This window comes from Kribbella sp. NPDC006257 (assembly GCF_040613535.1).
GTDB lineage: Bacteria > Actinomycetota > Actinomycetes > Propionibacteriales > Kribbellaceae > Kribbella.
The window spans coordinates 228,241-279,666 of record NZ_JBEXSJ010000006.1 but is presented as its reverse complement, the minus strand read 5'-3'; the positions used below and the strand labels follow the sequence as shown (position 1 = coordinate 279,666).

Here is a 51,426-nt window from a genome sequence, read left to right as displayed (position 1 = left end):
GGCGCTGGTTGGTGGGGCTTGGCGGTTCCCCTTCGGGCCGGGCGGCTTCTACACCGGTGTAGAAGCCGCATCATGCCCGGCCGCCGCCCATGCCGTCAAGAGCGCGAAAGCGTTGCTGGTCAGGAAATGTGAGCGCGAACACCCGCGGTCGACTCGCGGACGTTCAGCGCGTACGGCGCGACCAGCTCCCGGTGCGCCGAGGCGTCGCCGGACATCCGGTCGACGAGCAACTGGACCGCGGCCGAGGCGATTTCGGTCCGGCCCGGATCGATCGAGGTCAAGGTGGGGGTGCTGTAGCGGGCTTCGTCGATGTCGTCGAAGCCGACCACGGCCACGTCGTCGGGGATCCGCACGCCGTGCTTGGTGAGCGTCCGGATGGCACCCAGGGCGAGGGTGTCGTTGAGACACAGCACCGCGTCGAAGGCCGAACCGAGGGAGAGCAGATGTTCCATTGCCTCGGCCCCGGTGGCCCGATGCCAGAGACCGGCCGGCGCGGTGAGCTTCTTGATCGGCCGGATCCCGGCGGCGGCCATCGTCGTCAGGTAGGCGTTGTACCGGATCGCGGCGGTGCCGACCTGTTCACCGGGATGCGTGCCGACGACCGCGATCCGGCGCCGCCCGAGAGTGATCAGATGCTCGACCGCCGCCCGGGTGCCGGCCACGTTGTCGATCACCACATGATCGACCGGTCCGTGGAAGATCCGCTCGCCGAGCAGCACGACCGGAATGCTCGTCCGAAGGTGCTCGGCGTCGTCGGGTCCAAGGGCCAGCGGACTGAACAAGAGTCCGTCGACCAGACTGCCACGCTCGGTGGACAGCACCGCCAGTTCACGTTCCCGGCGGCCGGCTGTCTGCTCGATCATCACGGTCAGGCCATGCTGCTCGGCCGCCTCGATCACCGCGTCGGCAAGCTCGGCGAAGTACGGCAGACTCAACTCGGGCACCGCCAGCCCGATGATCCCCGTCCGGCCCGACTTGAGGTTCCGGGCCAGCACGTTCAGCTCATACCCAAGAATCTCGACCGACGCGAGAACCCTGGCCCGGGTGGCCTCCCGGATGTACGGATACCCGCTCAGCACATTGGACACCGTCTTGGGGGACACGCCCGCATGCTTCGCGACATCCCGCATCGTGACTGCCACCGAGGCCCCCGTCCGCCAATCCACCTGCTCGCGCCCACACCGTAGTACAGGCTCTTCCCAGACTATCTACCGGTGAACACGCACAGCGACGGGTGCCCTGACAGGGCCTCCCTGGTGGCGCGGATGTCTCGTAGTGTCGAGGCGGAGAGAACGGATGTCTGTCTGGAGGAGCCGATGGAGTACCGAATGCTGGGCGGGACGGGGCTGAAGGTGAGCCGGGTCGCGCTGGGATGTATGAGCTTTGGCGATCGGGGGTTTCATGACTGGACCCTGGACGAAGAGGCGGCGCAGCCTTTCTTCCAGCAGGCCGTCGAGCTCGGCATCACCTTGTGGGACACCGCGAACGTTTACGGACTGGGCAGTTCGGAGGAGTTCGTCGGCCGGGCGATCGAGAAGTTCGCTCGTCGCGAGGAGATCGTGCTGGCGACGAAGGTGTCGGGCAAGATGCACGACGGTCCGGGCGGTTCCGGGCTGTCCCGGAAGGCGATCCTGGAGCAGCTCGACGCGTCGCTGACCCGGCTGGGAACCGATTACGTCGATCTGTACCAGATCCATCGGTTCGACCCGGACACTCCGGTCGAGGAGACGATGGAGGCGTTGCACGATGTCGTGAAGGCGGGAAAGGTCCGCTACCTCGGTGCTTCGTCGATGTGGGCCTGGCAGTTCGCCAAGCTGCAGCACGCCGCGGCGCTGGGCGGGTGGACCCGGTTCGTCTCGATGCAGAACCAGTACAACCTGCTCAAGCGCGAGGAAGAGCGCGAGATGCTGCCGATGTGCGCGGATACCGGCGTCGGATGTGTGCCGTACTCTCCGCTGGGCAAAGGGCGGCTGACTCGCCCCTGGGGCGCGCACACCGCGCGGGCGGACAGCGATCAGGTCGCGAAGTCCTTCGACCTCGACATCGACCAGCCGGTGGTCGAGGCGGTCCAGCAGGTCGCTGAGGAGCGCGGCGTGCCGATGGCGCAGGTCTCGTTGGCCTGGCTACTGACGAAATCCGTCGTGTCGGCCCCCATCGTCGGAGCCACGAAGCCCCACCACCTCGCGGACGCGGCCGCCGCACTCGACATCGAGCTTTCCGATGAGGAGATCCGCCGCCTTGAAGAGCCGTACACGACCCAGCCCGCGTACTGGTGGTAGTCGGCCTGCCGGAGGGCAGTGGGGCCTGCCCTCCGGGACCGAGCATCAATCAGGGCGGCGGATGGTGACGGGTGAGCCGATTGTGACGGGGGCGATGGTGAGCTTGTCGACGTCGGGTGCGTAGGCGTCAGGGTTGCCGAAGACCAGGGATCCGCCCGCCGTCTTCAGGTCCACCGCGATTGTTCGTTCGAGGAAACTGTCCCAGGCATAGGTGTAGCGGAAGTAGGCGTGTCCGGCGGTGGGGGCGCCGCCGGCTTCGGTGACCTCGAGGCGCCGGTCGACGACCTGCGGGTTGTAGGCGTGCGGCCCACCGAGTTCGGCGTTCGCATAACTGACGGCGATGTCGTAGGCGCCGGGTTTGTCGAAGCCGGGGCCGCGCGGGATCTCGAACGTGTTGCCCGCGCCGTTGCCGACGAACCCGAGTGCTTTCAGGCCGGAGGCGTTGCTCCCCGAGTCCGCCGGGTAGGTGTTCACCGTCGTGGTCCCGTGCCGTACGACGTTCTCGGCCTCGATCGTGACCGCAGCGCTGTCGGCTCCGGCGGCCCGGGTCGTGGTGACCTGCTTGAGCAGGATCCCGGCGGCCGAACTCAGCTCGAGTTCGTTGATCCCCTGGGCGAGCCGCACCCGTGCTGTGGAGCGCCAAGCGCCGCCACCCGGCGCGGTGAGCTTCGTGACGGATCGACCGTTCACCCGGAGGTCGATGGTTGCTGCGGCCGACGTCCGGTAGTCGAGGGAGATGTCGTAGTAGCCGGTCTCCCAGGCGTTGGCGTAGACCTCGGCACGCTGACCGGCACCGCGCACCGAGCCGTAGCCGCGGGCCGCCCCGCCGTAGGTGACTTGGGCGCCACCGGCGTACCGCAGCGTTGAGGCCGGATAGACGGTCGCCTCGCCGTCGGTGACGTCGGTGAGCAGGAACTTGTCGAGGGTGATGTCGGAGTTCGGCAGTACGGCGACGCCGTCCGCACTCGCCCGCAGCGACAAGATGTGCTGCCCGGCGGTCAACGGGATCGTCACCTCCGAGCTGCCGCGGTACTGCCATTTCTGGTAGTCCGTCAGTGCGAGATCCGCGGTGTACTGCACGAGCGCGGAGTGGGTTCCGTCGACGAACAACGCATGCTGACCGGGTCGGCCAGGGGTTGCGCCGATGACCTGGAACCGATATTTGCCGGTCCGCGGGACGGTGACCGTCCAGTCCGCCTTCGAGGTGGGCTGATTGAACGAGCCGACATCGCGGCCACCGGAGGCGAGGAACTTCCAGCCACCGCCGGCCTGCGGGTCCTGGGTGTAGACCGTGGCTGCCGTGAGAGCGGTGTTCTCCGCCTCGGTCCGGGCGGTCCACACGGTCCCGGCCGCGAGGGTGCGATCCTGCTTCGGCGTGATGACGACCTGGTAGGCGGCGTACCGGTCATAGGTCGGTACGTCGAAGGCGAGGGTGCCGTTCACCAGGGCGGCACCCTCGAGGACCTTGATCACCGGTGGCGTTCCGGCGACCCCTTCGGCACCGGAGAGCGTGTTCTCGCGGATCTCGACGTCGACCTTGCCGCCGAAGACCGCCGGGTCGAGACCGGTCAGCTTGAGCGAGACGGCCTTGCTGCCACCGCCGTACAGGACGGTGGCCCGTTTGTTCCTGGAGTCGATGGCGCCGATCGCCTGCAGGGTGTCGACCGTGTCTAGTGCGGGCGGGGTCACCTTCACGGTCCGGCTGCCGGCGAGGTCGCCGTACCACTTGTACAGCCACCAGCCCGCGTTGGCGGAGTTCGTGCGGGCGCTGTTGTCGTTGAAGTTGCCGGCGTAGTTCCAGTACGCCGTCTGCCCGTCGACCTTCAGGTCTTCCATGATCGACAGCCACTGGATGAGCTGCCCGGGTGTCCCCATGTCGCGGAGCATTCCGTACTCGGTGATGTTGATCGGGATCGGCCCGATGCCGAGACTGCTCTCCAGCCGACGGTAGTCGGCCACGTGCGATCGGAAGGTCCGCAGGTTGTCGATGCCGAGCTCGTGCCAGATGAAGACATCGGGCAGGACGCCGTTGGCCTTGGCGAAGCTGAGGATGTCGGCGGAGCGAGCCGGCTGCCAGCCGGTGTCACCAGGGCCGCCGATCCGGGCATGCCCGAGACCGTGCCGCGCGTACACCTCCTGGATCTTGGCGTACGCCGCCTGCCAGTCCGCGAGGAACGTGGTCTTCATCGTCGGCCAGTTCGCGTACCAGTTGCCGCCGTCCGGCTCGTTGAACGGGATGAAGACGTAGTCCTTGGGCCGCGACGACCTGGTCGCGACGGCCTCCGTCACGAACTCGACGACCTCCAGGTAGTCCCAGATGCCGTTGGGCGTGGAGGTGTAGCTTCCCGTCGCTTGGTCGTAGGTGCGGCTGTCGCCCGGCCGGACGCCTCCGTTGTAGGACCAGTCCGGGTAGTAGTCCTGGACATACATGTACATGTCCTTGCCGTGCTTGGCGAAGAAGCCGTTCTCCACCTTGAGCGAGTCACCGCTCGGATGCTGGGTCCCGTACGGCGCTTTCTGCGACGTGTTGGTGATGGCGGCTCCGTTGATGAGTGCCTGGGTCGGCGCACCCTCGTCACCGAAGCCGTACAACGTGCCGGTCGCGCCGCCACGGAAAGCGCCGGTGGACTGCGCGAAGTCGACGCTCAGTACGTCGCTCGCCGGTGCCGCGGCGGCCGGGACGGAAAGGCCGGCGGCGATGACGGCTGTGGTGGCCATGATCTTGACGAAACTCCTCATCGGGTGCTCCTGTCTACGACAGCAAGGACAACGGCTTGATGGGCATGAGGCAGAGTGATTCGCACAGCAGGGCCTTCGACGCGTTCGATCGTTGCGTCGGTCGCCTTCGGGTAGAGCACGTCGACGTCATCGTTTGCCGAGGGCAACGGAACGAGACAGCTCTCCGCGTCACCGCCGCGGCGCCAGACAGCGAGCATGGCTTGCTGCGGGCCGCGCAGACCGTGTGCGATCCATGGGTCCTGCCAGCCGGGCAGGCCCAGCGGCCAGAACGGTACGGCGGTCGCGATGAACGACCGGTAGCCCCGATAGGTGGCGATCGCCTCGGCGACGAGCGCTCGCTGCTCGTCAGTCATCTTGTCCAGATGCCCCGAGAGGTGCAACCGGCCGAGCATCCCGGCGGTCATCGTGAAAGCGATGAGTTCCTCCGAGAACGTCGGCTGGGGATAGGCCCAACTGGCAGCTTGCTCCGGTGCAACCGCGGCCGCGGCTGCCGCCGCGACGGGCGGGTAGTACAGGGGATCCTGCTGGTCGCTGGTGGACTGCACCTGCAGATGCGACAACATGGCGTAGTCCACGCGCATGCCGCCGGACGAGCAGTTCTCCAAGGTGAGGTCCGGGTAGCGGTCGAGGACACCGTCGATCCACTCCAGCAACGCGCGGTTGTGGCCCAGCAGGCCTGCGCCGGCGGAGATCGCGTCGTGGTCGGTACCGACGCCGATGTTGATGTTGTGGTCGAGCTTGAGATAGCCGACCCCCAGACCGCCGACGAGCCGGTCGATGACTTCGTCGAGGTGCTTGCGGGCCAACGGATGGCGCAGATCGAGGTGATACCGGCCGTGCTCGACGACCCGGCGACCGTGCCGCAGGAAGAACGCTTCGTCCGGCAAGCGATCGGCGATCGGCGATCGGACCCCGACGACCTCCGGCTCCAGCCACAGCCCGGGCACCAGACCGCGGTCCCGGATGTGATCGAGCACCTCGGCCAGCCCGCCGGGGAACCGGTTCGGCGCCGGCTCCCACGCTCCGACGCTGTCCCACCAGCCTTGGGCATCGTCGTCGTACCAGCCGGCGTCGATGCAGAACGTCTCGGCGCCGACCTCGGCCGCGGCGTCGATCAGCGGTAGCAGCTTCGCCGTCGTGGGATCGCCCATCAACGTGTTCATATAGTCGTTGAAGATGACCGGGAGGCCGGTGTGATCCGGGTGCGGCCGGCGACCGTGGCGCCGGGCAGTGGTCAATGCGGCAATGACGCCCTCGAAGCCGTCGGTGCTGAAGGCAACGGTCACCGGCACGGTGGTGAATTGCTCGCCCGGCGCCAATCGGGCGTACCAGTCGTGTTCGGTCTCGGTCGGACCGAGCAGGCTGACATACAGCCCGTCGGCGCGTTCCCCGGCCTGCCAGTGCCAGCCTCCGTTGTGCTCGACCTGCCACCCGACCGCCAGACCGGTCATCTCGTCGGTCACCACGCCGAGCGGCAAGGTGCCGTCGGTCGACCACGCTCCGAGCGCAGTACGGGCGAAGGTTCCGCGCGGATCGATCTTGTGGGCCTCCCAGTTGAGGTCCGGCAGGAGCTCGCGGGTCGTTGCCGAGGTCCACCGGTTCTCCGCCAGCCAGTCGTTGTCGGCCCACCAGACCCGCAGCGACTCGAACGGCGAACCGGCCAGTGTCCCGCCCCAGACCGCGGACGTGACCCAGGTCAGGTCGACCTCCGCGGCGCCGGTGTTGATCAAGCGAGAGCTGATCCGCAGAGCGCCCGGTACGCCGGACAGCGTGGTGATGGCCTCGAGGCCGGTGCTCTCGTCGCGGCTGGTCACCACCAGTTCGGTTCCGTCGGCCTGCACAACGTGTTTCTGGAAGAGCAATCGCCGGCCGGCCAGCGAGTCGACGTACCGGCGGGCCGACCATGAACGACCCGATCCGGCGACACCGACCTCGACCAGCGGCAGCGGATCGGCCGGGCAGATGACGTCCTGATCGCCGAGGCGGATCCGGCTGAGCCGGGCGACCCCGTCGGCCAGGGAGAGAGTGAGGGTGAAAGCACCCGGGGACCAGTGAATCTCGTCGAGCGACATAGGGCTCCAGTGGGCGGGAAAGCCGGTGGGGGCGGACCGACTTCGGCACGAGGTCTTGCGTTCCGGAATGTTATCGCTAACACTCTAGCCATGATTGTGACCGGTCACAATGGCGAGAAACAAGGCGCTGCGGGCGGCGCGACGGCGTCGATCCGCGACGTCGCGCGGGCTGCCGGCGTCTCCTACCAAACCGTCTCGCGGGTGATCAACGACCATCCGAACGTCAGCCAGAAGGCCAAGGAGACAGTCCACGCGGCGATCGCGGCGCTCGGCTACCGGCCCAGCCGAGCCGCCCGGGCCCTGGCGCACGGCGTCGACGACGTCGTGACCGTGCTGACGTCGAACACCAGGCTCTACGGGTACGCCGAGACGCTCAGCGGCATCGAGGAGGCGGCCAGGTCGGCGGGTGTCCAGGTCGCCATCCGGGTGCTCGAATCCGACGGCGCCCGCGATGTCGCGGCCGCGGTCGAGGCAGTCAGCGATCCCCGCGCGGGCGCAGTGATCGTGCTGGCCTTCGACAAGGCCGGAGCTCGTGCCCTGCAAGCACTTCCGGCGAACGTGCGGTCCTCCGCGGCGGCCGAGTCGTACCTGGGCCGACGGACCCCGGCAGCAGACAGCGCGCGGTGGATCTGGTTCGACGACACCGCCGCCGCCCAGACTGCGACCGAACATCTGCTGAGTCACGGGCACCGCACAGTGCACCACGTGGCGATACCGTCGACGACCTCGGTCGGCGACCGGCAGCGCGGCTGGAAGCGTGCGCTGGTCGCGGCCGGCGCTCCTGTTCCGGAGGTCGTCCGGCCGCACAGTTGGAGCACCACCGCTGCGCATGAGGCCGCCCTGCGGCTATTGCTCGACCCGGCGGTGACCGCAATCCTCTGCGGGAACGATGATCAGGCGCTCGGCGTCATGCGCGCCGCCCACGATCGCGGTCTGCGGATTCCCGACGACGTCAGCGTCGTCGGCTTCGACGACATCCCCGCTGCCGCCTATCTGACACCCGCGCTGACCACCGTCCGGTTCGACTTCGCAGCTCTCGGCCGCCAGGCCTTCGAGCTGCTGGGCAACGACCCGGGTCCGGAACCGGTCAGCGCACCCCAGCTCGTCGTCCGAGAGAGCACGGGCCCCGTTGCGCGGACCCGTCCACCAGCACGTCATCGAGACAAGGACCACCGATGAAGAGATTCCGCACACCGCTGATCGCGATCGCAGCGTTCGGACTGCTGGCCACGGCCTGCAGCGACCCCGGCGCCGGCTCGACGGCTACCGGCTCGGGCGAACCAGCCTCCTGGCCGGCCGAGACGGCGAAGCTCGACGGGGTGAACCTCACCATCTGGGCCGCGCAGAACAGCAACGGCGTGGCCAAGAAGGTCAGCGCGGACTTCGAGGCCGCGACCGGCGCCAAGGTGAACATCCTCACCGTCCCGGATCCTTACGAGCAGAGTGTCCAGACGAAAGTTGCCTCGGGCGACAAACCGGACCTGGCGTTCTGGCAGCCGACGGCGTCCCAGCTGACCGCCATCAACGCCAAGCAGAACCTGCAGCCGCTCGACGGGGCGCCGTTCGTCGACAAGTACACGCCGGCGCTGAAGGACTCCACCGGCCTGCTGGACAAGACCCGGTATGCGGCCCTGGTGACCGTCCCCGCGGTGGAAGGCGTCTGGTACAACAAGGAGGTCTTCGCCAAGTACGGCATCACGGCGACCCCGAAGAACTTCGACGGGATGCTGGCCGACGCCCGCAAGATCAAGGCGCAGGGCGGCGTGCCGTTCTACGAGATGGGCGGCGAGAAATGGGCCACCCAGTGGTGGGTGCAGGTCCAGCTCGCCGACGCTGCCAGACAAGGCCTGTGGGACAAGGTGAACAAGGGGCAGGCGAAGTTCACCGATCCGGCGATCCTCGGCACGATCACCAAGTACAAGAGCTTGGTGGACGAAGGCCTGTTCAACAAGAACATCACCTCTGCCACCTTCGTCGACCAAGGCAAAGCCTTGCTGTCCGGTGAGGCGGCGATGGCGATCCAGGTCAACACCTTCTTCAGCCAGCTGCAGGCGCAGTCGACGACAGCCGAGCTGAACAAGAAGATCGGCTTCTTCCCGATCTCACCGGCCGGCAATGTCGGAACCGTCATCCCCGATCAGTCGAACGCGCTGATCGCCTTCAAGACCGGTGACAGCCGGCGGGAGGCGGCCGCGCGGCAGTTCCTGTCCTACTGGCTCGGCACGGCGTACCCGGGATTCGTGAAGGATCTGAACACCGTCTCCATCCAGACCGGGGTGCAGACGCCCGCGACCGTTCCGGACGCCCTGACGGCGAACGCCGCTTCGCTCGGCGACGCCGTCGGCTCGATGCAGGTGCTGGCCATCGTCAACCCGGACCTGTACCTCAACCTGGCCAACATGCTGGCCGGCCAGGCCACTCCCGAGAAGGTGGCGTCCACGACCCAGGCCCAGTTCGACCAGCTCGCCCAGGCGATCGGGGCGCCCGGCTTCTGAGCCGGCGGCAGCAACGGAAGGGAACACCGCATGTCCGCGGGAAAGACTCAGCGACCGGCGCAACCGCTCGCCTTCCTGGCGCCGGCGCTGGCGATCATGCTCGTCTTCTTCCTGGTACCCAGCATCTACAACCTGGTCTACGCGTTCACTGACTGGTCGAGTTTCAAGAGTTCGATCGCCTTCGTCGGCACCCGCAACTTCGTCAACGTGCTGCACAACGGCGTCCTGCTCGGCGATCTGAAGGTCAACATCGTGTACGCCGTGCTGGTGGCCTTGTTCCAGAACCTCTTCGGTCTGGGGCTCGCCCTGTTGCTGGAGCGGGACACCCGGGTCAACCGGTTCGCCCGCACCATGATCTTCATCCCGGTCCTGATGTCCGCTCTGGCCGTCGGGTACATCTTCCAGGCACTGCTCAAGCCGGCCGGACCGGTGAACGCACTGCTGTCATTCGTCAGTGGGCAGGACATCGCCTATGCCTGGTTGAACGATCCGGACCACACCCTGCTCTGGCTGACCCTCATTCATGCCTGGAAGTGGATGGGTCTGGCCATGCTGATCTACCTGGCCGGCCTGAAGACGATCAGTCCCGAGGTCCTCGAAGCGGCCCGGATCGACGGCGTCAATCGCTGGCAGGCCTTCTTACACGTGAAGGTGCCGTACCTGGCCCCTGCGGTCACCTTCAACGTGGCCACCGCGCTGCTCGGATCGATGAACAGCTTCGACATCGCCCAGGCCACCACCGGAGGCGGCCCCGGCCAGACCACCGAGATCCTGAACATCTTCATCTACCGCACCTTCGGCCAGGGACTGTTCGCCCAGGCCACCACGATGAGTCTGGTGCTCGTGCTCGTCATCTCGCTGATGGCGTTCCCGACCATCAGCTTGCTACGACGCCGGGAGCGTGTTCTGTGATGACCGGCCGCGGCTCCTGGCGGAGCCTGATCCAGCCCGTGGTGGCGTTGCTGCTGGTCGCGGTGGTGGTCGGGGTTCCGTTGTGGCTGGTGGTCGTGACCTCGGCCAAGTCGCAGGGAGATGCCCTCAGCCCGTCGTTGGCGCTGCCCTCCGACGGTTGGCACTTCGCCCAGAACTATGCGCGTGCCTTCACCCAGGGCCGGGTGATCAGGGCCTTCCTCGGCAGCGCCTCGATCGTCGTACCGGCCGCGGTACTGGTGCTGCTGTTCGGATCGATGGCTTCCTGGGTGCTGGCCCGCCGGACCGGCGCCTGGCTGGCCGGCGTGTATGCCGTGGCGATCAGCGGGATCGTGATCCCGCCGGCTGTGATCACCCTGGTCCTGCTGCTGCGGCAGCTCCGGCTCGCCGGGACCCTGCCCGGGATGGTCCTCGTGTACGTCGGGATCTATCTCTCGACGGCGATCTTCTTCATCACCGGCTTCATCCGGACCATCCCGCAGGAGGTGGAGGAAGCGGCCCGGGTCGACGGCGCGGGTCCGGTCCGCACCTTCTTCACGATCATCCTGCCGCTGCTCCGTCCGGTGCTGGCGACCGCCACGATTCTGATCTGCCTGTACATCTGGAACGACGTGTTCTTCGCGTTCTTCGTCATCGGCGGACGGATGGACACCCTCCCCCTCAACCTCTTCCAGGTCGCGAGCGCCGGGGTCTACCTGAACAACTGGAACCTCATCTTCGCCTATGTCGTGCTGATGAGCGTTCCGCTGCTCGTCGTCTTTGCCGTGGCGCAACGACGCATCATCTCCGGTATCACCGGCGGCGCCGTCAAGTGACGTTCGGGCCCGCACACCTTGACCGCCACTAGTGCGGGGCCGCCGCGGTGCTGGCGCGGGGGACCAGGGTGCCGGTCGGGACCTGCTGGGCTGTGGTGGTGCCGTCCGAGACGAGATCCAGCATCGCCTGCGCCACGCGTGCGCCGTAGCCGACGATGTCGCGGGCGAGCGCGGTGACGGAAGGATGCTGGACCAGGCACAGCTGGGAGTCGTCGCCCGCCACGATCGAGAGCTGCTCGGGGACCGAGATCGCCAGCTCGTGCGCGACGCTGAGGGCGGCGACTGCCATCACGTCGTTGTCGTAGGTGATCGCGGTCGGCCTGTCGATGCTGGTCAGCAACTTGCGGGTGGCCTGGGTTCCTTCCTCCCAGGTGTAGTCGGTGCTGATCACCGGCGCTGATTCGAGGCCGTGTCGCTCGGCGGCAGCGTGGAACGCCGCCGTACGGACTTGGGTGTGTTCGAGGCTCGGGAGTCCGGCCACCCGCGCGATGCGACGGTGGCCGAGGGCAACGAGGTAGTCGACGACCGACTCGACCGCTGCGGCGTCGTCGCTCCAGACGGCCGGCAGGTCCAGGCCGTCCCGGGGACGCCCGACGATCACGCCGGGGATACCGAGTTCGGCGAGCAGTTCCGGGCGCTGGTCCTTGGCCCACAGATCGGTCACCAGTACGCCGTCGATCCGCCGCTCCGCCCACCAGAACCTGACCGCCTCGTCGGCCGCGTCGTGGTCGGGAACGACCTGGAGCAGCAGCGCCGTCCGGTTCGCCGACAGCACCGACTCCACGCCCGAGATGAACTGCATGAAGAACGGCTCCATGCCGAGGACCCGTGCCGGGCGGGCGATGATCAGCCCGACCGCGTGCACCCGGGCGCCGGCCAGCGAGCGGGCGGCGATACTCGGCCGCCAGCCGATCTCCGCCGCGATCGCGAGGATCTTGTCCCGGGTGGCCGGCGAGACGCCGGGCCGCCCGTTCAGGGCGTACGACACCGCCCCGGTGGAGACGCCGGCCCGGGTCGCGATGTCGGCGATGGTCGGTCGCTTGACCATGTGCCTCCTTCTGTCCGGCCCAAGGTATCCCGGCGGCGCCCGCAGCAGCCGGATCGACTCTACTTAAGTGTTTAAGTAGAAAAGCTCATGCTTGGCTCTTGACCTGCCTGATTGAGCAGCTTACGGTCATGCGCAATTTACTTAAGCGTTTCATGTCATGGTGGCGCGAGCACGCGCTTCCAGCCTCTGGGAAGGGACCGATGACATGGGTTTCACACTGCGCGAACACTCCGTCGTACGCCGCCTGGCGGGGCTTGCGGCCGGAGCCACCGTCGCCGCTGTCCTGCTGGCCGCCTGCTCAGACTCGGGCAACACCGCCGGCGGTGGGACCAAGACGGATGCCAAGTCTTCGATCACCGTCGGCGCCGGCACGATCACCAAGAACTTCAACCCGTTCAGCCCGACCGCGCTGCAGCCCACGCTCGGCGTGCTCTACGAGCCGCTCTACTGGTACAACTTCGCCAAGAAGTCGGATCCGACGCCGGTGCTGGCCACCGGCTTCTCCTGGAACGCCGCGGGCACCGAGCTCACCATCAAGACCCGTCCTGGCGTCAAGTGGAGCGACGGGCAGCCGTTCACCGCGAAGGACGTGGCGTTCACGTTCAACCTGATCGCGAAGACCCCGGCGCTGAACCCGTCGGGTCTGGCCGCCACCGCGAAGGCCACCGCGGACGACACGGCGGTCCTGACCTTCAAGTCGAAGTCCCTGATGCAGGAGCCCGCGGTGCTCGCCAACCAGGCGATCGTGCCCGAGCACATCTGGAAGGACATCAAGGACCCGGCCACGAACATCAACGACAACCCGGTCGGGACCGGCCCGTTCAAGCTCGGCACGTTCAGCACGCAGAGCTACACCCTGGTGAAGAACGACTCGTACTGGGAGGCCGGCAAACCCGCCATCAAGGAGGTTCGCTACATCCCGCTGGAGTCCGCGGACGCGGCCAGTGCCGCCCTGCTCGCGGGAAAGGTCGACTGGACCAGCGCCTACCTGCCGAGCATCGACACCCTGATGAAGTCCAAGAAGGAGCTCGCCTACGTCAACACCCCGGTGATGACGACCGTCCTGGTGACGTGTTCGAACGCGGCCCGTGGCTGCACCGGCCCGCAGACGGATCCCGCGGTCCGGCGGGCGATCTACCACGGGATGAACCGCGAGCAACTGATCAAGCTCGCCGGCGGCGGGGTGGCGTCCGACGCTTCGCCGACGCTGCTGCTCCCGGGCCGCGACGACAGCTGGATCACCGACTCGCAGCTGCAGAAGATCCCGTCGGCCGCCGATGTGGCGACCGCGAACAAGATCCTCGACGAGGCCGGCTGGACCAAGGGCGCGGACGGGATCCGGGCCAAGGGCAACCAACGGCTGTCGCTGACGGTCCAGACGGTGACCGGCTGGAGCGACTACATCTCGATCAACGACACCCTGAAGCAGCAGCTCGCCCAGATCGGGATCGAGCTGAAGCCCAGCCAGGTCTCCTGGAACGAGTGGAACGCCGCCCAGACGAACGGGAAGTTCCAGCTCTCGCTCGACTCCGTCGGCCTCGGCGCCTCGACCAACCCCTACTTCACCTACAACGGCAGACTGGCGACCGAGAACACCGCTGACGTGGGCAAGTCGGCCAGCGCGGGCAACTTCGCCCGGTTCTCCGATCCGAAGGTCGACGCGGCCTTGAAGACCGCTGCCGGAACCTCGGACGAGGCGGTCCAGAAGGCGCAGTACGCCGAGATCCAGAAGGTGTTCGCCGACCAGATGCCGTACATCCCGATCTATGTGAACTCGATGCTGACCGAGTTCAACACCTCCCGTGCGGCGGGCTGGCCGACCAAGGACAACATCTACGCGCTGCCGGCTTCGTGGAAGGCCTGGGACCAAGGCGTGGTCCTCAAGACCATCACCCCCGCGGGCTGACCGGTGCGTTACCTCGGGCAGAAGCTCGTCTTCTACGCCGTGGCGTGCTGGGCGGCGCTCACGCTGAACTTCCTCATCCCGCGGCTGATGCCGGGCAATCCCGTGGACCTGATGCTGTCCAAGCTCGCGACGAAGGGCCCGGTCACGCCGACCAGCCGGGCCGCGATCGAGGCCATGCTCGGAACCGATTCGCACGTGTCACTGTGGCGGCAGTACGGGACCTACCTGCACCAGCTGGCCTCCGGCGAGCTGGGGACGTCGATCGCGTACTTCCCGACCCCGGTCTCGACGGTCATCGGGCAGACCCTGCCGTGGACCGTCGGGCTGATCGGGCTGGCCGCGGTGATGTCGTTCGTGATCGGGGTCCTGCTCGGTCGCGCGGCCGGCTGGCGCCGCGGGTCCTGGGTCGACAACCTGATCCCGTTCACGACGATGCTGCAGTCGGTGCCGTACTTCTGGCTCGCCCTGCTGTTGCTGTTCCTGCTCGGCAGCAGCTGGCCGATCTTCCCGCTCAGCGGCGGGTACGACGTGTATTCGGTCAGCCCCGGGTGGAGCCTGCCGTTCCTGCGATCGGTGCTCTACCACGGTGCCCTGCCGGCCATGACCATCGTGCTGTCCTCGATCGGCGGCTGGATGCTCGGGATGCGGAACATGATGGTGTCCACCCTGTCGGAGGACTACATCCTGACCGCCGAGGCGAAGGGCCTCACCCCGCGCCGGATCCGCTCCCGCTATGCCGCCCGCAACGCGGTGCTGCCGTCGATCTCCGGGTTCGCGATCTCGCTCGGCTTCGTGGTCGCGGGGTCCATCGTCACCGAGGCGGTCTTCTCCTACCCCGGCATCGGCTCCGCGCTACTGCTTGCCGTGGGCAACAACGACTACGCGCTCATGCAAGGAGTGTTCCTGATCATCACGCTCGCGGTCCTCGGCGCGAACCTGCTCGTCGATCTCCTGTACGGCGTCATCGATCCGCGCACCCGAGCGCGCACCTAGAGGGGTTGAGTCCGATGGCAATCACCACCTCGGCGTCGCCACTGCCGACCGACGCCGTACGACGCCGGCGCGTGCTGCCGCCGATGACCTTGAAGCTGGGGATCGGCCTGACGCTGACCGGCCTCATCACCCTGTTCGGGCTGATCGGCCCGTTCCTGGTCGGCAATCCGTCGGCCGTCCGGGACATCGGCCTGACCCCACCGGGGAACGGCTTCCTGCTCGGAACGACCCAGACCGGCCAGGACGTCTTCGCCCAACTGGCCTACGCCACCCGCGGATCGCTGACCATCGGTGTCGTGGTCGGCGCGCTCACGCTGGTGCTGTCAGCCTTCTTCGGTGTGGTCGGCGCCTTCGTCGGCGGCTGGGTCGACGAGGCGTTCTCACTGTTCACCAACGTCATGCTGGTCATCCCGGGCCTGCCGCTGGTGATCATGATCTCGAGCTACGTGCCGGACAAGTCCGTCTGGCTGGTTGCCGTCGTCCTCGCCATCACCAGCTGGGCCGGATCGGCGCGGGTGCTGCGCGGATTCACCCTCAGCGTGCGCAGCCGGGACTACGTGCTGGCGTCGCGGGTGAGCGGGGAGCGGAGATGGCGGATCCTGCTGGTCGAGATCCTGCCGAACCTGATTCCGCTGCTGGCCTCGCAGGTCGTCTTCGCGGTGATCTTCGCGATCCTCGGCGAGGCGGGTCTGTCCTTCCTGGGCCTGGGCGCCTCCGGGTCCTTCACCTGGGGAACGATGCTCTTCTACGCCCAGAACGGGTTGTCGCTGCGGCTCGGTGCCTGGTGGTGGTTCGTGCCACCGGGCCTCGCGATCGCACTGTTCGGCGCCGCGTTGTCGCTGATCAACTTCTCGATCGACGAGATCATCAACCCGAAGCTGCGCTCGCAGACCCGGGCCGACCGCAAGCGCTGGGGGATGAGCCGGGAGCAACTGAAGAAGGCCAGAGAGGCGACCACATGACCACGCCCGTCGTCGGACCTCATCCGGTGCTCACGATCGAGCATCTCAGCATCGACTATCTCGCCGAGACCACGGTGGAAGCGGTCCGGGACGTGTCCCTGACGCTTTACCGCGGCGAGATCCTCGGCCTGGCCGGCGAGAGCGGATGTGGCAAGTCCACGCTCGCCTATGGCATCACCAGGTTGCTGAAACCTCCGGCGTTCATCACCGCCGGCCGGGTTCTGTTCTCCTCGCGTGAGGGCTACGACCTGGATCTGTCGGAGCTCAGCGGTGAAGACCTGCGGGCCTTCCGCTGGGACAAGATCGCGATGGTGTTCCAGGGCGCGATGAACTCCCTGAATCCGGTACTGCGAATCTCGGAACAGCTGGCCGATGTCTTCAGCACGCATCGTCCCGGGATGACGAAGGCCGAGCGGCTTCGGCGCTGTGCGGAACTGCTCGAACGGGTCGGCGTCGATCGCACGCGCCTCCGGGCCTACCCGCACGAGTTGTCGGGCGGGATGCGGCAACGGGTGATGATCGCGATGGCACTCGCGCTCGAGCCGCAGGTGCTCGTGATGGACGAGCCGACGACCGCGCTCGACGTGGTGGTGCAGCGCGAGATCCTGCAGGAGATCACCGAGCTGCGAGCCGAGCTTGGCTTTGCGGTCATCTTCATCACTCATGACCTGCCGCTGTTGCTGGAGATCAGCGATCGGATCGCGGTGATGCGGGCCGGGCGGATCGTCGAGCTGGATGCGGCGCCGGTGCTCTACACGCAGCCGAAACACCCGTACACCCGGCGCTTGCTGTCGTCGTTCCCGAGTCTCACCGGAGAGCGCGGCGACTTCGTCCGGACCGGATCGCTCGGCGCGGACACCTCGCTGGACGAGACCACCCAGACCCCCGAAGCCGTCGAGACCGAAGCCGCCGGGAGCGAAGCCGTGGGGACCGAAGCTGAGGAGGTGCGGAGCCGATGACTGTGCTGGAGCTGCGGGACGTGGTTAAGGAGTACAAGCTGCGCGAGGGCCTGCGGACCAGGAAGTTGCGCGCGGTCGACCAGGTGAGCTTCCGGCTGGAGCCGGGGCGGACGATCGCCCTGGTCGGGCAGTCCGGTTCGGGGAAGTCGACGATCGCCAAGCTGCTGATGCAGCTCGAACGGCCGACGGCGGGCGAGATCCTGGTGAACGACAAGCCGATGGTCTATCGGGGCAGCCGCGCCGCGACGTACCGCAAGGCTGTTCAGATGGTGTTCCAGGATCCGTTCGCCTCGCTGAATCCGTATCATACGGTCGGGCATCATCTCGCCCGTCCGCTCCGGCTGCATCATCCGGGACTGTCCCGCGAGCAACTGGCCGACCGGGTCCTGGAGCTGCTGCGCCGGGTACGGCTCGATCCGGCCGAGGACTTCGTGCAGCGCAAGCCGCACGAGCTGTCCGGCGGCCAGCGCCAGCGGGTCGCGATCGCCCGGGCGCTCGCGCCGTCGCCGGGAATCCTGGTGGCCGACGAGCCGGTGTCGATGCTCGACGTCTCGATCCGTCTCGGGGTGCTCAACCTGCTGGCCACACTGCAGCGCGAGGAGAACCTCGGCGTCCTCTACATCACCCACGATCTGGCCACCGCGCGGCATTTCAGCGACGAGATCATGGTGCTGTACCGCGGCGAGGTGGTCGAACGCGGCCCGGCCGACGACGTGATCCTGAATCCACAGCACGAGTACACCCGGCTGCTCGCCGACGCCGCGCCGGATCCGGAACGCCGGCTGGCGGAGCTCAAGCGCTGACCTGCGCGTACGCCGCCCGACGATCCGCCGCCCTCATCCTTCCTGGAGTCTCGCTTGCGCATCGATCCGATCCACGACGCCTGGACCATCGCCGCGTTGCCTGCCACGGTGCCGACGGATGCGCCGGCCGCTGCCCGGGCAGCTGTTGTCGCACCGGTACCGGCGCAAGTGCCTGGCAGCGTCCACACCGACTTGATGGCGGCCCGGATCATTCCTGACCCGTACCTCGATGCCAACGAGAAGGCGTTGCGGTGGATGTTCGGCGTCGACTGGCAGTACCGGCGTCCGCTCACACTCAGACCCGCGGTACTGGGGGAGCGGGTCGAGCTGGTCTTCGACGGGCTCGACACTGTCGCGACGATCGCGCTCGGTGGCGCCGAGCTCGGGCGAACGGTGAACATGCATCGCTCGTACCGCTTCGACGTGACAGCCCTTGCCGATGGCATCGAACGCGAGCTGGTCGTCGATCTCGCGTCGGCGACCAACTACGCCGTTGCCGAGCGGAAGCGGTTGGGGAACCGGCCGAGCCCGTACCGCACGCCGTTCCAGTTCATCCGCAAGATGGCCTGCAGCTTCGGCTGGGACTGGGGGCCGGACCTGCGGACGGCCGGGATCTGGAAGGGCGTCCGGGTCGAGCGATGGCAGACCGCACGCATCGCGCAGGTGCGGCCGATGGTGACTGTCGATCTCGGCGCCGACGATGCCCTGACGCCGCGTCAGGCCGTCGCGCCTGGCCGGGTCGAGACGCACATCGAGGTCGAGCGAGCCGCGGAGACATCGTTGCTCGTCGCTGTGGAAGTTGCCGCCGACGGCCGGACCTACCGCAGTACGGCGATCCTGCCGCCGGGCGAGACCTCGGCGGTGGTCGTCGTCGACGTACCCGATGCGCCGGTGTGGTGGCCCGCAGGCTACGGCGACCAGCCGCTCGCGGACCTCACGGTCACGGTCGGGGACGACAGCGAGGCGTCGCGGCCGCTCGACCGATGGGAGCGCCGGATCGGCTTCCGTACCGTCGCCGTGGACACGTCGGAGGACGACTTCGGCTCGGCATTCACCCTGCTCGTCAACGGCCGGCCGGTCTTCGTCAAGGGAGTCAACTGGATCCCGGACGACCACTTCCTCACCCGCATCACGCGCGATCGGCTGGCCGACCGGCTTGACCAAGCAGTCGCCGCGCAGATGAACCTGGTCAGGATCTGGGGTGGCGGAATCTACGAGTCGGAGGACTTCTACTCCCTGTGCGATGAACGAGGAATCCTTGTCTGGCAGGACTTTCTGCTCGCCTGCGCTGCCTACCCCGAGGAAGAGCCGCTGTGGAGCGAGATCGAGGCGGAAGCCCGCGAGAACATCGTGCGGCTGATGCCTCATCCGTCACTCGCGGTCTGGAACGGCGGCAACGAGAACCTGTGGGGCCACGAGGACTGGGGCTGGAAGTACTTCCTCTGGCGGCCGGGCAAAAGTCTGACCTGGGGTGAGCGCTATGCCCGTGAACTGCTGCCGCGTCTGGTGCGCGAACTCGACCCGACCCGGCCCTACACCGACAACAGCCCGGCCAGTCCGGGCGCCGACCGGCATCCCAACGATCCGGACCGTGGGACGCATCATCAGTGGGAGGTCTGGAACCGGGTCGACTACTCCGTGTACCGCAGCGAGGTGCCGCGGTTCTGCTCGGAGTTCGGCTTCCAGGGACCGCCGAGCTGGCGCACTCTGCAGGACTGGGTCCGTCCGTCCGGTGCCGACGAGCTGACCAAGAACGATCCCGTCTTCCTCGTGCACCAGAAGGCGGACGACGGCAACCGCAAGCTCGATCGGGGGATGAAGCCGCACCTCGGCGTACCGGACGACTTCACCGACTGGCACTGGGCGACGCAGCTCAACCAGGCGCGAGCTGTTGCCTACGGCATCGAACACTACCGGTCCTGGTGGCCGCGAACGGCGGGCTCGATCGTCTGGCAGTTGAACGACTGCTGGCCGGTCACCTCGTGGGCCGCGATCGACTCCGAGCAGCGCCTCAAGCCGTTGTGGTTCGCGCTCCGGGACGCGTACGCACCACGCCTGCTGACCGTGTCCGACCGCGCTGGTGGGTTGTCCGTCGCGGTCGTCAACGACACCGACGAGCCGCTGGAAGGCACGCTCGAAGTCAGCCGGCAGAAGTTCGACGGCGCCGTACTGGCTGACGGGTCGCTGAAAGTCACGGTCGCGCCGCGCGCCGTCCAGGTGCTTGTGCTGCCTGCCGAAGTGGCGTCGGCGGACGACGAAGGACGCGAGGCGCTGATCGGCGTCCTCGGCGAGCTGTCATTCGTGCACCTCTTCGTCGAGCCGGTCGACGCCGACCTCGATCCCGCACCGCTCGACGTCCAGACGTCCCGCATCGACGGTGGCTACCGCGTCGACGTCAGCGCCCGGAGTCTGGCGATCGCCGTCCACCTGAACGCGGACCGGATCGCCGCTGACGCGACGGTCGACCGAGGGCTGGTGAACCTGCCAGCGGGTGGTACGGCGTCCTTCGTCGTCACGACATCCTCCCCGGACCTCCTGGTCGATGTCACCGCGCCGCCGGTGCTCCGCACAGCCAACGATCTGACTGCTATCTAGAGCGGTGCTGGGGGATCAGAGTCAGGTTCTGAATCGCAGCGAGGGCGTACTGCGAGGCGTCGTTGGTGCTGACGAACGGCGCCTCGTCGACCGGCATCAGCGCGCCGGTCACCGGGGTGGTCCGCCACTCCGTCTCGCGTTGTAAGGCATTGCGGTTCAACTGATCACCTTCGTCGACGAAGAACGCACGCCAGGCCAGCCGGGCCAGTTCGACGTCGCCGGTGCGTGCTGCGGCGTACGCGGCTAGTCGGCTGTGCGCCTGGACGAGCGAAATGCCTTGCAGCGCCGCACCGAGTTCGGCGGCCTGGTGCTCCGGCGGCAACAGATAGAGCCGGCAGTAGTCGAGCCAAGCCTTCTCGAATCCCGGTACGTCGAGGTCGAGGTCGATGAGTTCGGCGCAGATCTCGGGAAGACCGAAGGCGGCGGACAGATGGGAGACCGAGACGCTGCGGCGACTGGTGTCGAAGCGGCCGGTCGACAGGTCGAGGGCGGCGTTCCCGGTGAGGAATCCGTAGCGGAGCGCGGCGATGTCGGCCATGGTGCCGAGCAACCGGGACCGGGCGCGCTCGTCACCGTACCGTTCCCAGCGGGTGAGCCAGCTGGCTGCGAGGGCGCCCCAATCGACGCCGAGCCCGATCGACAAGGCGCGTGGATCGGGGGTGTAGCTGTCGGTGCGCACCTTGCGGAGTGGATCCAGCGTCAGGAAGGTCTCTTCGGCGGTGGCCAGCTCGTCCAGCAGGTCACCGGTCCGCTCGTCTGCCGTCAGGTAGTAGTAGAACCGCCGGTAGATCGCGCTCGAGATCCGGAGTTGCTTGCAGCTGCAGCCCCAATGCTGCACGTTGTGCCGCGATCCAAGACCCTTCCAGCGACCGAGATGGTGGACGTCGACCTCGCCGGTGTGCCGGGTCATTGCCTCCGCGAACCGGAAGACGTCAGCCCGGCCGGTCCGCAGGTACTGATACCAGAGCCACAGGTCCGGCGAGAGCTCCGAGTTGTCCCAGGCGTAACCACCGACGTCGTACCGCCAGGTGTGCCGGTCGCGGTCGTAGGTGTGCATGACGTCGCCGTAGTCCCAGAACCCGTACCAGCGACGCTGTTCGCGCTGACCTACGTAGTACTGGAAGAGGAAATTCAGCCGGGCCTCGATGTCCTGGTGGTTGGCCGTTGGGAGGCTCCAGGTGCCGAAGACACCGGCTTCCAGCATCCGGCTCGGGGAGACGGTGAGCAGACCGGGGGAGTCGAGAAGCTGACGATGGTCGGCCAGCTCGTCGGTCGCGGGTGTGCTGTCGTGGGCGCGCAACGTCAGCTCGTGGGTGCGGGCGATGCCGTGTGCGTTCCCGAACCCCGGCTCGTAGTCCTCGTAGGTGATCTCGAGTCCTTCGAGCTGTTCGGCGTGGCTGTCCTGATCCATCCCGTCGTGCCAGTACCGCACATCCATCGCCGGCGCGCTGGGCGACCACATCCACAGGGTGGCGGTCGCGAGGTCGGTGGCTGCGTTGCGGATGTCCAGCCGGGTCGGATGCAGCTTCCAGAAGTCGCGCAGACCGAATCCCAGTCCGCCGCTGGCGCCGCCGACGTACCCGTACCCCGGGGCTCGCGTCCCGGCGGGCACGGTGACCCAGGCATGCTCGGGACCGGTGCGTTTGCGCAGGGTGAAGCCGTCCGCGCTGCTCTGGTCGAGCGTGTAGTCGTTCCATTGCGGGATGAGCTGCAGGCGGTCCGCGACCTCCTCGTTCGCGATGTCACCGGTCGGCCGGCCGGCGACCTGGGCACGACGGACCTGCTCACCGGGATCGCGGCGCAGCCCGGTCAGCCCGCGGACAGCTTCGCTGAGGAAACCTCCTGGGCCGGCCAGGCGCACGTGGCGGTTGTGGGGTTCGTCGCGCAGTACGACGTCTGCGCTCAGGCCCAGGCCGGCCAGGAAGTCCCGGTCCGGATCGCCGTCCCAGACGAAGCTGTGGACGATCCGTACGTCGGTCGCATCGGCGTAGAAGTAGAGCCGGACCGAGAACGGGAGCCAGTCGCCGTGCCGGCCGGTGAGCTTGACCACGGCCCGCACCGGACCGTCCTGCTCGACCGTGATCGTGTCCACGGTCGCTGTGGTCTGCTCCCGGCTCCGGCTGTTGTCCTCGTCGGGAGTGTCCTGGCGCAGGCTGACCAGCCGGACGTCGCGCGCGATCTCGTGGTCGTCGATACCGATCGACGCGATCAGCATCGGCGCACGCAGTACCCAGCGGGCCCGGCCGGTCGTGACCCGGACCTCGGCGCCGGTCCGCCGCACCCGCACCGGACGCGCGGGAGCGGCGGAGACGCCGGGGATCAGATCGTACGACGAGGCCGGGTGCTCGGCGGGCCCGATCGCGTGCGCCGACCACTTGATCGATCCGTCCGGCCAGGTCGCCGTCGTCCAGCTCTGCACCGCAGTGCCGTCGGTCAGCGCGAACTGGGTGCCGTCGGCAACCGTCCCGCGAGGCCACGGAACACCCCAGGTGACGCCTTGCCGGCACGGCGTTTCGAGCCAGTGCACCGTGGTGGTGGTCATTCCTTCACCGATCCGATCAGGACGCCCTTCGCGAAGTGCTTCTGCAGGAACGGGTAGAAGAGCAGGATCGGCAGGGTCGCGACGACGACCACCGCGAACTTCAGGCCCTGCTCGGGAAATGTGACGGTCTCCAGTTGCTGCAGAACGTTCGCCGAGTCCGCGTTGGCCGCGGTCAGCTGGCGGACGATCATCTGCAGCGTCCACTTCTTGCTGTCGTCGATATAGAGCAGCGGTGACATGTAGTCGTTCCAGATCCCGACCGCATAGAACAGCGAGAACGTGGCGATGATCGGCTTCGACAGCGGCAACACGATCCGCAGGAACACGTTGAGCTCGTTGCACCCGTCGATCCGCGCGGCCTCCTCGAGCGCTTCGGGCAACTCCTGGAAGAAGCTCTTCACCACGATCAGGTAGAACGGGTTGATCGCCAGCGGCAGGATCAGTGCCCAGTAGCTGTCCAGCAGACCCAGATCCCGCACGACCAGGTACGTCGGGATCATGCCGCCGCTGAACACCAGCGTGAAGATCACCAGGTTCAGCACCAGCGCTCGCCCGGGCAGGAACCGCTTCGCCAGCGGGTAGGCCATCGTCAGCGTGAGCACGAGCTGGACGATGGTGCCGACCGCGGTCACGCAGACCGTGGTCAGCAGCGCCCGGACGAACGTGTCGGTGGAGAAGATGTACCGATAGGTGTCGGTGACGAACTTCTCCGGCCACAGGAAGAACGGTCGTGAACTGATCTCGGACTCGGTCGCGAACGACGCGGCGAGAACATAGAGCAAGGGCAGCACGGTGACGAGCCCGAGTCCGATGAGGAACAGGGCATTCAGCGCGTCGAACACCCGGCTGCCGCGGGAGTCGTAGTACCGGACGGATTGTTTCTTCAGCATCTGGTCGCCTCCTCAGAACAATCCGCGTTGGCCGAGCCGCTTGGCCAGGAAGTTCGAGCCGAAGATCAGCACGACACCGACCAGGCCCTTGAACAGTCCGACCGCGGTCGCATAGCTGAACGCGCCCTGGGTGATGCCGATGAAGTAGACGAAGGTGTCGAACACATCGGCGACGTCGCGGTTGAGCGACGTGGTCATCAACCAGATCTGCTCGAACCCGGAATCCAGCAGGTGACCGGAGGTGAGGATCGCCATCACCACGATGGTGGGCCGGATGGCCGGCAGCGTGATGTGCCAGAACTGCCGCCACCGCCCGGCGCCGTCGACCCGGGCCGCTTCGTAGAGCTGGGAGTCGACCCCGGCGAGCGCGGCGAGGTAGATGATCGTGCCCCAGCCGGTCTGTTTCCAAAGCAGCTGTGCCACGATCAGTGGCCGGAACCAGTCGGCCTGCGCCACGTAGTCGGTCTTCTGGCCACCGACCACGCCATGGATCCAGTTCGCGATCACGCCGAAGTCGACCGAGAACAGCAGATAGGTGAGCGAGGCAACGATCGTCCAGGACAGGAAGTGCGGGATGTAAATCAGTGACTGGACGGAGCGCTTCAGCACGTTGACCCGCAACTCGTTCAGCAGCAGGGAGACGATGATCGGCGCCGGAAAGACGAAGACGATCGTCAGCAGGGCCAGCAGCATCGTATTGCCGAGCAACCGACCGAAGTCCGGTCCGGTGAAGAGCTCCTGGAAGTGCTTCAGCCCGACCCACTCGCTACCGGAGTAGCCGAGGAACGGCACGTAGTCCTTGAACGCGATGGTGAGGCCGTACATCGGCAGGTACTTGAAGACGATGAAGTACACCAGGCCGGGCAGGAGCAGCAGATACAGCCAGCGGTAGCGGACCACGTCCCGCCACAACGGCCTGGTACGCCGCCTGCGCTTCGGGGCCGGCGCCCGCCGCGAGACCTCCGCGGCGGGCTGGGCTACCTCGGGCACCAGGTCGGTGGCCACAGGTCAGCCGCCGACCTTGGCGACCAGGTCATTGACCTCTTGGACGATCTGGGTGCCGCCCGCGTCGTACCAGCGCTTGATCTGTGCCTTCAGCTGGTCCTCGGTGATGGCGCCGGACAGGTACTTGATCCGGGCGTCCGGGATGATCGTGTCGATGGTCTGCCCCTTCGAGATCGCGGTCGGTGCGATCACGCCGAGCGCGGGGTTGAAGACCGCGGTCTTCAGGTCCTCCTTCATCAGCACGTCGAACTTGTCACGCATCGCCCGGCTGGCCTCGTCGGCCGGCCGCGGCCGGTAGGCGCCCATCCCGACACTGGCCCGGGTACCGAGCTGGATGAAGGCCTTGTCCACGTCGTTCTGGATCGCCTTGACCTTCGGGTCGTCGGAGTTGATCGGTACGGCGTACTGGCCCTCGGCCTTGAAGTTGCGGCCCTCGATGCCGTTGGTGAGCAGGATCGAGCCCTCCTTGGACTCCAGCTTGTCGAGGGTCTGCAGGACCTGGTCGAGCTGCTCCTCGGTGCGCACGTGCTGCTTGGAGATCGCCATCACCATGTTGTAACCGGTGAACGGGTAGGAGAACTTCTTCCCGTCGGAGCGGGCGAGGTTGCCGACCAGGGTGACCTTGTCGAAGTCCTTCGGGGTCTTCTCCTTGAACAGGTCGAGCAGCTGGGTGGCGCGGACGTTGACGTCGATGATCATCCCGCCCTTGCCCTGCACGAAGGGGTCGTTCCAGTTGGCGCTGTCCAGGGTGACGAAGTCGGGGTTGACCAGACCTTCGGAGATCCAGCCGCGCAGCCAGCGGTTGGCGGCCAGGAACTCCGGGGTGTCGAAGCCTGGGACGAGTTTGCCGTCCCGCTCGCCCCAGCCGTTGGGGGCACCGAACCAGGTTTCGATCACGTCGTACGGGCTGGCGCTGGCGTAGTTGCCGGGCCACTTCGGGATGATCAGGCCGTAGGTGTCCTTCTTGCCGTTGCCATCCGGGTCCTGCTCGGTGAACGCCTTCGCCACTGCCCGCAGGTCGTCGACCGTGCGGGGTTCCTTCAGGCCGAGTTTGGCCAGCCAGTCCTTGCGGATCACGATGCCGGAGCGCAGCAGCGGCCGGACCCGGTAGATCCCGTAGGTCTTGCCGTTGGTCATCGTGTTCTTCGCGGTCTGCTCGTTGGCAGGCTTCAGGTTCGGGTACTTGTCGAGCTTGCCGGTCAGGTCCCAGAACGCGCCGGCCTCGGCCGCCTTGACGAACGACGGACCCTTCTCGTTCACCACCATCACGTCGGGGATCTTGTCCGAGGCCAAGGTGACGTTCGACTTGTCGCCGTACTCGGCGTTCGGCACCCAGGTGATCTTGAGCTTCTTGCCGATCAGCTTCTCGACCGCCTGCTGCATCTCACCGCCCGGGTCGGGCGCGGTGCCGAACAACGGCGCCATCACGGTGAGTTCGTCGGTGGCCTGGCCCTTGTCACCGGTGCCACCACCGGAGCAACCGGCGACGGCGAGCAGCGACACCGACGCGGCCAGCGCCAGCCGCCGGGCGGAGAGGATGGTCATGAGTTCCCTTTCAGATGCAGGCGGGCCTCGTTCTCGGCGAAGAAGCGCAGGCAGAGCCAGGTGTCCAGCTGGATCCAGGCACCGCCGGCGAGCAGGATCCCGAACACCGGGAACCTGACCGAGACGTAGGCGATGGAGAGCGCGACGAAGAGCAGGATCACCGAGGACGCCGGTCGCGCCAGCGCGATCAACGATGCCTTCGGCAACAACTCGCGGACCCCCAGGTCGAAGTGCACGGCCATCGGCAGCAGGTACGCGGTGATGACGCCGAGGGCGACCAGTGCGAGCAGGCTGCCGAGGCGGGGCAGCGTGGCCTTCTGACCGAGCGAGGCGAAGAGCAGGTAGTTGCCGATCAGCACGATCGCGGCGGCGGCCAGTGGCAGCCCCAGCAGCGTGCCACGACGGAACTCGCGCCGGAACGCGGTGGTGAAGGCGGGGACAATATGAAACGATTCACCGAAAGTCCTGCGTCGAGCCAGTGAATACGCGGCGAGCGAGGCCGGGCCGATCCCGAACAGCACGCCGCCGAGCAGGGTGAAACCGAGCCAGCAGCAGTTCAGCCGGAGCACCCAGATCGCTTCGTCCGCAGCGTGATAGAGCTTGATCGACCAACCGGTGCCGCTCATCGTCACTCCTAGGCCGACTGGATCTGCGGGCGAAAAGTGATGTGACCGTATGGTTGAATCGTCTCAATGTCAAGAGTTGGGAAAGCGCTTGTCGCCGACTGATCGCCGCTGATCTGCGAGTGGTCGGCGGCCGCGGTCAGCGGGTGAAGTCGCTGGAGGCGCGGACGATCAGGTCCGGCTGGAAGATCACCTGACGGTGCCGGTGGCCGTCGGCGGCCTCGACCTCTTCCTGCAGCAGTTCCATCGCCGATCGGCCGAGCAACTCGGCGGGCTGGCGGACCGAGGTCAGCGGGACGGCGGCCGCACGGGCGAAGTCGATGTCGTCGTACCCGACGATCGCCATGTCGTCCGGCACCCGCAGACCGGCGACGGCCATCGCTTGCAGGAAACCCAGCGCCAGCAGGTCGTTGGCCAGGAAGGCGGCCGTCGGTCGCGACCGGGCCGGCAGCCGGGCGATCTGCTCGCCGATCGCGCGGCCTTCGTTCACGCCCATCACGTCGACCTCGTGACACTGCAGCTTGACGTTGCGCGCACGCTCGACGGTGGTCTTCAGGCCGGCCATCCGGTCGGACACCTGCTGCATGCCGAACGGCCCACCGATGAAGGCGATCCGGCGATGACCGGCCTCGATCAGGTGGGCTCCGGCCAGCCGGCCGCCGAGCTGGTCGTCGACACTGACCGAGCACAGCCCGCGGTCCGTGGTGCGATCGACCAGCACGACCGGCGTACCGCGTGCGGCCAGGGCGGTCAGCTGCGGATCGTCGCTGTCCAGCGGGGTGATCAGGATCCCGAGCACCCGCTGCTGCTCAAGCTGATCCAGGTGGTTGTCCTCACGGACCCGGTCGGTCTTGCTGTTGCAGAGCATCACCAGGGTTTCGTGCTCCTGGGCGCACGCCTCGGCTCCCTCGGCGATGTCGGTGAAGAAGGGATTGGCGACGTCGAGGACGATCAGCCCGACGGTCCGGCTGCGGCCTGCGCGAAGATGCCGGGCCGCCTCGTTGCGCACGAATCCGAGCGCCTGGATGCTCTCCTGCACGCGCCGTTTGGTCGCCGGTGCGACGATCTCCGGACGGTTCAGCACGTTGCTGACCGTCCCCACCGACACGCCTGCGCGTTCGGCGACCTCCTTGATGCTGGGCGTCGCCATCGTCCTCCGTCCCAGCAATCGATGCCCTGTGCCCGCAGTTTACAAGTGCGGCTCCGGATCGGACCGGGTCGCCGGGACCCGGCCACTGTTCACGCTCACATATTTCCGGGTCAGGTCTTGTCAGGTCCGGGAACTTGCGCTTTCATCATTGGTGATCGCGCGGTCGCTCAGAGTGTTCACGCTCCCCGTCGTGAACATCGCGCCCATTCTTCGGTTCCCAGGATCGCGCGCCGCCCGCTTTTCCTTCGCCCATAGAGGAAGAGGTACCGCCCCATGTCCACCCTTCGAAAAGTGCTCCTCAGCTCGGCGCTGATCGTCGGCTCGCTGAGCCCGTTGCCGGTCGCCGCGCAGTCCGCCGCGCTGCCCGCGGGCTGCTCGGGTACGGCACCGATCAGCTGCCACTTCGACGTTGCCCCTGGCAACTATGACGTCTCGGTCGATCTCGGCAGCCCGACCCGGGCCGCCAGCACCGCCATGTCGGTGGAGACCCGCAGACAGGTGCTGCCCGCCGTCTCGACCAGCGCGGGCCAGGTAATCCGCAGTACCGCCACGGTCAACGTCCGCATCCCGGAAGGACAGCCGACCGGCCAAGGCGGAACCGGTACGCCGGGCCTGAGCATCACCTTCGACGGCAGCGCGCCGGCGATCGGTGCGCTCACCGTCAAGCCGGCCGCCGCTCCGCTGGTCGCCTACCTCGCCGGTGACTCGACCGTCTGTGACCAGCCGGGCGCCCCGTACGCCGGGTGGGGACAGCTCCTGCCCACCCGGGTGAAAAGCGGTGCCGTCGTGGCCAACTACGGCGACTCCGGCGAGAGCTCCGGCAGTTTCCTCGCCAACGCCGCGTTGTTCCCGACGATGAAGCCGCTGATCAAGAGCAAGGACCTGGTCTTCATCCAGTTCGGGCACAACGACAAGGACACCACCGCGACCGCCTTCCGGGACAACCTCACGAAGATGGTCAACGGCGTGCGCGAGCGCGGCGGGATCGCGGTGCTGGTGACACCGCCGGTACGACGGTTGTTCAGCGGCAGCACCCTGACCCCGACGGCGCTGCACGTCAACGGTCGTGGGGTGGACCTGCCCGCGGTGATCCGGGCACTCGGTCAGAGCGCGAACGTCCCGGTGATCGATCTGACCGCCAAGAGCAAGGCCTTGGTGGAATCGCTCGGACCGACAGCGTCCCAGCAGCTCTATCTCACCAAGGAAGCCAATGACAACACCCACTTCTCGGTGTACGGCGCGACGCGGATGGCGGACCTGGTCGTCCAAGGTGTCCGCGAGCGCAACCTCTCGCTGACCGGCTTCCTGCGCCCGACACCCGCGGCGGCAACCGAGAGCAGTCCGGTGCCCGTGGCGGCTGGGGGCAGTCCGGCGGCGAAGGTCCAGACCGAGACGCTGAACCGCGGTGTGATCAGTGTGCACACGGCGCAAGGCAACCGGGTCAGCTGGCGGCTGCTCGCGGACGACCCGGCCGATGTCGCGTACAACGTCTACCGCAACGGCATCAAGGTGAACCCGAGTCCGGTCAGTGGTCCGACGAGTTTCGTGGACGCAGCAGGAGCGGCCGGTGCGAAGTACGTCGTACGGGCTGTCGTGGCTGGTGTCGAGCAGCAGGCGAAGTTCACCGCGGAGGACTCGCTGTCGTTGGACAGCGTCAGGGGAGCGGAGGCGAGCAGCCGGGATGTGCCGTTGCAGATCCCGGCCGGTGGAACGACGCCGTCGGGTGAGGCCTACACCTACACGGCCAATGACACGAGCGTTGGTGATCTGGATGGCGACGGGCAGTACGAATTCGTCGTCAAGTGGGATCCGACGAACGCGCACGACAACTCGCAGGCCGGCTATACGGGCAACGTCTATCTGGATGCGTACAAGCTGAACGGCACGCGGTTGTGGCGGATCGATCTCGGCCGCAATATCCGGGCAGGCGCGCACTACACGCAGTTTCAGGTCTTCGACTACGACGGTGACGGCAAAGCCGAGGTCGCGGTGAAGACTGGCGACGGCACCCGGTCAGGAACTGGCCAGGTGATCGGGAACGCTTCGGCTGACCATCGCAACTCCAGCGGTTATGTCCTGACTGGGCCGGAGTTCTTGTCGGTGTTCCGCGGTACGGACGGTGCTGTTCTGGCGACGGCGAACTATCAGCCGCCGCGTGGCACTGTGTCGGATTGGGGTGACGGCTACGGCAACCGGGTCGACCGATTCCTGGCCGGTACGGCGTACTTGGATGGCTCGCGGCCGAGCATCATCATGGCCCGCGGCTACTACACCCGGTCGGTCATCACCGCCTGGGACTTCCGGAACGGCGCGCTGACGCAACGCTGGATCTTCGACTCCAACAGCGCGGGCAGCCAGTGGACCGGCAAGGGTAACCACCAACTGTCCATCGCCGATGTGGATGCCGACGGCCGCGACGAAGTGCTGTACGGCGGGATGGCGATCGACGACAACGGCCGCGGACTGTGGCAGACCCCCTACCACCACGGTGACGCTTACCACGTCGGCGACTTCATCCCCACCCGGCCGGGCCTCGAGGTGTTCAAGGTGTCGGAGTGGACCAACGAACCTGCGCACTGGATGGCCGACGCCCGCACCGGGCAGATCATCTGGAACGCACCTTCCTGCGGCTGCGACAACGGCCGGGGGGTCGCCGAAGACATCTGGGCCGGCAACCCAGGCGCCGAGGCCTGGTCGGCGGCGGTCGACGGCTTGCGTAGTGCTACCAACGGCAGCCAGGTCGCGGCCCGCAAGCCTGGTTCGATCAACTTCGTCATCTGGTGGGACGGCGACGCACAGCGTGAGTTGCTCGACGGTACGCATATCGACAAGTACGGCACCAGCGGCGACACCCGCCTGCTGACCGGTTCGGGAGTGGCATCGAACAACGGCACGAAGTCCACTCCCGCTCTCTCGGCCGACATCCTCGGCGACTGGCGCGAAGAAGTGGTCTGGCGGACGTCGGACAACAAGGCACTTCGGATCTACTCCACAACGGACAGTACGTCGATCAGCCGGCCGTCGCTGATGCAGGACCGCCAGTACCGGCTGGCCGTCGCCTGGCAGAACACCGGCTACAACCAGCCGCCGCACCCCAGCTTTGCGATCAGCAACACGGTTGTTGCTGCCAAGGCTCCGACGCTGGCCGGCGGCGGTCAGCCGAACGACACGAACATCCAGTACTACGGTCGCTGGAACCGTTCCAACGCGTCGTACTACTCGATGGGCTGGGCCGGCGGATATCTCGAGGCCGCCTTCACCGGAAGCTCCATCGGCGTACGGCAGCGCAACGCGATCGATCTGTACTACTCGGTCGACGGCAAGCCGCTGCAGTGGCGGCGCAACGTCTCCGGCAACGTCAGCCTCGCCACCGGTCTGTCGAACAGTACGCACAAGGTCCGGATCGGCTATCGGGAGCGGGCCGGTTCGTACACCGGTGACCCGGTCTTCGGCGGCCTTGTCCTCGCCAGTGGTGGGCAGACGACTGCGATCAGCAGACCGCAGAAGCTTGTCGAGTTCATCGGTGACTCGATCACCGTGGGGCAGCCGAACGCGAACCGGCCGTTCACTGCCTACCCATGGCTCACGGGGGAGGCGCTGAAAGCCGCGCACACCCAAGTCGCACAAGGCGGCGCCTGCCTGGTCAACCAGGACTGCTACGGAATGGTCGACTGGTTCCGCCGCTCGTCGGCCTGGGTGACGACCGACGACTGGAACTTCTCGACGTACCAGGCCTCCGCTGTCGTGATCAACCTGGGCACCAACGACGTCGGCCACGGTGTCTCGGCGGCGACCTTCCAGCAGAACTACGTGGTGATGCTCGAGCGCGTACGTCGTGCCTATCCGTCGGCCCAGATCTTCGCGATGGGAACCTTCCGCAATCGCTATGTCCCCGAGACCCGCAACGCAGTGGCGGCCCGCACCTCGGCCGGTGACAGCAAAGTCCACTTCATCGACACCGCAGGGTGGATCGACCCGGCCACGGACACCAGCGACAACGTCCATCCCACCGAGGCAGGCCACCTGAAGATCACCCAGCGGCTGACCGCGATCCTCGACGACTACGTGTAAGGAGTGCACGATGAATCTTCGATCAGCCTTCGTCCGGGCGGCCCTGATGACCGGCGCGGCACTCGTGTTCTCGACGGTCACCGTGAATGCGGCGATACCGGCGGTCGCGAACCCCTGCGCGTCGTCGCCGGCAGCAGCGTCGACAGGTCCGGCGGCGCAAGCTCCCATTACCGTGTGGCTCGCCGGTGACTCCACCATGGCAGCGCCGTCGAGTGGCGCGACCTGCCCGGTCGGTTGGGGGCATCAGGTCGCCCCCTACTTCAATGCCAACGTCACCGTCCGGAACAACGCTGTCGCCGGGCGAAGCATCCAGACCTGGCTGTACGAGCGCAATGTCACCGGTACCAAGAACGCCGCCGGTGAGTGTGTGATCAACCCGGTCAGCTACGCGTCGCGCTGGCAGTCGATGCTCGATGCAACGACCGGCATGAAGGCCGGCGACTACCTGCTGATCCAGTTCGGGATCAACGACGGCGACCCCAACTGTCCACGGCATGTGGGTTCGGCCCGGTACCGCGAGTTGCTCGGGGTGATGGCGAACGCAGCCAAGGCCCGTGGTGCACATCCGGTCTTCCTGACCCCGGTCGCCGCGATCACGTGCTCGGGCGGGACCGCCGTTGGCAACCGCGGTTTCATCAGCGAAACGAACGCTGCCGCGGTTGCCAACCAGGTACCGGTCATCGACTTGCACCGGTTGAGTTACACCCTCTACAACACCCTGCGGTTCTGCCCGAACAACGGCGACTACGGATCGGGACCGGTCGGTGCGTTCTTCTGCAACGACCACACCCACTTCGAAGCCGCCGGAGCCCGTCAGATCGCAGGCGTGGTCACGAAGGCGGTGCGAGACCAGCAGATCCCACTGTCGGCGTACCTGAAGTAGAACGGCTCAGCGGACGACGCCGTCCACCTGGATGGTCTGGACGGCGCCTGCCGCGAAGGGCACCTTGACGAGTTCCCCGCTGACCGTCAGGTCCTGGCGCCGGGTGTACCGGTCGCCGGAACCTGACGTCAGCGTGGACCATCGAGTCGCCGTGCCGTTCGGCACCGTGCCGAACGGTGACAGGTCGAAGGTGAGGTTCTGCGCGCTCCCGTTGTTGGCGGCAACGATCACCAGTCGGCGGTTTGTGGCGTCGTGGGCCGCAACGGCGTAGTCGACACCCGTGTTGATGATCCGCATCCCGGGCCGGATGTGCCGGGTGAATTGGGCCAGCACGTACAGCTTGGTCTCCACCGCACCCGGCTGAGCCGAGCTGCCGTCGTACCGGATCGTGCCCCAGCCGGCAGTCGGGTCCATCACCTGCCAGTAACACCACGCCGTCGGCTTGAGCCAGCGGAAGTCCATCAGCAGGCAACGGGCGGTCATCATGCCGCTGCCGTCGGAGTCGCCGTGCTCGGAGTTCCACAGCACCTTGCCCGATGCCCGAACATCGTTGCCCAGCAGGTCGCGGCGACCATCGAGGCCTTGGTACCCGTGCACGTTGACCTGCCGGACGCGGTCCTTCGTGGCTGAGTCGAAGCTGTTCCACGTCGTACGGGCCAGGTCGTAGTTCGTCTCGTCGGAGGCCGAGATGCCCACGCCGGTCAAGCCGACGCGGTCGAGTTCGGTGCGCAGGTTGGCGACGACGCTGCGCTGGGTCGTCGCGTCGATGTGGCAGCCCTCCTGCCCGCCGTCGGCCTTCCACCAGCCGGACGACGGCTCGTTGAACGCGTCCACGGTCCGGAAGTTCACACCCCACTGGTCGCGGGCGTGACGGGCGGTCGTCGCCAGGTGCAGTGCGTGCTGACGATGGTTCCAGGACTGGAGGTTGTTGCCACCGTCCGCGGCTCCGGACGGGTTGTGGTTCGAGCACATCCACCACATCGGCGAGTTGGCGAACAGCTCGCTGATCGCGCCCCGCTGGGTCGCCTTGGTCAGCATCGCGCGTTGCTTGGCGTCGGCGTTCCAGTTCCACGCCGAGGACGCCGGATCCTCGTTGTTCCAGTCCTGCCAGAACCCCTCGATCTGCTTGAACCGCGGGATGTTGGGGGAGACCGCCATCCGCTCGCTGCCGATGGCGTTCCAGCTGCTCGCACCGAGGTTGTAGCGGGCGATGTTCAGTCCGAGGCCGGGCAGCGAGGCGCCGTTGTAACTCACGGTCTTGGTGGTGAAGAACAGGTCGGCGAAGTCGTCGCGATCGCCGAACACGTTGGCCCACCAGGCCAGCGAGGTGCCCCAGCCCTCCCAGGCGCCCTGATCGGCGGCCGGGTCGACCCGGACGGTCGCGTCGGCGCGCGCCGTACCGGTGCTGAGGACGGCGCTCGCGGCGGTGGCGCCGGCCGCGGCGAGCAGAGTGCGGCGGTGGATGTTCATGGGTGAGTCCATGGGGGCGGTCTCCTCACTGAGGGTGGATGACGGCGGCTGCCGGTCAGGGCTGGTAGATCACACCTAACTTGTCGACCCCGTCGCCTGCTCTGCCGGTGAATCCGGTGATCTGCCATCCGGTCGGCGCGGTGAAGGTGATCGTCGAACTGGTCGGAGTGCCGGCTGACAAGGTCCGGCCGCTATTGGTGAGGACAGCGGCCGAGAAGATCCTCGTGTGCTGGTTGTACTGTCCCTGGGTCAAGGTGATCCGGGTGATGCGCTCGTTCGGGGCAAGCGTCAGTTCGCTCTGGGTCCCGCCGGAACCGCCATGCGTGAGGACGGTGCCGTTGCCGAGCGTCAGCCCGATCCGGTCCAGGCGAGCGGCGCCACTCAGACGGACGGATCGTACGGCGGTACTCCCGGCCACCCGATCCACATCGGTGAACGGATCACCGTGCGGGCCGCCGAACTGGTCGCTCATCTTGATCTGGTCGTTGAGGGACCAGTTGAAGCGGACCAGATGCGGATAGTGGTCCGACAACGGCTTCCCAGCGCTGTCGAGGAACTTCTGGTTCTCGTTGTTGTACTGGGTCGCGGTGAGGTTGATGAACCTGTTGCCGCGGTAGAGGACCTTGTCGACCACCTCGCAGGTGTTGGTCACCGCGTTCGGGTCGCACACCAGTGCGGGGCTGCCCAGCGGCGGGGCCTGACCGCCTCGGATCAGCTGGACCCAGGCGTCGGTCAGGCCGGCGCCGGTGACGAGCTCGCGGATGTTGTCCTCGGTCCGGGTGTAGCGGGTGTTGGTGTCGCCCATGACGATCACGGCATTGCCGGCCGAGTGGGCGACGATGTACTGGGTGAGCTGAGTGAGGTTGGCCCGGCGGGCTGCGAGGTCGGCGGTCTCGGTGCCCGCGTTCGGGTGCAGGTTGTAGAGATCGACGTACACGCCCTCGGCCAGCCGGATCCGGTTGAGGCTGAAGCCCTTGGGAGTCAGGCAGTCGGTTCCGTTGCAGTTCGACCACTTGACCCGGTCGAAGTCGTCGAACGGGAACCGGGACAAGGTGTTCAGGCCGTCGCCGATCGCGGCACCACCGCTGGTCGGCGTGCGGTAGGGATGGTTGTCGCCGGCGTAGAGCGCGGCATGGTAATTGAAGTCCTCTTGAACGTTGACCACGTCGTACGGCGCCAGCCGTGGGCTGATCAGCGGCGTGTTGGTGGCCGGGTCGCTCGACGAGATCCCGTCGGGGAGACCGGCCACGTTGTAGGTCAGCACGGAGAAGGAGTTCACCGCGGCATCGGCGGCCGGAGCCGTCGCGGACAGGCTGCCGGCAGTGAGGAAGAGGGCGGTCAGGGCGGTCAGGATCGATCTGCGCATGAGGTGTGTCCTTGTGATCGCACCGCAGGAACAGCGAAGGATGTTGACGTTAACTTCTGTGCTGTGGAAGCGCAATACGCCGGCCGCGCCGCAGCTTGAGGCGTCACGAACTGTTCGTCCGGCGGCAAGGCGGCAAGGCGGCAAGGCGGCGGGCAGCGGCAAAGCCGGCGGTCGCCGGGTCAGGTGGACTCGCGGTGGACGAGGGTGGTGGGAAGGATGACCGCGGCCGGTCGCTCGCCGCCGACGATCTCCTCGAGCAGGCGGACCATCTCGGTGGTGATCCGTTCGAACGGTTGCCGCATCGTGGTCAGCGCGGGCGTCAACGTTGCCGCCAGCCAGGAGTCGTCGAAGCCGCCGACCGCGACGTCCTCCGGCACCCGCCGGCCGTGGGCCGCCAGCGTGGTCAGGGCGCCCGCGGCCATCAGGTCCGAGGCGACGAAGACCGCGTCGATGCCGGGCCGGGCGGCGAGCAGGGCAGCCATCGCACGCTGCCCACCCAGCCGGGAGTAGTCGCCGTGGGCAACCAGTTCCTTGTCGTAGCCGGCACCCAGCTCGTCCCGATAGCCCTGCAGGCGCAGTACGCCGCCTGGGGTGTCGAGCGGCCCGGTGATGGTGGCGATCTGCTGTCGTCCCGAGTCGCGCAGGTGTCTGACCATCCGGCGGGCGCCCTCGACATCGTCGGCCGCGACGTAGCCGACCTTTCCTTCGTAGCCCAGCGGGACACCACAGGCGACGACCGGGATCTTCTCCCGCAGGAGCGAAGCGACCATCGGGTCGTGGGCGTGCGAGGAGATCACCAGTACGCCGTCGACGTGGCCGGCCGTGACGTAGTCGGTGACCCGGCGACGCTCGGCCGGCGTACCCGCGGTCATCAGCAGCAGCGGGATGTCGCGCTTGGCCAGTGCGTCTGCCGCTCCGCGCAACAGGACGGAGAAGTTCGGGTCCTCGAAGAGGAGCTGGTGCGGCTCGGTGAGCAGGAACGCGACGGAGTTCGCCCGGCCGGTCACCAGGCTGCGGGCATGCCGGTTGGCGGCGTACCCGGTGGACTTGATGGCGGCCTGGACCGCTGTGAGCGCATCGGGCGAGACCCAGCGGCCGCCGTTGAGGACCCGTGACACGGTGCCCCGGGATACTCCGGCGACGGCGGCGACGTCCTTGATGGTGGGCCGCCGGCGGCCACCGTTGTGTTCCACGATCGGAGTCTAGTCTCCTGTGCACGTGCACAGAAGTTCTCGCTGAGCCCTTGTCAGGTCTGAGGAGTTGCGCTTTCATCGTGGTGCGTACGTCGTACGGAGGTATGTGTACGTGCACAGCATTCGGCGGAGCTGCCCCCCGATGCGCCGTGCTGAGAACACTTCCTGACGCCCCCATGGAAGAGGTGCAGACCCATGTCAACCGCCAATCATGAACCACCGGGACCGACCGGATCCGGAGTCTCCCGCCGCACGCTGCTGCTCGGCACGGCGGCCGGTGCCGGAGCCCTCGCGCTGGGCGCGGGCAGCCCGGCCAACGCCGCGCCGTCCGCGACCTTCGTCAAGGGCGCGGATATCAGCTGGATGCCGCAGATGGAGGCAAACGGCTACTACTGGAACAACAAGTCCGGGCAACGCCAGGACCTGTTCACGATCCTCAAGAGTTACGGCATCGGCGCGATCAGTCTGCGGACGTGGGTGAATCCGTCCAGCGACCCGGCCAACGGGCATTGCAGTATCCAGGAGACGGCCAAGATGGCTGCGCGTTGCCGGGACGCCGGGCTGCAGGTCCTGCTCGGGTTCCACTTCGGCGACACCTGGAACTCCGTCGGCGTGCAGAACCCACCCAAGGCCTGGGCGAACATGACCTACAGCCAGATGCTTACCGCGCTCCGCACCTATGTGTCCAACTCGCTGAATGTCATCAAGGCCGCCGGTGTGAAGCCGGGCTGGGTGAAGATCGGCAACGAGCAGAACACCGGCATCTGCCACCCGGTCGGCAGCGTCAGCAAGCCCGCGCAGATGACCGGCCTGCTCAACGCGGCGTACGACGCGTCCAAGCAGATCTTCCCGACCACGCCGGTGCTGATCCATCTGGCCCAGCCGCAGAAGATGGACAGCATCCGCGCCTTCATGAACGCCTACCGCGGCAACGGGGGCAAGTGGGACATCACCGGCCTGTCGTCGTACGCCGGCGGCAGCAACGTCGCACCGATCCTCGGCAACATGCAGACCATCCAGTCCACCTACGGCAAGCCGATCATGCAGGTCGAGTTCGGTGGACCGGTGAGCAAGGCAACCGCGACCCGCGACGCCCTGCGGCAGTTCGTCAGCGGGATCAAGAGCTTCGGTGGACTCGGCACCTTCTACTGGGAGCCCGAGGGGTACTCGCCGTTCACGAGCTACGACATGACCGCCTGGAGCTCCAGCACCAGGCGCCCGACCGCTGCCCTGGACGGATTCCTGTGATGAAGAGGGCCGAGATGCTGCAGCAGATTGTCCGGCGACTCGCGCTGCCGGTGGCCGGCTGCTTGGTCCTTGCCGGCGGCATCAGCACCGCCCAGGCAGCCGAGCCACCCCGGCCGGCCGCAGTGGCGACGATCCAGAACGACGTGTTCTGGAAGGATACCGCCGCTAACCCGATCTACTCCCAGGGCGGCGGCGTGCTGAAGGTCGGCAGCACGTATTACTGGTACGGCGTGAAGTACAACGGTGCGGTCAGCTACTACAACAATCCTGCCGGCGGGAAGAACAGCAACAGTTCCTTCAGCGCGATCACCATCTACTCTTCCAGTGACCTGGCGAACTGGAAGTTCGAGGGGAACGCGGTCACGTCGGCGGAGCTGAGCGGCGGCTGGATCGGGCGAGTCGGGGTTTCGCGCAATCCCACCACCGGCAAGTACGTGCTGGTGTCCCAACTCGACGGCAAGGAATGGTTCGCCACGAGCAGTACGCCGAACGGGCGGTTCACCGCAGCCGGCACCCAGGACACCATCACGAACGTCACCACCGGCAAGTCCGGCGACCAGTCGATCTTCACCGACGACGACGGCAAGGCGTACGTGATCTTCAGCAACTCGTCCGGCCGGTCACACCTGTACGTCGCGCCGCTGCGCACCTCCGACTTCCTGCACGTCGAACCGGCGAAGAACATCTTCAACAGTCCGGTCGGGCGTGAAGGCAACATCATGTTCAAGAATGCCGGGACCTACTACTTCTGTTCCTCCGATCTGCATGGCTGGAACTCATCGCAGACCTACTGCATCTCGGCGCGGGACATCATGGGTCCGTACTCGTCGGAGTTCGTGCTGCAGGGGACTGCTGCCGACTTCTCGCATGTGACCCAGACAGGCCTGGCGTTCACGGTGACCGGGTCGGCCGGCTCGTTCGTGATGTTCGGTGGGGACCGGTGGAGCGACTTCGCCGGGAACGGGCTCGGGTACAACGACTGGGTGCCGGTCACCTTCAACGGGACGACGCCGGTGTTCCGTTCGATGAGCCAGTGGAACGTCGACGCGGCGGCCGGGACGTGGTCGGTCGGCAGCGGGAACAACTACGTCCTGAACCCGGGAGTGGAGGCCGACCGGGTCGCTCAGAGTAACCTTGCCGGTTGGACCAATGTCGGCTCGGTCAACAACAACAAGCTCGGTGGGCACACCGGGCGGTGGTCGATCGAGCAGAGTTCGTCGTCGGCGTACAGCGCGACCCGCTACCAGAACATCTCGGTGCCGAACGGGTCGTACACGTTGTCGGCCTGGGTGAAGAGCAGCGGCGGTCAGCGCAAGGCGACCGTGTTCGCCAGGAACTTCGGCGCGAGTGAGCTGAACTCTTCGATCAACCGGTCGATCAGTGGCTGGACGAAGGTCACCGTCCCCGGGATCACCGTGACGAACGGGTCGATCCAGGTCGGCGTGCAGTCCGACGCGAACGCGGGCAACTGGGTGAACGCGGACGACTTCAGCCTGGTGCGCACCGGCTAGCATCCGGGCGAAGATCGAGTGCGGGGTCCGTCGGCCAGGCCGGCGGGCCCCGTTCGTGTGGCGCGGCCCTGAGCGGCGTGGTCCGGGCGTAGAGTTTGGTGACCATCTGTCGCAGTTGAGGACCTATGACCGACACCGTGCCACAGCAGAACAAGCGTCGGCCGACCATTCACGACGTCGCCGCCCAGGCGGGGGTTTCCCGCGGTACGGTGTCACGCGTCCTGCAGGGTGGGCACAACGTGAGTCCGGCCAGCCATCGGGCGGTCGACGCCGCCATCCGCAAGCTGGGGTATGTGGTCAACCGGGCGGCCCGGAGTCTGGTCACGCAGCGTGCCGGCTCGGTCGCGTTCCTGCTGTCGGAGACACAGGAACGGCTGTTCGAGGATCCCAATCTCGCGATCCTGCTGCGGGGCTGCACGACGGCCCTCGCCGCGCACGACATCCCGCTCGTGCTGATCGCCGCGGGCACCGAGGACGAGCGCAGGCGGATCGCTCCCTATCTGTCCGCCCACCAGGTCGACGGAGCCTTGCTGTTCAACTCCAACCGCGGTACGCCGATGATCGACCTGCTGCAGCGCGCGGAGCTGCCGTTCGTCTGCTGCGGCAAGCCCCAGGACCAGAGCGGAGCGATCTCCTACGTGGTCGCCGACGACCGCGACGGAGCGCGGACCATGGTGCGGTACCTGCTGGACTCCGGCCGCAAGCGCATCGCGCACATCGCCGGCCCTCCGGACGGACCGGGGGGAGCCGATCGGCTGCAGGGTTACCGCGAGATGCTCGCCGAGCGCAAGATCCGCTTCGACAAGCGCCTGGTGGCGACCGGCGACTACAGCCGGGCGAGCGGTGAGGCCTGCATGCGGGAGCTGCTCACCCGGGCACCGGATCTCGACGCCGTGTTCGTCGCCTCGGATCTGATGGCCGAAGGCGCTCTGCGGGCGATCGAGCGGGCCGGCCGGAGGGTTCCTGACGACATCGCCGTCGGTGGTTTCGACGACTCCTCGGTCGCCACCGCGACGAGTCCGCAACTGACCACGATGCGGCAACCGTGGCAGCGGATCAGCGAGATGATGGTGCGGCACCTACTGGCCCAGATCGAAGGCGACGGCCCGGCCACGGTCATCCTCCCCACCGAACTGGTCGTCCGCGAGTCGGCCTGACACTTGTCGGCCGGAGGTTTCGAAGGCGCCGAGGTCGGGGGCTCGGCCGGTGTAGGGCAGGCCGACGTCGGTGCCTTTGTCGATCAGGGTGCTGCCGGCGGACGGCCGGAGGTACGGCAAGGACGGTAGGCTTCCGTCCGCCTGGCGGGGCGCGTCCCAGCCGGAGGTGGAGACGCTCTGGAACTGCGCGTCGGACAGGTTGACGCCGAGATTCCAGGAGTTGTAGGTGCTGTTGGTGCCGGTCATGTTCGAGGTGAGCGTGCCGGTGTAGGCGAGGTTGTTCCGTAGGGTGCCCAGGCCGATCGCCGCACCGCCCGAACTGATGCCGAGCATGTTGAAGTCGGGATGGTTTCCGTAGCTGGTATTGCCGAAGTAGTCGTTGGCCACGGTGTGATGGTTGGCGTAGACGCCGGATGCCCTGTTCAGGAATGCCGTGGAGAGGCGGAGCGTGTGCTTCACGCCGTTGGACACGTACTTGCCGCCGTAGCCGCCGACCTTGAAACCGTTACCGTCGCCGCCGGAACTCGTCGTCGTACCGGGCCGATAACCGCTGCGCCAGGCCCAGCTGTTCTCGATGGTGACCGGCGAGAAGGCGTTGATCAGGTCGAAGCCGTCGTCGGCGTTCCACCAGGCGCGGTTGCCACGGAACACGTTGCCGGGCCGGCCTGCCGGAATGTGCGCGCCGAAGCCGTCGGCGTTGGTCCCCGGCCCGGTCGAGCTGAGCGGGTCGTAGTTGTCGTGCGAGTCCGAGTTGAGCACCAGGTTGTTGCTGCCGTCCTGGATGAACAGCCCGGGTCCCATGTTGTGATGCAGGTCTAGTCGTTCGAACCTGTTGTTGCTGCCGGAGATCCAGATTCCCCAGGACTCGTGATTACGGTTGTTGTTCTGCCGTACTCCGGTCACTGCCAACCCCACCAGGTGAATCCAGCTGCCGGTGACGTCGAATCCCTTGATCCGGCAATTGTCGGTCATCCGCGAGAAGTCGAAGACCGGTCGCTCGCCCGCATACGCGGCGTACCTGATCGGGCTGTTGGCGGTGCCGCTCTTGCTGAGCGTGATGGCATCGACAGTCGCCGTCTGGCTGCTACAGCTTCTGGTTGCGCGGGTGGAGGAATAGGTGCCGCCGCGGAGGTACACAGTGTCGCCCGCCTGGACGACGGACTGGGCATGAGCGATCGAGGCCCACGGCGAGTTGATCGTGCCGGCCGCACTGTCGCTCCCGTTCGGAGCGACGAAGTAGCTGGTGGCGGCGCTGGCGGGTCTAGCGAGCAGTGCGACGGGAGTTGCGGTGACAGTCAGAGCCAGCAACGCACGAGCCAGCCGACCAGAGAGCTTTCTGTTCATTTCTCACTCCGATATCCAAGGCACTAGCTCAGGACGGATTCCCAAGTGGTGCCGCTCGAGGTGGCGTCGGTGCGAAGGCGGTCGCGGGCGGCGGTATCGGCGTACAGGCCCCAGCGCATCCAGTCCACGAACGTGTTGCGGGCCCGGGTGTCGCTGAAGTAGCTGGTGTGCGTGCCGCCCTTGTAGGTGAGGAATGCCTTCGGTGCGGGGAGTTCTCGGTAGGCCTGCCGCGCGGACGAGTACGGGCAGGTGGCGTCGCGGTCGCCGTGGATGAACAGCACCTTCGCATGCACCGTGCCGCCGGGGTCGCCCATGTCGACGGTGGACATGGGCACCGCGGCGACGATCCGCGAGTCGGGCCAGGCGGTCAGGATTCCGTGGGTTGTCATGCCGCCCATCGAATAGCCGGCCACGCCGACACCCACCGTGGTGTTGATGTGCCCCTTCAGCGGGTCGTTGGCGGTGTTCAGCGCGAGGGTGCGGGTGAGGTTCTCGGAGACGTCCTTCGACAGCGTGCCGTTGTAGGCGTCACCGATCGAGGCGCTGGTGAAGACCGGCGCCGGAACGATGAATCCGGCCGCGGCCAGTGGACGGATGTGCGCCAGCGCCTTCTGTGGGCTGCCGCCGGAGCCGTGGGTGTACTCGCAGATCGGGAAGATGCCGTCGGCAACGGGTGCGTTGGTGGTGGGACCGCTGCCGGGACTTCCTTTGGCGGGGTAGTAGACGTAGGTGCTGAGGCGGCGGCTGCCACGGGTCCAGCTGTACTGCCGGACGCCGACCGCGAAGGGTGTCGCCGGCGCGCCGGTGATGGCACCGAGAGCTTGGCCGGCGCCGAGGGCTTGGCGGGCGCCGAGGGCCGCCAGGCCTGCACCGGCGAGACCGGCGGCGCCGAGGCCGAGGAAAGTACGACGTTGCATGCTCATCAGAACTCCAAGGGGGCGGAGAGAACGGCTCTAGTTGCCGATGGCAAAGCTGGGGTGTGGGGGTTGGTTGTAGGCGGTGTTCTGCCAGGCGACGGCGAGCCGGTATTGGCGGTCCTGCATCAGCGACGGGTGGGTGATGGAGGTGCTGTCGGTTGTGGAGTAGATGCGCAGGGCGCGGTTGTCGGAAGTTCGCCAGATGACTTCTTCGCGCCAGTCGCCGAGGATGTCGGCCGAGAGAGCGGGTGTCGACTTCGTGCCGTTGTTCGATGCCACTCCCGAGCCGGTCAGCAGGCGGGTGTCGCCGCTGGTGCCGTACTTGTCGATGTGGGTGCCGTCGAGCAGTTCACGTTGTGCGTCGCCGTCCCACCAGATCACGAAGTTGGTCGAGCCAGGTTTGCGTGCCGCGACCTGGTTTCCGTTGGTGGCACTGCGGATGCCACCAACCGATGCCGACCAGGCCTCGGCGCCTGGGTTGCCGGCCCAGATGTCTTCGGCGACCCCCCGGCCGTTGTCGCAGCCGCAGGAAGGTGCGTTCCAGATGATCTGCCCGGTGCGGGCGTCGGCCATCCAGTGCGCAGGTTCGTTGGTCCACTCCGACACCTTGAACACCTCGAGCCCCGGCCGGGTGGGGATGAAGTCGCCGACGTGGTAAGCGTCACCGTGGTGGTAGGGGGTCTGCCACAGTCCGCGGCCGTTGTCGTCGATCGCCATCCCGCCGTACAGCACTTCGTCGCGACCGTCGGCATCCACATCGGCGATGGACAGTTGATGGTTACCCTTGCCGGACCACTGGCTGCCCGCGCTGTTCGAATCGAAGATCCAGCGTTGCGTCAACGCACCGTTCCGAAAGTCCCACGCGGTGATGACCGACCGGGTGTAGTAGCCGCGGGCCATGATGATGCTCGGCCGCGAGCCGTCCAAGTACGCCGTACCGGCCAGGAATCGGTCGACCCGGTTGCCGTAGCTGTCGCCCCAGGCCGAGACGGTGCCGCGCGGCGGCTGGTAGTTGGCGGTGGCCAAGACAGCGCCGTCGGTGCCGCGGAATACCGACAGGAACTCCGGTCCGCTGAGGATGTAGCCGCTGGAGTTGCGATGGTCGGCTGATGCGTTCCCGATGACCTGGCCGGTGCCGGAGCGGGTGCCGTCGCCGGTCTTGACCGCGACCTCCGCCTTGCCGTCACCGTCGTAGTCGAAGACCTGGAACTGCGTGTAGTGCGCGCCTGCCCGGATGTTGCGGCCGAGATCGATCCGCCACAATCTGGTGCCGTTCAGCTTGTACGCATCCAGATAGACGTTGCCCGTGTAGCCGGCCTGCGAGTTGTCGTGCGCGTTGGTCGGATCCCACTTCAGGATGATTTCGTACTGCCCGTCCCCGTCCAGATCGCCAACACTCGCGTCATTGGCGACGTAGGTGTAGTTCTCCCCGGATGGCGTCCTGCCGCCAGGCGGAATCTGCAGCGGCACATCGCGACTGCTCGCCTGGATGCCGTTCTCACCAGGAACGGCGTTCATCGTCAGCGACTCGTCTTCACGAGCCTTCGACTGACGCTCGACCCCGCCGACCACAGCCCGTACGACGTACTTCGCGTCGGCCGCTCCTGTTGCGTCCACGAAAGTCGTCGAGCCGGTGATCGGCGTGCGGTTCACCTTGATGCTGTTGCGATACACGTTGAACGCGACATCGGCCGGGTCGTCCGCGAGCTGGCGCCAGCTGATCCGGTTGCCTTGACCGGTATGGACGTTGATCACGCCACGGTCCAGGCGGTCGGTCTGGACCTTCGCCGGGCTGCCCTCAGCCGCCGCCGTGGTGGCCGGGCGTAGGTATCCGGTCAGTGAAAGGTTCAGTTCGCGAACGCCCTGTACGACGAGATTCGCCATCTGCGTCGCGCCGTACACGGAGAAGTGGGTGTTGTCGCCCGCTTCCCTGGTGAGATAGAGCTGCTGGGATGCCGTCGGCCCGAGCGACTCGACCATGGCCTTGCTCTTCGCGGTCAGATCGATCACCGGGACGTTCGCGCTCCGGCCGAGCGCCCGGATCACGGCGGGAAGGTCCACTCCACGACCGTTGACGTGCAACGCGGTCGAGGTCAGCCGGCTGCCGCTGAACAAGCGTCGTACTGGTGGCGTCATCAGCACTGGTGTGCCACCGCGCTCCCGGACGCCGTTGACCATCCGGCTGAGGTTGTCCCGGAAGGCCGTCGCAGTGGTGTCCTTGTCGTTGTGCCCGAACTGGATGAGGACCAGGTCCTTGCTCTTGATCAGTGGCTTCATGCGTGGGAAAAGTGCGCTGTTGCTAAGGAAACTGCCCGAGCTTTCGCCGGAGTCTCCGTAGTTGGCGATCACTGCGCCGCTGCCTACCCGGGTCGGCAGTACTTGCCCCCAGCCGGTGTACGGCGCTGTGGGCTGGTCGCAGACCGTCGAGTCCCCAGCCAGGTACACGACCAGGGGAGCCGCCGCCGGCTTCACGGTCAGCGAGCCGATGGCCGGTGCGCTGCCGTCGAAGGTGATGCTCAAGCCGGATGTCCCGGTGCCACCTTGGCCGGTCGGCTGGCCTTCCGGCGTACGGACGTTGACTGTCGCGGTGGTGCGGACCACCTGCCCGGCCGTGGTCGCAACCGTGCTCAACACCTGCCTGCGCGCCTCTACTGACATCGCGGTGCTGGCGGACCGGGTCGAACTTCCGAGATCGACGGTGACGTCATAGTTGCCTGGGGCAACGTCGAAGTGGCAACGGACCGGCGCGGTTCCCGAGCACTGGGGAGGCAGTGCCGACTCCGCAGCCATACCGGGGGCCGGCAATGTGACGACGACTATCGCCGCCGAGATGAGTGAGGCTTTCACTCTGCTGTGCATGTGTCTTCCCTCCGTTCGTCGAAGACCGGTCTCAGCTGAAGGGACACGTGCCGCGGTACGCCGTGATGCCGGTCCAGTCCTTCAGCGAAGGGCACAGGAACTGGGTGTAGCGCGCGTCGTGGTCGACGAAGATCTTGATCCAGGGAATGACCTTGCGCATCATCACCGAGTTCGCCGAGGTCGGGAATCCGTGGCCGGCGCCGGTCAGCTCGAGGTAGGCCTTCTCGGTCGTTGCGGGAATGGAGTTGTACATGCTGCTGACGGTCGACGGCGGCACAGTGCCGTCACGCTGGCCCGCCATCAGCAGGGTGGGAACCTTCATCGCGGTCGGTCGCTGGGACGGGCTGAACGGCGCGAGCCCGACCGCGGCCCACAGCGACGGGCGGTGCAGGGCTGCGTAGATCGCACCGCCACCTCCCATCGAGTGGCCCATCACGGCCAGCCGCCTGGCGTCGACCCGGGTCCGGACCGAGCTGCGCTGGGCCAGGTAGTCCAGGGCCGTCAGCAACTGAGTGCCGCGCGCGGTGTCGCCGTCGTTGCGGTTGATGGTGTCGATCCCGATCACGACAAATCCGAAGGAGGCCAGCCATGGGCCCATCCACGCACCTTCGGCGGCCCACGTTGCGGTGTAGCCGGGCACGATGGCGATCGCGCCGAAGGTGCCCTTGCTGGTGTCGGTCGGGTAGTAGATCTTTCCGCCGCCCAGGCCGTTACCGCGCGGCACGGTGAGTTCGGCGGTGGCGAACGTGCCGCGCGACGCCGCGATGCTGGACTGGGTGGGCGCCGGTCCGCGTTCGTAGGGGTTGTCCGCGCCGGATGCCGGCGCGACGGAGATGGCCGAGGTGACGACGGCGGCGACGGCTGCGAGAGCGGTTGCCGTACGGCGTACCAGCGAACTGCGGGTTGGCCGAACGCGGCGTGACGTGTTCTTCTGCAGGGCAATTTCAGGCATGGGGCGATACCTCTTCCGGGTCATGGATGAGTTGCTGTCACGACAGGCGGAACATACTGTGAACGTGCACAGTTGGTGCCTCACCGTGACTACCCATGATGAAAACTTATCTCGCCCCCGCATGGCAAGAGTTCGTCAGAAGAAACTGTGAACGTGCACAACCGAGTTCAGGCGGAGTCGCGGATCACCAGATCGGTGGGCAGGATCACCGCGGAGCGGCCGCCGGAGGTGATGGCGTCGTGCAGCAGCCGGACCATCTCGGTGCTGACCCGGACGAAATCCTGCCGGATGGTGGTCAGTTGCGGTGTCGCGCTGACGGCAGCCTTGGAATCGTCGAAGCCGCCGACCGCGACGTCCTCGGGGATTCGCTTGCCGGCCCGCCGCAGCGCCGCGATCGCACCCCGGGCCATCAGGTCCGAACAGACGAAGACGGCGTCCAGGTCCGGTGCCCGGTGTAACAGTTCGTCCATCGCCCGCGCGCCGGAGTCCTGGGTGTAGTCGCCGTTGGCAACCAACCGTGGGTCGGCCTCGCCCAGGACGTCGTGATACCCGGCCAGTCGGTCGACGCCACCTGGAGTATCGATCGGTCCGGTGATGATGCCGATCCGGCGGTGTCCGCGCGACCGCAGGTAGGTCACCATCTGCCGGGCGCCGTCGCGGTCGTCGGCCGCGACGTACGAGATGTCGCGCTCGTAACCGATCGGCCGCCCCGCCGCCACGATGGGCAGGCCCCGGGAGCGCAGTTCGTCGATCAGCGGGCTGCCGGCGTGCTCCGACACCAGCAGGACGCCGTCGACGTGCCCAGCGGTGACCCAACGACCGACCCGCTTGCGGTCCTCCAGCGTTCCGGCGATGGTGAGGACCAGGGTGATGCCGCGCTCGGCGAGGGCCTGGGTGCAGCCCTTCAGCAGGATGGCGAAGTTCGGGTCCTCGAACAGGCGGTCCTGCGGATCGGACAGGATGAACGCCACCGAGTCGGATCGCTGGGTGACCAGGCTCCGGGCGTGCTGGTTCACGACGTACCCGGTCTTGCGGATCGCCCGATGAACCGCGGCCAGCGCGTCGGGGGAGACGTAGTGGCCGCCGTTGAGCACCCGGGAGACCGTGCCCCGCGAGACGCCGGCCATGTCGGCGACGTCTTCCATGGTCGGACGGCGGCCGGCGCTGGAGGTGCTCATGGTCTACATTGTGCGACGCGGTGAACGGAGTACCCGCACGCCACCCGCCGGTACGGCGAACTCGGTCACCACCGATGCGCCGGTGAGCAGCTCGTCGCCGTCGCCCGGCAGCGTGGCGGCCCGGTCGCCGTGGTTGATCGCGATCAGGTATTCGTGCTCGGGTCCGAGCCGCCGCACCAGCTCCACCTCGGCCGGGACATCGTCGTACGGTGCCGCTTTGGGCAGCCCGGCCTCTTGCAGCACCGCGGCGAGGTCGGCTGCGGCGAGCCGGGTCGAGATGTACCAGGCAGTGCCTTTGCCGAAGCGATGCCGGGTCACCGCAGGCCCTCCGGCTGCCGGCCCGTCGGCATAGTGCCGGACCGCTGTGGCGCCGTCGAGGACCAGGTGCTCGGCCCAGACGTCGCCGATCGCTCCGTTGTCGAGCGAGAGCTTGTCGCCCGATCGCAGCGGCAGGAACTCTTCGACGGTCACCCCGAGCACCTCGCGGAGCGCGCCCGGATGGCCGCCGGGGTGCACGATGTCGTTCTGGTCGACGATGCCGGAGAAGTACGAGACGACCAGGGTCCCGCCCTCATGCACATAGCGGGTCAGATTCTCCGCCGCCTTCGCCGTCGTCAGATAGAGGCTCGGGACCAGGAGAGTGGGGTACTGCGACAGATCGCCTTCGGGATCGACGAAGTCGGCGGTCAGATGCCGGTGCCACGTCGCGGTGTAGAAGGCTTCGACGCGCTCGAGATAGGACAGGTCGACCGACGGCCGCCACTCCAGTTCGAGAGCCCACCAGGACGCCCAGTCCCAGAGCAGTCCGACGTCGGCGACCACCTGGGTGCCCCGCAACTCCTCGAGTCCGGCCAGCTCTCCGCCGAGTTCACAGACCTCTCGCCAGACCCGCGTGTTGGTGCCACCATGCGGCAGCATCGCGGAATGGAACTTCTCGCCCCCGTACTGCGAAGCCCGCCACTGGAAGAACAACGCGGACTCCGCACCCCGGGCGAGATGACTCACGCTGTTGCGGCGAAGCTCGCCCGGCCGTTTCGCGACGTTGCGGGGTTGCCAGTTCACCGCGCTGGTCGAGTGCTCCATCAACAGCCAGCCGCGGCCACCGGCGACCGATCGGGTCAGGTCGGCCGACATCGCGAGCTCGATGTGGCTGTCGCGACGATCGGCGTACAGGTAGTGATCGTTGGCGACGACATCGACCTCGGCGGCCCAGCGCCGGTAGTCGATCCACTTGCAGTTGTTGATCATGAAGTTGGTGGTCACCGGTACGCCGGGCGCGAGCCGGTGCAGGATGTCGCGTTCGGCCACGAAGTTGTCGAGGTGCGCGTCGGAGCTGAACCGGAAGAAGTCCAGCTGGTGGGCCGGATTGACCGCCATCGGCGCGGCCAGGGGCGGCTCGATCTCGGACCAGTCGCTGAACCGCTGTCCCCAGAAGGTGGTTCCCCAGGCGGCGTTGAGATCGTCCAGCTGACCGTAGCGATGGTGGAGCCAGGTCCGGAAAGCAGCCGCTGACGTCTCGCAATAACAGTGCGCGTTCGCACCGCCGTACTCGTTGTGGACGTGCCACATCGTGACGGCCGGGTGGCCGGCGTACTGCGTGGCGAGTCGTTCGGTGATCGCGGTGGCGGCCTGGCGATAGTCGACGGAGCTCGGGCAGAAGGCCTGCCGTCCACCCGCGCCCAGCGGCCGGCCGTTGCGGTCGACGATGCGGGCCTGCGGATGGCGGCGGAAGAACCACGGGGGAGGGGCGGCGGTCGGCGTGGCCAGGTCGACGGCGATGCCGGCCTCGTGGAGCAGGTCGAGGATCCGGTCCAGCCAGCCGAGGTCGAAGCTTCCGGGAGACGGCTCGAGCAGCGCCCACGCGAAGATGCCGACGTTGACGAGATTGACGCCCGCTTCGCGCATCAGCGCGACGTCCTCAGGCCACTGGTGTTCGGGCCACTGCTCGGGGAAGTAGTCACCGCCGAAGGCGATACCGGTCAGTTGCGGCAGGACGGGCTCGACCCGGCCGGCCGGGCCCGGAGGAACCGGCAACAGGATGCTCATAGGCGGACTCAATCTGGGAGCGCGAACAGAAACATCACCATCATGTCACGCTCAGAACGTCGTTTGTGGAGTATTGACAGGGGAATCTCTCGCCCAGAGACTGTGAGCGCTCCCAGAAAATGGGGCGGCCGGTGTTCGCCGGTCCGGGTGCACCAGGAGGTCGGGATGAACGGATCGGCACGGATCAGCAGGCGGCGGCTACTCGCCGGAACGTCCGCCGTGATCGGCGGCGCGGCAGCCGGAGGCCTGTTGAGCGGCTGCAACGCCAACTCGTCGGGTACGTCGTCCGGTGGCGGCACCGGCAGCGGTCAGAGCACTGTGACGTTGACCGTGATGTACGCCAACAACGAGCTCACCAAGGAACACATCGCCGACTTCGAGGCGAAGAACCCGGGCATCAAGGTCAACTTCCTGCAGAACGACGCCACCCGGCTGAACGCGATGCTCGCCTCCGGTACGCCGCCGGACCTGGTTCGCGGCGGCGCGGTCGGCAGCGCCAACGTCAACGCGCGTGGCCTCGCGACGGACCTGACGCCCTACCTGGACAAGAGCCAGGTGCTGAAGAAGGACGATCTGCTGACGGTCAACGACAGCTACCGGTGGGACGGCAGCAAGATCGGCCAGGGCCCGCAGTACGGGATCGTCAAGGACTGGAGCCAGGACGCGACGCTCTGGTACAACGCCCAGCTGTTCGAGCAGGCGAAGGTCCCGCCGCTGAGCGAGACCGAGCCGATCGGGTACGACGAGTTGCTGGCGATCGGCAAGAAGCTGACCGTCAAGCAGGGCGGCAAGACCAAGGTCTACGGGCTCGGCGTCGAGTGGGCGTGGAATCTGTATGCTCCGCTCGCGTCAATGATTCTCCAGCAGGGTGAGAAGGTCT

The 51,426-nt window shown here is 67.0% G+C and carries 37 protein-coding genes (1 of these 37 only partly in view); 18 read left to right on the top strand and 19 right to left on the bottom strand.

Annotated features, from left to right (window positions below; genetic code table 11):
* Positions 1 to 119 precede the first annotated feature (119 nt).
* Positions 120 to 1,130, bottom strand: coding sequence for a LacI family DNA-binding transcriptional regulator (locus tag ABZ004_RS10515; RefSeq protein WP_355679531.1), 1,011 nt, complete (start codon positions 1,128 to 1,130; stop codon positions 120 to 122).
* A 186-nt stretch (positions 1,131 to 1,316) separates the two neighbouring features.
* On the opposite strand from ABZ004_RS10515, the gene ABZ004_RS10510 reads away from it, so the two are divergent.
* Positions 1,317 to 2,279 carry an aldo/keto reductase gene (locus tag ABZ004_RS10510; protein WP_355679522.1) on the top strand — a complete coding sequence of 321 codons (963 nt, stop codon included), beginning with the start codon at positions 1,317 to 1,319 and terminating at the stop codon, positions 2,277 to 2,279.
* Between the two features lie 45 nt (positions 2,280 to 2,324).
* On the opposite strand, the gene ABZ004_RS10505 is transcribed toward ABZ004_RS10510, so the two are convergent.
* Together ABZ004_RS10505 and ABZ004_RS10500 are read right to left on the bottom strand one after the other, a co-directional pair.
* Positions 2,325 to 5,018: a hypothetical protein gene (locus ABZ004_RS10505; protein WP_355679521.1), complete on the bottom strand. Its 2,694-nt coding sequence runs from the start codon at positions 5,016 to 5,018 to the stop codon at positions 2,325 to 2,327.
* A complete protein-coding gene (locus ABZ004_RS10500; RefSeq protein ID WP_355679520.1) occupies positions 5,015 to 7,090 on the bottom strand; it encodes a glycoside hydrolase family 36 protein in 2,076 nt (691 codons plus the stop codon). Before ABZ004_RS10500 ends, ABZ004_RS10505 begins: the two co-directional genes overlap by 4 nt.
* Positions 7,091 to 7,180: 90 nt before the next feature.
* On the opposite strand from ABZ004_RS10500, the gene ABZ004_RS10495 reads away from it, so the two are divergent.
* From ABZ004_RS10495 to ABZ004_RS10480, 4 genes are read left to right on the top strand one after another with little or no spacing between them, the layout of a single operon-like run.
* Positions 7,181 to 8,269 carry a LacI family DNA-binding transcriptional regulator gene (locus ABZ004_RS10495; RefSeq protein WP_355679519.1) on the top strand — a complete coding sequence of 363 codons (1,089 nt, stop codon included), beginning with the start codon at positions 7,181 to 7,183 and terminating at the stop codon, positions 8,267 to 8,269.
* Positions 8,266 to 9,585 (top strand): ABC transporter substrate-binding protein, encoded by a 1,320-nt coding sequence (locus ABZ004_RS10490; RefSeq protein ID WP_355679518.1) that lies wholly within the window; start codon positions 8,266 to 8,268, stop codon positions 9,583 to 9,585. The genes ABZ004_RS10495 and ABZ004_RS10490 overlap by 4 nt, the downstream gene beginning before the upstream one ends.
* A gap of 30 nt (positions 9,586 to 9,615) precedes the next feature.
* Positions 9,616 to 10,497 (top strand): sugar ABC transporter permease, encoded by an 882-nt coding sequence (locus ABZ004_RS10485; RefSeq protein ID WP_355679517.1) that lies wholly within the window; start codon positions 9,616 to 9,618, stop codon positions 10,495 to 10,497.
* Complete coding sequence (locus ABZ004_RS10480) at positions 10,497 to 11,330, top strand: carbohydrate ABC transporter permease (RefSeq protein WP_355679516.1); 834 nt, start codon at positions 10,497 to 10,499, stop codon at positions 11,328 to 11,330. Before ABZ004_RS10485 ends, ABZ004_RS10480 begins: the two co-directional genes overlap by 1 nt.
* A gap of 28 nt (positions 11,331 to 11,358) precedes the next feature.
* Here the strand turns inward: ABZ004_RS10480 and ABZ004_RS10475 are convergent, their stop codons facing one another.
* Complete coding sequence (locus tag ABZ004_RS10475; RefSeq protein WP_355679515.1) at positions 11,359 to 12,378, bottom strand: LacI family DNA-binding transcriptional regulator; 1,020 nt, start codon at positions 12,376 to 12,378, stop codon at positions 11,359 to 11,361.
* Between the two features lie 205 nt (positions 12,379 to 12,583).
* Here ABZ004_RS10475 and ABZ004_RS10470 point away from each other — a divergent pair, with 205 nt between their 5' ends.
* The 6 genes from ABZ004_RS10470 to ABZ004_RS10445 are packed head-to-tail and all read left to right on the top strand — an operon-like array spanning position 12,584 to position 20,596.
* Positions 12,584 to 14,284, top strand: coding sequence for an ABC transporter substrate-binding protein (locus ABZ004_RS10470; RefSeq protein ID WP_355679514.1), 1,701 nt, complete (start codon positions 12,584 to 12,586; stop codon positions 14,282 to 14,284).
* 3 nt (positions 14,285 to 14,287) lie between these two features.
* On the top strand, positions 14,288 to 15,277 hold the full coding sequence (locus ABZ004_RS10465) for an ABC transporter permease (RefSeq protein WP_355679513.1): 990 nt from the start codon (positions 14,288 to 14,290) through the stop codon (positions 15,275 to 15,277).
* 14 nt (positions 15,278 to 15,291) lie between these two features.
* Positions 15,292 to 16,239 carry an ABC transporter permease gene (locus ABZ004_RS10460; RefSeq protein ID WP_355679512.1) on the top strand — a complete coding sequence of 316 codons (948 nt, stop codon included), beginning with the start codon at positions 15,292 to 15,294 and terminating at the stop codon, positions 16,237 to 16,239.
* The gene (locus ABZ004_RS10455; RefSeq protein WP_355679511.1) at positions 16,236 to 17,198 is read left to right on the top strand and encodes an ABC transporter ATP-binding protein; all 963 of its coding nucleotides are present in this window, start codon (positions 16,236 to 16,238) and stop codon (positions 17,196 to 17,198) included. Before ABZ004_RS10460 ends, ABZ004_RS10455 begins: the two co-directional genes overlap by 4 nt.
* Positions 17,195 to 18,001: an ATP-binding cassette domain-containing protein gene (locus ABZ004_RS10450; protein ID WP_355679510.1), complete on the top strand. Its 807-nt coding sequence runs from the start codon at positions 17,195 to 17,197 to the stop codon at positions 17,999 to 18,001. Before ABZ004_RS10455 ends, ABZ004_RS10450 begins: the two co-directional genes overlap by 4 nt.
* Positions 18,002 to 18,055: 54 nt before the next feature.
* Positions 18,056 to 20,596 carry a glycoside hydrolase family 2 TIM barrel-domain containing protein gene (locus tag ABZ004_RS10445; RefSeq protein WP_355679509.1) on the top strand — a complete coding sequence of 847 codons (2,541 nt, stop codon included), beginning with the start codon at positions 18,056 to 18,058 and terminating at the stop codon, positions 20,594 to 20,596.
* Here ABZ004_RS10445 and ABZ004_RS10440 read toward each other — a convergent pair.
* From ABZ004_RS10440 to ABZ004_RS10415, 6 genes are all read right to left on the bottom strand, one after another.
* Positions 20,589 to 23,138, bottom strand: a complete 2,550-nt coding sequence (locus tag ABZ004_RS10440; RefSeq protein ID WP_355679508.1) for a Tat pathway signal sequence domain protein — start codon at positions 23,136 to 23,138, stop codon at positions 20,589 to 20,591. The genes ABZ004_RS10445 and ABZ004_RS10440 overlap by 8 nt on opposite strands.
* Positions 23,135 to 24,028 (bottom strand): carbohydrate ABC transporter permease, encoded by an 894-nt coding sequence (locus ABZ004_RS10435; protein ID WP_355679507.1) that lies wholly within the window; start codon positions 24,026 to 24,028, stop codon positions 23,135 to 23,137. The genes ABZ004_RS10440 and ABZ004_RS10435 overlap by 4 nt, the downstream gene beginning before the upstream one ends.
* 12 nt (positions 24,029 to 24,040) lie before the next feature.
* Complete coding sequence (locus ABZ004_RS10430; RefSeq protein ID WP_355679506.1) at positions 24,041 to 25,033, bottom strand: ABC transporter permease subunit; 993 nt, start codon at positions 25,031 to 25,033, stop codon at positions 24,041 to 24,043.
* Between the two features lie 3 nt (positions 25,034 to 25,036).
* Entirely contained in the window at positions 25,037 to 26,578 is a 1,542-nt protein-coding gene (locus ABZ004_RS10425; protein WP_355679505.1) for an extracellular solute-binding protein, read from the bottom strand.
* Complete coding sequence (locus ABZ004_RS10420) at positions 26,575 to 27,204, bottom strand: DUF624 domain-containing protein (protein WP_355679504.1); 630 nt, start codon at positions 27,202 to 27,204, stop codon at positions 26,575 to 26,577. Before ABZ004_RS10420 ends, ABZ004_RS10425 begins: the two co-directional genes overlap by 4 nt.
* A 136-nt stretch (positions 27,205 to 27,340) precedes the next feature.
* Positions 27,341 to 28,351: a LacI family DNA-binding transcriptional regulator gene (locus ABZ004_RS10415; RefSeq protein ID WP_355679503.1), complete on the bottom strand. Its 1,011-nt coding sequence runs from the start codon at positions 28,349 to 28,351 to the stop codon at positions 27,341 to 27,343.
* A 273-nt stretch (positions 28,352 to 28,624) separates the two neighbouring features.
* Between ABZ004_RS10415 and ABZ004_RS10410 the strand changes: the two genes are divergently transcribed.
* Together ABZ004_RS10410 and ABZ004_RS10405 are read left to right on the top strand one after the other, a co-directional pair.
* Positions 28,625 to 32,422, top strand: coding sequence for a GDSL-type esterase/lipase family protein (locus ABZ004_RS10410; RefSeq protein WP_355679502.1), 3,798 nt, complete (start codon positions 28,625 to 28,627; stop codon positions 32,420 to 32,422).
* Between the two features lie 10 nt (positions 32,423 to 32,432).
* Positions 32,433 to 33,305, top strand: a complete 873-nt coding sequence (locus ABZ004_RS10405; RefSeq protein ID WP_355679501.1) for an SGNH/GDSL hydrolase family protein — start codon at positions 32,433 to 32,435, stop codon at positions 33,303 to 33,305.
* Positions 33,306 to 33,311: 6 nt separating this feature from the next.
* On the opposite strand, the gene ABZ004_RS10400 is transcribed toward ABZ004_RS10405, so the two are convergent.
* From ABZ004_RS10400 to ABZ004_RS10390, 3 genes are all read right to left on the bottom strand, one after another.
* Complete coding sequence (locus ABZ004_RS10400; RefSeq protein WP_355679500.1) at positions 33,312 to 34,787, bottom strand: glycoside hydrolase; 1,476 nt, start codon at positions 34,785 to 34,787, stop codon at positions 33,312 to 33,314.
* Between the two features lie 43 nt (positions 34,788 to 34,830).
* A complete protein-coding gene (locus ABZ004_RS10395; RefSeq protein WP_355679499.1) occupies positions 34,831 to 36,141 on the bottom strand; it encodes a jacalin-like lectin in 1,311 nt (436 codons plus the stop codon).
* A gap of 179 nt (positions 36,142 to 36,320) precedes the next feature.
* Positions 36,321 to 37,334 carry a LacI family DNA-binding transcriptional regulator gene (locus ABZ004_RS10390; protein WP_355679498.1) on the bottom strand — a complete coding sequence of 338 codons (1,014 nt, stop codon included), beginning with the start codon at positions 37,332 to 37,334 and terminating at the stop codon, positions 36,321 to 36,323.
* 195 nt (positions 37,335 to 37,529) lie between these two features.
* Between ABZ004_RS10390 and ABZ004_RS10385 the strand changes: the two genes are divergently transcribed.
* The 3 genes from ABZ004_RS10385 to ABZ004_RS10375 all read left to right on the top strand — a co-directional run bounded on the left by ABZ004_RS10385 (position 37,530) and on the right by ABZ004_RS10375 (position 41,250).
* Positions 37,530 to 38,582 (top strand): glycosyl hydrolase 53 family protein, encoded by a 1,053-nt coding sequence (locus ABZ004_RS10385; protein ID WP_355679497.1) that lies wholly within the window; start codon positions 37,530 to 37,532, stop codon positions 38,580 to 38,582.
* The gene (locus ABZ004_RS10380) at positions 38,582 to 40,093 is read left to right on the top strand and encodes a family 43 glycosylhydrolase (protein WP_355679496.1); all 1,512 of its coding nucleotides are present in this window, start codon (positions 38,582 to 38,584) and stop codon (positions 40,091 to 40,093) included. Before ABZ004_RS10385 ends, ABZ004_RS10380 begins: the two co-directional genes overlap by 1 nt.
* Before the next feature lie 125 nt (positions 40,094 to 40,218).
* A complete protein-coding gene (locus ABZ004_RS10375; protein WP_355679495.1) occupies positions 40,219 to 41,250 on the top strand; it encodes a LacI family DNA-binding transcriptional regulator in 1,032 nt (343 codons plus the stop codon).
* Here ABZ004_RS10375 and ABZ004_RS10370 read toward each other — a convergent pair.
* The 3 genes from ABZ004_RS10370 to ABZ004_RS10360 are packed head-to-tail and all read right to left on the bottom strand — an operon-like array spanning position 41,173 to position 45,956.
* Positions 41,173 to 42,594 (bottom strand): right-handed parallel beta-helix repeat-containing protein, encoded by a 1,422-nt coding sequence (locus ABZ004_RS10370; protein ID WP_355679494.1) that lies wholly within the window; start codon positions 42,592 to 42,594, stop codon positions 41,173 to 41,175. The genes ABZ004_RS10375 and ABZ004_RS10370 overlap by 78 nt on opposite strands.
* A 23-nt stretch (positions 42,595 to 42,617) precedes the next feature.
* Positions 42,618 to 43,517, bottom strand: coding sequence for an alpha/beta hydrolase (locus ABZ004_RS10365; RefSeq protein ID WP_355679493.1), 900 nt, complete (start codon positions 43,515 to 43,517; stop codon positions 42,618 to 42,620).
* A gap of 30 nt (positions 43,518 to 43,547) precedes the next feature.
* Positions 43,548 to 45,956: an SGNH/GDSL hydrolase family protein gene (locus ABZ004_RS10360; protein WP_355679530.1), complete on the bottom strand. Its 2,409-nt coding sequence runs from the start codon at positions 45,954 to 45,956 to the stop codon at positions 43,548 to 43,550.
* Between ABZ004_RS10360 and ABZ004_RS10355 the strand changes: the two genes are divergently transcribed.
* Positions 45,850 to 46,221 (top strand): hypothetical protein, encoded by a 372-nt coding sequence (locus ABZ004_RS10355; RefSeq protein ID WP_355679532.1) that lies wholly within the window; start codon positions 45,850 to 45,852, stop codon positions 46,219 to 46,221. The genes ABZ004_RS10360 and ABZ004_RS10355 overlap by 107 nt on opposite strands.
* Before the next feature lie 180 nt (positions 46,222 to 46,401).
* On the opposite strand, the gene ABZ004_RS10350 is transcribed toward ABZ004_RS10355, so the two are convergent.
* From ABZ004_RS10350 to ABZ004_RS10340, 3 genes are all read right to left on the bottom strand, one after another.
* Positions 46,402 to 47,322 carry a dienelactone hydrolase family protein gene (locus tag ABZ004_RS10350; protein ID WP_355679492.1) on the bottom strand — a complete coding sequence of 307 codons (921 nt, stop codon included), beginning with the start codon at positions 47,320 to 47,322 and terminating at the stop codon, positions 46,402 to 46,404.
* A 167-nt stretch (positions 47,323 to 47,489) separates the two neighbouring features.
* A complete protein-coding gene (locus ABZ004_RS10345) occupies positions 47,490 to 48,500 on the bottom strand; it encodes a LacI family DNA-binding transcriptional regulator (RefSeq protein ID WP_355679491.1) in 1,011 nt (336 codons plus the stop codon).
* Between the two features lie 3 nt (positions 48,501 to 48,503).
* Positions 48,504 to 50,546, bottom strand: coding sequence for a beta-galactosidase (locus ABZ004_RS10340; RefSeq protein ID WP_355679490.1), 2,043 nt, complete (start codon positions 50,544 to 50,546; stop codon positions 48,504 to 48,506).
* A 165-nt stretch (positions 50,547 to 50,711) separates the two neighbouring features.
* On the opposite strand from ABZ004_RS10340, the gene ABZ004_RS10335 reads away from it, so the two are divergent.
* Positions 50,712 to 51,426 carry the 5' portion of a sugar ABC transporter substrate-binding protein gene (locus ABZ004_RS10335; protein ID WP_355679489.1) on the top strand. The gene runs 656 nt beyond the window's last position, so only the first 715 of its 1,371 coding nucleotides appear in the window; it begins with the start codon at positions 50,712 to 50,714; its stop codon lies beyond the right edge, outside the window.

Coding starts and splice junctions, on each gene's coding strand:
- ABZ004_RS10415 (WP_355679503.1), bottom strand. CDS start 28,351: ATGGCGACGCCCAGCATCAAGGAGGTCGCCGAACGCGCAGGCGTGTCG.
- ABZ004_RS10395 (WP_355679499.1), bottom strand. CDS start 36,141: ATGCGCAGATCGATCCTGACCGCCCTGACCGCCCTCTTCCTCACTGCC.
- ABZ004_RS10480 (WP_355679516.1), top strand. CDS start 10,497: ATGACCGGCCGCGGCTCCTGGCGGAGCCTGATCCAGCCCGTGGTGGCG.
- ABZ004_RS10420 (WP_355679504.1), bottom strand. CDS start 27,204: ATGAGCGGCACCGGTTGGTCGATCAAGCTCTATCACGCTGCGGACGAA.
- ABZ004_RS10385 (WP_355679497.1), top strand. CDS start 37,530: ATGTCAACCGCCAATCATGAACCACCGGGACCGACCGGATCCGGAGTC.
- ABZ004_RS10515 (WP_355679531.1), bottom strand. CDS start 1,130: ATGCGGGATGTCGCGAAGCATGCGGGCGTGTCCCCCAAGACGGTGTCC.
- ABZ004_RS10475 (WP_355679515.1), bottom strand. CDS start 12,378: ATGGTCAAGCGACCGACCATCGCCGACATCGCGACCCGGGCCGGCGTC.
- ABZ004_RS10450 (WP_355679510.1), top strand. CDS start 17,195: ATGACTGTGCTGGAGCTGCGGGACGTGGTTAAGGAGTACAAGCTGCGC.
- ABZ004_RS10410 (WP_355679502.1), top strand. CDS start 28,625: ATGTCCACCCTTCGAAAAGTGCTCCTCAGCTCGGCGCTGATCGTCGGC.
- ABZ004_RS10350 (WP_355679492.1), bottom strand. CDS start 47,322: ATGCCTGAAATTGCCCTGCAGAAGAACACGTCACGCCGCGTTCGGCCA.
- ABZ004_RS10435 (WP_355679507.1), bottom strand. CDS start 24,028: ATGCTGAAGAAACAATCCGTCCGGTACTACGACTCCCGCGGCAGCCGG.
- ABZ004_RS10365 (WP_355679493.1), bottom strand. CDS start 43,517: ATGAGCATGCAACGTCGTACTTTCCTCGGCCTCGGCGCCGCCGGTCTC.
- ABZ004_RS10375 (WP_355679495.1), top strand. CDS start 40,219: ATGACCGACACCGTGCCACAGCAGAACAAGCGTCGGCCGACCATTCAC.
- ABZ004_RS10495 (WP_355679519.1), top strand. CDS start 7,181: ATGATTGTGACCGGTCACAATGGCGAGAAACAAGGCGCTGCGGGCGGC.
- ABZ004_RS10380 (WP_355679496.1), top strand. CDS start 38,582: ATGAAGAGGGCCGAGATGCTGCAGCAGATTGTCCGGCGACTCGCGCTG.
- ABZ004_RS10460 (WP_355679512.1), top strand. CDS start 15,292: ATGGCAATCACCACCTCGGCGTCGCCACTGCCGACCGACGCCGTACGA.
- ABZ004_RS10370 (WP_355679494.1), bottom strand. CDS start 42,594: ATGAACAGAAAGCTCTCTGGTCGGCTGGCTCGTGCGTTGCTGGCTCTG.
- ABZ004_RS10510 (WP_355679522.1), top strand. CDS start 1,317: ATGGAGTACCGAATGCTGGGCGGGACGGGGCTGAAGGTGAGCCGGGTC.
- ABZ004_RS10505 (WP_355679521.1), bottom strand. CDS start 5,018: ATGAGGAGTTTCGTCAAGATCATGGCCACCACAGCCGTCATCGCCGCC.
- ABZ004_RS10485 (WP_355679517.1), top strand. CDS start 9,616: ATGTCCGCGGGAAAGACTCAGCGACCGGCGCAACCGCTCGCCTTCCTG.
- ABZ004_RS10500 (WP_355679520.1), bottom strand. CDS start 7,090: ATGTCGCTCGACGAGATTCACTGGTCCCCGGGTGCTTTCACCCTCACT.
- ABZ004_RS10455 (WP_355679511.1), top strand. CDS start 16,236: ATGACCACGCCCGTCGTCGGACCTCATCCGGTGCTCACGATCGAGCAT.
- ABZ004_RS10400 (WP_355679500.1), bottom strand. CDS start 34,787: ATGGACTCACCCATGAACATCCACCGCCGCACTCTGCTCGCCGCGGCC.
- ABZ004_RS10345 (WP_355679491.1), bottom strand. CDS start 48,500: ATGAGCACCTCCAGCGCCGGCCGCCGTCCGACCATGGAAGACGTCGCC.
- ABZ004_RS10340 (WP_355679490.1), bottom strand. CDS start 50,546: ATGAGCATCCTGTTGCCGGTTCCTCCGGGCCCGGCCGGCCGGGTCGAG.
- ABZ004_RS10405 (WP_355679501.1), top strand. CDS start 32,433: ATGAATCTTCGATCAGCCTTCGTCCGGGCGGCCCTGATGACCGGCGCG.
- ABZ004_RS10490 (WP_355679518.1), top strand. CDS start 8,266: ATGAAGAGATTCCGCACACCGCTGATCGCGATCGCAGCGTTCGGACTG.
- ABZ004_RS10440 (WP_355679508.1), bottom strand. CDS start 23,138: ATGACCACCACCACGGTGCACTGGCTCGAAACGCCGTGCCGGCAAGGC.
- ABZ004_RS10425 (WP_355679505.1), bottom strand. CDS start 26,578: ATGACCATCCTCTCCGCCCGGCGGCTGGCGCTGGCCGCGTCGGTGTCG.
- ABZ004_RS10470 (WP_355679514.1), top strand. CDS start 12,584: ATGGGTTTCACACTGCGCGAACACTCCGTCGTACGCCGCCTGGCGGGG.